This is a genomic window from Micromonospora sp. NPDC048169 (assembly GCF_040652815.1).
Taxonomy (GTDB): domain Bacteria; phylum Actinomycetota; class Actinomycetes; order Mycobacteriales; family Micromonosporaceae; genus Micromonospora.
The window spans coordinates 1-55,088 of the sequence record NZ_JBEZMS010000006.1; the positions used below are offsets into that span (position 1 = coordinate 1).

61 protein-coding genes and 1 riboswitch (1 of these 62 running past the window's edge) are annotated in these 55,088 nt (G+C 73.2%); of the genes, 35 read left to right on the forward strand and 26 right to left on the reverse strand.

From position 1 onward, the window contains the following. Positions 1-171: 171 nt before the first annotated feature. The 8 genes from AB0D28_RS07340 to eccB all read right to left on the reverse strand — a co-directional run bounded on the left by AB0D28_RS07340 (position 172) and on the right by eccB (position 6,585). Positions 172-780 (reverse strand): C39 family peptidase, encoded by a 609-nt coding sequence (locus AB0D28_RS07340; RefSeq protein ID WP_357383234.1) that lies wholly within the window; start codon positions 778-780, stop codon positions 172-174. A gap of 146 nt (positions 781-926) precedes the next feature. Beyond that, a complete protein-coding gene (locus AB0D28_RS07345) occupies positions 927-1,340 on the reverse strand; it encodes a pyridoxamine 5'-phosphate oxidase family protein (RefSeq protein WP_357383236.1) in 414 nt (137 codons plus the stop codon). Between the two features lie 32 nt (positions 1,341-1,372). Further along, positions 1,373-1,702 (reverse strand): YkvA family protein, encoded by a 330-nt coding sequence (locus AB0D28_RS07350; protein ID WP_357383238.1) that lies wholly within the window; start codon positions 1,700-1,702, stop codon positions 1,373-1,375. A gap of 65 nt (positions 1,703-1,767) precedes the next feature. Further along, positions 1,768-2,601, reverse strand: coding sequence for a hypothetical protein (locus tag AB0D28_RS07355; RefSeq protein WP_357383240.1), 834 nt, complete (start codon positions 2,599-2,601; stop codon positions 1,768-1,770). A 160-nt stretch (positions 2,602-2,761) separates the two neighbouring features. Further along, entirely contained in the window at positions 2,762-3,190 is a 429-nt protein-coding gene (locus AB0D28_RS07360) for a hypothetical protein (RefSeq protein WP_357383242.1), read from the reverse strand. A 160-nt stretch (positions 3,191-3,350) separates the two neighbouring features. Then, positions 3,351-4,637 carry a WXG100 family type VII secretion target gene (locus AB0D28_RS07365; protein ID WP_357383244.1) on the reverse strand — a complete coding sequence of 429 codons (1,287 nt, stop codon included), beginning with the start codon at positions 4,635-4,637 and terminating at the stop codon, positions 3,351-3,353. Further along, a complete protein-coding gene (locus AB0D28_RS07370) occupies positions 4,630-5,001 on the reverse strand; it encodes a hypothetical protein (RefSeq protein WP_357383246.1) in 372 nt (123 codons plus the stop codon). The genes AB0D28_RS07365 and AB0D28_RS07370 overlap by 8 nt, the downstream gene beginning before the upstream one ends. A gap of 114 nt (positions 5,002-5,115) precedes the next feature. Then, positions 5,116-6,585, reverse strand: coding sequence for a type VII secretion protein EccB (gene eccB / locus AB0D28_RS07375; protein WP_357383248.1), 1,470 nt, complete (start codon positions 6,583-6,585; stop codon positions 5,116-5,118). A 162-nt stretch (positions 6,586-6,747) separates the two neighbouring features. Here eccB and AB0D28_RS07380 point away from each other — a divergent pair, with 162 nt between their 5' ends. Then, the gene (locus tag AB0D28_RS07380) at positions 6,748-7,920 is read left to right on the forward strand and encodes a type VII secretion protein EccE (RefSeq protein ID WP_357383250.1); all 1,173 of its coding nucleotides are present in this window, start codon (positions 6,748-6,750) and stop codon (positions 7,918-7,920) included. Here the strand turns inward: AB0D28_RS07380 and eccD are convergent. Beyond that, positions 7,904-9,301, reverse strand: a complete 1,398-nt coding sequence (eccD, locus tag AB0D28_RS07385; RefSeq protein WP_357383252.1) for a type VII secretion integral membrane protein EccD — start codon at positions 9,299-9,301, stop codon at positions 7,904-7,906. The genes AB0D28_RS07380 and eccD overlap by 17 nt on opposite strands. Positions 9,302-9,469: 168 nt before the next feature. On the opposite strand from eccD, the gene eccCa reads away from it, so the two are divergent. From eccCa to AB0D28_RS07420, 7 genes are all read left to right on the forward strand, one after another. Then, positions 9,470-13,435: a type VII secretion protein EccCa gene (gene eccCa / locus AB0D28_RS07390; RefSeq protein WP_357383254.1), complete on the forward strand. Its 3,966-nt coding sequence runs from the start codon at positions 9,470-9,472 to the stop codon at positions 13,433-13,435. A 74-nt stretch (positions 13,436-13,509) separates the two neighbouring features. After that, positions 13,510-13,920, forward strand: coding sequence for a YbaB/EbfC family nucleoid-associated protein (locus AB0D28_RS07395; protein ID WP_357383256.1), 411 nt, complete (start codon positions 13,510-13,512; stop codon positions 13,918-13,920). An 18-nt stretch (positions 13,921-13,938) separates the two neighbouring features. Then, positions 13,939-14,232 carry a hypothetical protein gene (locus AB0D28_RS07400; RefSeq protein WP_357383258.1) on the forward strand — a complete coding sequence of 98 codons (294 nt, stop codon included), beginning with the start codon at positions 13,939-13,941 and terminating at the stop codon, positions 14,230-14,232. Positions 14,233-14,263: 31 nt separating this feature from the next. Continuing rightward, on the forward strand, positions 14,264-14,992 hold the full coding sequence (locus AB0D28_RS07405) for a hypothetical protein (protein ID WP_357383260.1): 729 nt from the start codon (positions 14,264-14,266) through the stop codon (positions 14,990-14,992). Positions 14,993-15,004: 12 nt separating this feature from the next. Continuing rightward, a complete protein-coding gene (locus AB0D28_RS07410) occupies positions 15,005-15,274 on the forward strand; it encodes a hypothetical protein (RefSeq protein ID WP_357383262.1) in 270 nt (89 codons plus the stop codon). A 212-nt stretch (positions 15,275-15,486) separates the two neighbouring features. After that, positions 15,487-15,795: a WXG100 family type VII secretion target gene (locus tag AB0D28_RS07415; RefSeq protein ID WP_354868205.1), complete on the forward strand. Its 309-nt coding sequence runs from the start codon at positions 15,487-15,489 to the stop codon at positions 15,793-15,795. A 28-nt stretch (positions 15,796-15,823) separates the two neighbouring features. Continuing rightward, positions 15,824-16,105, forward strand: coding sequence for a WXG100 family type VII secretion target (locus AB0D28_RS07420; RefSeq protein ID WP_013283773.1), 282 nt, complete (start codon positions 15,824-15,826; stop codon positions 16,103-16,105). A 60-nt stretch (positions 16,106-16,165) separates the two neighbouring features. Here the strand turns inward: AB0D28_RS07420 and mycP are convergent, their stop codons facing one another. Then, positions 16,166-17,404 (reverse strand): type VII secretion-associated serine protease mycosin, encoded by a 1,239-nt coding sequence (gene mycP, locus AB0D28_RS07425; RefSeq protein ID WP_357383265.1) that lies wholly within the window; start codon positions 17,402-17,404, stop codon positions 16,166-16,168. 56 nt (positions 17,405-17,460) lie between these two features. Further along, entirely contained in the window at positions 17,461-17,802 is a 342-nt protein-coding gene (locus tag AB0D28_RS07430; RefSeq protein WP_357383267.1) for a helix-turn-helix domain-containing protein, read from the reverse strand. Positions 17,803-17,968: 166 nt separating this feature from the next. On the opposite strand from AB0D28_RS07430, the gene AB0D28_RS07435 reads away from it, so the two are divergent. Further along, positions 17,969-18,622 (forward strand): carbonic anhydrase, encoded by a 654-nt coding sequence (locus AB0D28_RS07435; protein WP_357383269.1) that lies wholly within the window; start codon positions 17,969-17,971, stop codon positions 18,620-18,622. Between the two features lie 59 nt (positions 18,623-18,681). Here AB0D28_RS07435 and AB0D28_RS07440 read toward each other — a convergent pair whose 3' ends face one another. The 4 genes from AB0D28_RS07440 to AB0D28_RS07455 form a co-directional block, all read right to left on the reverse strand. Next, positions 18,682-19,710: a hypothetical protein gene (locus AB0D28_RS07440; protein ID WP_357383271.1), complete on the reverse strand. Its 1,029-nt coding sequence runs from the start codon at positions 19,708-19,710 to the stop codon at positions 18,682-18,684. Positions 19,711-19,713: 3 nt separating this feature from the next. After that, positions 19,714-19,845: riboswitch (cyclic di-AMP (ydaO/yuaA leader) on the reverse strand. 154 nt (positions 19,846-19,999) lie between these two features. Next, entirely contained in the window at positions 20,000-21,274 is a 1,275-nt protein-coding gene (locus tag AB0D28_RS07445) for a YibE/F family protein (protein WP_357383273.1), read from the reverse strand. A gap of 151 nt (positions 21,275-21,425) precedes the next feature. Continuing rightward, entirely contained in the window at positions 21,426-21,635 is a 210-nt protein-coding gene (locus tag AB0D28_RS07450) for an SHOCT domain-containing protein (protein ID WP_030503502.1), read from the reverse strand. A gap of 126 nt (positions 21,636-21,761) precedes the next feature. Continuing rightward, the gene (locus AB0D28_RS07455; RefSeq protein ID WP_013283780.1) at positions 21,762-22,061 is read right to left on the reverse strand and encodes a metal-sensitive transcriptional regulator; all 300 of its coding nucleotides are present in this window, start codon (positions 22,059-22,061) and stop codon (positions 21,762-21,764) included. Between the two features lie 80 nt (positions 22,062-22,141). Here AB0D28_RS07455 and AB0D28_RS07460 point away from each other — a divergent pair, with 80 nt between their 5' ends. From AB0D28_RS07460 to AB0D28_RS07505, 10 genes are all read left to right on the forward strand, one after another. Further along, on the forward strand, positions 22,142-22,348 hold the full coding sequence (locus AB0D28_RS07460) for a heavy-metal-associated domain-containing protein (RefSeq protein ID WP_357383276.1): 207 nt from the start codon (positions 22,142-22,144) through the stop codon (positions 22,346-22,348). Positions 22,349-22,385: 37 nt separating this feature from the next. Then, complete coding sequence (locus tag AB0D28_RS07465) at positions 22,386-23,366, forward strand: hypothetical protein (protein WP_357383278.1); 981 nt, start codon at positions 22,386-22,388, stop codon at positions 23,364-23,366. Positions 23,367-23,383: 17 nt separating this feature from the next. Beyond that, a complete protein-coding gene (locus AB0D28_RS07470) occupies positions 23,384-25,639 on the forward strand; it encodes a heavy metal translocating P-type ATPase (RefSeq protein WP_357383280.1) in 2,256 nt (751 codons plus the stop codon). 67 nt (positions 25,640-25,706) lie between these two features. Then, positions 25,707-25,880, forward strand: coding sequence for a CsbD family protein (locus tag AB0D28_RS07475; protein WP_269702589.1), 174 nt, complete (start codon positions 25,707-25,709; stop codon positions 25,878-25,880). 175 nt (positions 25,881-26,055) lie between these two features. Next, a complete protein-coding gene (locus tag AB0D28_RS07480; RefSeq protein ID WP_357383283.1) occupies positions 26,056-26,472 on the forward strand; it encodes a YbaB/EbfC family nucleoid-associated protein in 417 nt (138 codons plus the stop codon). Next, complete coding sequence (locus AB0D28_RS07485) at positions 26,472-26,795, forward strand: hypothetical protein (protein ID WP_357383285.1); 324 nt, start codon at positions 26,472-26,474, stop codon at positions 26,793-26,795. Before AB0D28_RS07480 ends, AB0D28_RS07485 begins: the two co-directional genes overlap by 1 nt. A 2-nt stretch (positions 26,796-26,797) precedes the next feature. Beyond that, the gene (locus tag AB0D28_RS07490) at positions 26,798-27,292 is read left to right on the forward strand and encodes a hypothetical protein (protein ID WP_357383287.1); all 495 of its coding nucleotides are present in this window, start codon (positions 26,798-26,800) and stop codon (positions 27,290-27,292) included. A gap of 6 nt (positions 27,293-27,298) precedes the next feature. Then, positions 27,299-27,823: an EndoU domain-containing protein gene (locus AB0D28_RS07495; RefSeq protein WP_357383289.1), complete on the forward strand. Its 525-nt coding sequence runs from the start codon at positions 27,299-27,301 to the stop codon at positions 27,821-27,823. A 5-nt stretch (positions 27,824-27,828) separates the two neighbouring features. After that, positions 27,829-28,263 (forward strand): hypothetical protein, encoded by a 435-nt coding sequence (locus AB0D28_RS07500; protein WP_357383566.1) that lies wholly within the window; start codon positions 27,829-27,831, stop codon positions 28,261-28,263. A 118-nt stretch (positions 28,264-28,381) separates the two neighbouring features. Continuing rightward, positions 28,382-28,738, forward strand: a complete 357-nt coding sequence (locus AB0D28_RS07505; protein ID WP_357383291.1) for a hypothetical protein — start codon at positions 28,382-28,384, stop codon at positions 28,736-28,738. A gap of 10 nt (positions 28,739-28,748) precedes the next feature. On the opposite strand, the gene AB0D28_RS07510 is transcribed toward AB0D28_RS07505, so the two are convergent. The 3 genes from AB0D28_RS07510 to AB0D28_RS07520 all read right to left on the reverse strand — a co-directional run bounded on the left by AB0D28_RS07510 (position 28,749) and on the right by AB0D28_RS07520 (position 31,657). Beyond that, positions 28,749-30,008 (reverse strand): sigma-70 family RNA polymerase sigma factor, encoded by a 1,260-nt coding sequence (locus AB0D28_RS07510; protein ID WP_357383293.1) that lies wholly within the window; start codon positions 30,006-30,008, stop codon positions 28,749-28,751. Next, positions 30,005-30,364, reverse strand: a complete 360-nt coding sequence (locus AB0D28_RS07515) for a YciI family protein (protein WP_357383568.1) — start codon at positions 30,362-30,364, stop codon at positions 30,005-30,007. Before AB0D28_RS07515 ends, AB0D28_RS07510 begins: the two co-directional genes overlap by 4 nt. 102 nt (positions 30,365-30,466) lie before the next feature. Continuing rightward, complete coding sequence (locus AB0D28_RS07520; protein ID WP_357383295.1) at positions 30,467-31,657, reverse strand: DUF2786 domain-containing protein; 1,191 nt, start codon at positions 31,655-31,657, stop codon at positions 30,467-30,469. 126 nt (positions 31,658-31,783) lie between these two features. On the opposite strand from AB0D28_RS07520, the gene AB0D28_RS07525 reads away from it, so the two are divergent. Then, entirely contained in the window at positions 31,784-32,629 is an 846-nt protein-coding gene (locus AB0D28_RS07525) for a DUF3152 domain-containing protein (RefSeq protein WP_357383297.1), read from the forward strand. 13 nt (positions 32,630-32,642) lie between these two features. On the opposite strand, the gene AB0D28_RS07530 is transcribed toward AB0D28_RS07525, so the two are convergent. Then, positions 32,643-33,068, reverse strand: coding sequence for an ATP-binding protein (locus AB0D28_RS07530; RefSeq protein WP_357383299.1), 426 nt, complete (start codon positions 33,066-33,068; stop codon positions 32,643-32,645). Between the two features lie 38 nt (positions 33,069-33,106). Continuing rightward, positions 33,107-33,862, reverse strand: coding sequence for a class I SAM-dependent methyltransferase (locus AB0D28_RS07535; RefSeq protein WP_357383301.1), 756 nt, complete (start codon positions 33,860-33,862; stop codon positions 33,107-33,109). 84 nt (positions 33,863-33,946) lie between these two features. On the opposite strand from AB0D28_RS07535, the gene AB0D28_RS07540 reads away from it, so the two are divergent. Next, the gene (locus tag AB0D28_RS07540) at positions 33,947-34,165 is read left to right on the forward strand and encodes a hypothetical protein (protein ID WP_026267975.1); all 219 of its coding nucleotides are present in this window, start codon (positions 33,947-33,949) and stop codon (positions 34,163-34,165) included. 8 nt (positions 34,166-34,173) lie between these two features. Here the strand turns inward: AB0D28_RS07540 and AB0D28_RS07545 are convergent, their stop codons facing one another. Then, positions 34,174-34,884, reverse strand: a complete 711-nt coding sequence (locus tag AB0D28_RS07545; protein WP_357383303.1) for a GAF and ANTAR domain-containing protein — start codon at positions 34,882-34,884, stop codon at positions 34,174-34,176. A gap of 145 nt (positions 34,885-35,029) precedes the next feature. Then, a complete protein-coding gene (locus AB0D28_RS07550; RefSeq protein WP_357383305.1) occupies positions 35,030-35,479 on the reverse strand; it encodes an STAS domain-containing protein in 450 nt (149 codons plus the stop codon). 198 nt (positions 35,480-35,677) lie between these two features. Here AB0D28_RS07550 and AB0D28_RS07555 point away from each other — a divergent pair, with 198 nt between their 5' ends. The 10 genes from AB0D28_RS07555 (at position 35,678) to AB0D28_RS07600 (ending at position 47,422) form a co-directional block, all read left to right on the forward strand. Beyond that, positions 35,678-36,382, forward strand: coding sequence for a GAF and ANTAR domain-containing protein (locus tag AB0D28_RS07555; protein WP_357383307.1), 705 nt, complete (start codon positions 35,678-35,680; stop codon positions 36,380-36,382). A 313-nt stretch (positions 36,383-36,695) separates the two neighbouring features. Continuing rightward, complete coding sequence (gene kdpF, locus AB0D28_RS07560) at positions 36,696-36,785, forward strand: K(+)-transporting ATPase subunit F (protein WP_036343797.1); 90 nt, start codon at positions 36,696-36,698, stop codon at positions 36,783-36,785. Next, positions 36,785-38,440, forward strand: coding sequence for a potassium-transporting ATPase subunit KdpA (kdpA, locus tag AB0D28_RS07565; protein WP_357383309.1), 1,656 nt, complete (start codon positions 36,785-36,787; stop codon positions 38,438-38,440). Before kdpF ends, kdpA begins: the two co-directional genes overlap by 1 nt. Before the next feature lie 20 nt (positions 38,441-38,460). Beyond that, positions 38,461-40,644, forward strand: coding sequence for a potassium-transporting ATPase subunit KdpB (gene kdpB / locus AB0D28_RS07570; protein WP_357383311.1), 2,184 nt, complete (start codon positions 38,461-38,463; stop codon positions 40,642-40,644). After that, positions 40,644-41,525, forward strand: a complete 882-nt coding sequence (locus AB0D28_RS07575; protein ID WP_357383313.1) for a potassium-transporting ATPase subunit C — start codon at positions 40,644-40,646, stop codon at positions 41,523-41,525. Before kdpB ends, AB0D28_RS07575 begins: the two co-directional genes overlap by 1 nt. 80 nt (positions 41,526-41,605) lie before the next feature. Continuing rightward, positions 41,606-44,152 carry a DUF4118 domain-containing protein gene (locus AB0D28_RS07580; RefSeq protein ID WP_357383315.1) on the forward strand — a complete coding sequence of 849 codons (2,547 nt, stop codon included), beginning with the start codon at positions 41,606-41,608 and terminating at the stop codon, positions 44,150-44,152. After that, positions 44,149-44,829: a response regulator gene (locus AB0D28_RS07585; RefSeq protein ID WP_357383317.1), complete on the forward strand. Its 681-nt coding sequence runs from the start codon at positions 44,149-44,151 to the stop codon at positions 44,827-44,829. The genes AB0D28_RS07580 and AB0D28_RS07585 overlap by 4 nt, the downstream gene beginning before the upstream one ends. A gap of 58 nt (positions 44,830-44,887) precedes the next feature. Beyond that, complete coding sequence (locus AB0D28_RS07590; protein WP_357383319.1) at positions 44,888-45,994, forward strand: magnesium and cobalt transport protein CorA; 1,107 nt, start codon at positions 44,888-44,890, stop codon at positions 45,992-45,994. Between the two features lie 88 nt (positions 45,995-46,082). Then, the gene (locus tag AB0D28_RS07595; RefSeq protein WP_357383321.1) at positions 46,083-47,042 is read left to right on the forward strand and encodes an ion transporter; all 960 of its coding nucleotides are present in this window, start codon (positions 46,083-46,085) and stop codon (positions 47,040-47,042) included. A gap of 110 nt (positions 47,043-47,152) precedes the next feature. After that, positions 47,153-47,422, forward strand: a complete 270-nt coding sequence (locus AB0D28_RS07600) for a GlsB/YeaQ/YmgE family stress response membrane protein (protein ID WP_357383323.1) — start codon at positions 47,153-47,155, stop codon at positions 47,420-47,422. A 67-nt stretch (positions 47,423-47,489) separates the two neighbouring features. On the opposite strand, the gene AB0D28_RS07605 is transcribed toward AB0D28_RS07600, so the two are convergent. From AB0D28_RS07605 to AB0D28_RS07615, 3 genes are read right to left on the reverse strand one after another with little or no spacing between them, the layout of a single operon-like run. Continuing rightward, positions 47,490-49,079: a DUF4139 domain-containing protein gene (locus AB0D28_RS07605; RefSeq protein WP_357383325.1), complete on the reverse strand. Its 1,590-nt coding sequence runs from the start codon at positions 49,077-49,079 to the stop codon at positions 47,490-47,492. Between the two features lie 36 nt (positions 49,080-49,115). Further along, a complete protein-coding gene (locus AB0D28_RS07610) occupies positions 49,116-49,952 on the reverse strand; it encodes a hypothetical protein (RefSeq protein WP_357383327.1) in 837 nt (278 codons plus the stop codon). Next, entirely contained in the window at positions 49,949-50,374 is a 426-nt protein-coding gene (locus AB0D28_RS07615) for a SigE family RNA polymerase sigma factor (RefSeq protein WP_357383570.1), read from the reverse strand. Before AB0D28_RS07615 ends, AB0D28_RS07610 begins: the two co-directional genes overlap by 4 nt. 298 nt (positions 50,375-50,672) lie before the next feature. On the opposite strand from AB0D28_RS07615, the gene AB0D28_RS07620 reads away from it, so the two are divergent. Beyond that, positions 50,673-51,029, forward strand: a complete 357-nt coding sequence (locus tag AB0D28_RS07620) for an STAS domain-containing protein (RefSeq protein WP_357383329.1) — start codon at positions 50,673-50,675, stop codon at positions 51,027-51,029. 3 nt (positions 51,030-51,032) lie between these two features. On the opposite strand, the gene AB0D28_RS07625 is transcribed toward AB0D28_RS07620, so the two are convergent. Next, positions 51,033-52,277 carry a PP2C family protein-serine/threonine phosphatase gene (locus AB0D28_RS07625; RefSeq protein WP_357383331.1) on the reverse strand — a complete coding sequence of 415 codons (1,245 nt, stop codon included), beginning with the start codon at positions 52,275-52,277 and terminating at the stop codon, positions 51,033-51,035. A gap of 203 nt (positions 52,278-52,480) precedes the next feature. Between AB0D28_RS07625 and AB0D28_RS07630 the strand changes: the two genes are divergently transcribed. The 3 genes in view from AB0D28_RS07630 to AB0D28_RS07640 are tightly spaced (each overlapping or abutting the next) and all read left to right on the forward strand, a layout consistent with a single transcriptional unit that may run on beyond the window. Then, positions 52,481-54,073, forward strand: coding sequence for an ABC transporter substrate-binding protein (locus AB0D28_RS07630; protein WP_357383333.1), 1,593 nt, complete (start codon positions 52,481-52,483; stop codon positions 54,071-54,073). After that, a complete protein-coding gene (locus AB0D28_RS07635; protein ID WP_357383335.1) occupies positions 54,070-55,062 on the forward strand; it encodes an ABC transporter permease in 993 nt (330 codons plus the stop codon). Before AB0D28_RS07630 ends, AB0D28_RS07635 begins: the two co-directional genes overlap by 4 nt. Next, a protein-coding gene (locus AB0D28_RS07640) for an ABC transporter permease (protein WP_357383337.1) crosses the window boundary here: on the forward strand, positions 55,055-55,088 show its beginning. 833 nt of this gene lie beyond the right edge of the window; the window shows 34 of its 867 coding nt (coding positions 1-34); the start codon lies at positions 55,055-55,057; its stop codon lies beyond the right edge, outside the window. The genes AB0D28_RS07635 and AB0D28_RS07640 overlap by 8 nt, the downstream gene beginning before the upstream one ends.

Here is a 55,088-nt window from a genome sequence, read left to right on the forward strand (position 1 = left end):
GGCGCCGAAATGGCCCCGCAGCGCCCCGGCGACGGCCACACCGGTCGCTGACTTCCCCCCGCTTCGGCGCCGCAACCCCCCGCCCCCCCCCCCCCGGGGGGGGGCGCGGCCCCGCCGCGGCGTCGGGCCGGCCTCCACAGGGGAGACCGGCCCGTGCGTCAGAAGGCGGGGTCAGGAGCTGTAGCCGCGGCCGGCGATCCAGTTGGCCAGCTCGGTCACGTCCATCCAGTACGTCGGCGCGTCCGGCCGGGCCGGGTCGGCGATCAGCACCCGGTCGCCGTCGTCCTCGTACCGCACGACTGTCACGTAGTGACCGGGGTAGCTGTGCTCCACCCCGTCGACGTCCCGGGCGGCGCCCAGGATGTTCGCCACCACCGGCCGGTCGTCGTCCACAGCGGTACGGATGTCCGCGCGCAGGCGGTCGACCTGCCCACGGGTGGCCACGTCGTCGCGGATCTCGGTGGTCCGGTACTTGCCTCCGGTGTACTCGTTCAGCACCCGGGTGATGTCGATGGCCGAGTCGGTGCCGTTCTCGGTGGTGCCGAGCTTGGCGGCCAGCTCGTCCTGGCTCACGTCCCTGCCCTCGGCCGACAGCGCGATCCGGGTCGAGGCGGGACCGCAGTAGAAGTAGTTCGGCTGCGCCTGGTACTCGTAGTCGGCGGCACGGTCACCCTTGCCCTTGACCGGGGCGGCATGGGCGGCGGCCGGGCCGGCGACGGCACCGCCGGCCGCGGCCAGGCCGGCGACGGACAGCACGCACTTACGGATGATCGGATTCATTGTCGAGGCTCCATTCGGGGGTCGACGGCTCCGTGCGGGAGACGTGGCACCAGGAGTGGCGCTCGGCGTACGGAGAGTTCAACCGCCCTACTGCGGCACGCCATTTCCAGGCGTGGCCGGGGCCACACCGGAACCGGACGGACGGCTCAGCCGGGGAGACTTCCCAGTAGCCCGGTCACCGCGATCTCGATGACCACCCGCTCCGGATTCGGGCGCGGGGTGCGATACCGCTCGGCGTACCGGCGCTCGGCCTCGGCCACCGACTCCGGGTCGCGGCGCAGCACCGCCCGGCCCTCCACGGTCAGCCACCACCGGCCGTCGACCTGGCACACCGCGACCGGGACGCCGTCCGGCCCGGCCACCGCGACGTGCCGGGCCTTCGCCGACCCGGCGGAGGTGATCACCCGGGCCAGCCGGGCCGCCGGGTCGAAGGTCACCCCCACGGGTACGACGTGCGGGGTGCCGTCGGCACGGGGTGTGGTGAGCGTGGCGAGGTGCCGGTCCGCGAAGAAGCGGGCCACCCGCTCGTCGCCCGGATCCAACCGGTGCCGTCCCGCCATGTCGTCTCCTCGTTCGGCGTACCTGTGGAACCTCAGCGGCGGGGTGCCGGCGGCAGAGTCTTCACCGGGGACTCCCCGGCGGCCCGCTGCTCGGCGCGGTGCTTGGCGACCAGCCGGCCCAGGTAGAACAGCGCACCCGCCAGGACGCCCATGTCGTCCAGGTAGATCGGGTCGGGCAGCAGGTCCACCGGCAGGATCGTGTAGATCAGCGCGCCGTAGAACGCGACCTTGCCGCCGGCGCCGAGCGCGCCGAGCATGCGGCGCGTGCGGACCAGCCGGACGGCGAGGACCACCGCCCCGGCCAGCATCGCCACCGCGACGACGGCGGCGAGCACGACGAGCACCCAGGCTTCACGGGACACGCCATCACGCTAGTCGAGCCGGGCCGGTGCCGCCCGCTGACGTGGCACCGGCCGGCAGCGAACTCTCAGGCCGCGACTGCCGCCCGTCCCCGGGCCACCGGGGGCAGCTCGCGGGTGACCTCGACGGCCGCCGCCCCGGCCGGCAGTTCCCGGGTGGTCTCCGGCCCGGCGAACCCGACGATGGACAGTTCCGCCTGCGGCTCGGCGACCGGGTGCAGTGCGGCGAACACCTCGTCGCGCAGGCTCTGCGCCGCCGCCGCGGCCAGCTCGGCTGCCTGCCAGGCGGCCTGCTCCCGCTGGGCGGCGGCCCGGTGCCGTGCCGCCAGGTTGTCCCGGACCAGCCGGCGCAGCAGCAGTTCCTGCTCGACCGGGTGCCGGGTCGGGTCCCAGCCGTTGCCGCCGAGGATGTCGCTGAGCTGCCGCACCGTGATCTCGTTGCGCCACTGGGCGTCCATCGCGGCCCGGTGCAGCCAGCGCTCCCGGTCCGCGTATTCGGCCGGGGTCCGGGCGGTCCGGGGCAGCGGCAGCGCCGCGGCGGCAGCCAGGCGCCGTACGTCGTCCTCCGCCGCCTGGTACGCCTGCCAGGCCGACTCGGCCTCCTCCTGGGCGGTCAGCCACTCCGCCCGGCTGCGCTCCGCGGTAGCCGCCGCGCGGGAGGCTGCCACGGCGACCTCGTCGGCGTACCGGTCCCGGTCCCGGTCCTGTACGCGGGCCCGCTCGGCCTGTTCGATGCTGCTCGGCCGGGCGGCGTCGCTGATCCGGTCGACGAGTTCCGAGCGGAACCGGGACGGGCGGACGATCAGCGCGGCCACCACTGTCGCGGCCACGGCGAGCAGGACCAGCCAGATCACGGCGGCCGTGGGCATGTCGGGCAGGACGGCGGAGAAGACGGTCTGCATCACCAGCACCTCAAGGTGGAACGAAGGACGATAAGCGGTTGTGGCCCGGGCATCCGGGCGGGTGCGCGTCGTGAACGGAGACGCGGCACGCGCGGCAGGGCGTGAGGCGTGAGGCGTGCGGCCGTGGGGCCGCGCCGGGGCGTACCGGAAGGGCGCCCGGTCAGGCGCGCGGCGGACCGCGACGGGCGATGTGCGCGCGGCCGGGGTCGGCGGCGGCGACGACCTCGGTGCCGGGGACGCGCCCGGCGGAGCCGGCGGAAGAGGCTTCGGCGACGGTGGGGCTGGTGCCGGGACCGGTGGTCCGCAGGGCAGTGGTCGTGGCGTCGCCCGCCGTGAGTGCGGCGGAACGTGCGTGGCCGGCCGTGACCGCCCGCGGCGTCGCGACGTGCTCGATGACGGCGACGTGCTCGATCGTCGCGACGTGCTCGACGGCGTGCGAGGCGGTGGCGTGCGAGGACGCGGTGGCGTGGGCGGGTGTGGCGGCGATGCCCTGGAGGCCGACGATCAGCACCAGGCCGGCCACCGCCGTGCGGGCGATTCGGCGCAGCGTCGCCGTCCAGGTGGACGGGGCGAACGCTACGGGCAGCACCAATTCAACCTATCGGTCGGCAGACGATCTTGCAGCTCAAAGATCTTGCGGGTTACGTGAGCCACCACACGAGTCGGTGTGGACGGACCCTCACGCAGGCCCGACGCGAGACGGCGCGGCGCCCCTGCCGGGGTGCCGCGCCGTCTCGTGGATGCCGGGGTCAGTTGCCGCCGAGTACCGGCGGCGGAGCGGCGTCACCGTCGCCCCAGACCATCTCGTCCTCGGTGAGCCAGGTCAGCCGGCCGTCCGACTCGTCGTCGCCGTGGCCGCCGCGCCCGCCCAGCACGCCGCCGCGGCCGGCCATCGCGGGCCGCCCGTTTGCGCCGCCGGTGCGCTCGGCGGACTTGCTCCCGGCGTCGACGACGAGGCCGCGACCGGAGGTGAGCCGACCCGTGCCGGCTGCCGAGCGGGTCTCCGCGCCGGGCATGCCGCCGAGGCGGGCCGAGGCCGCCGAGTTGGGGCCGGTGCCCGCGAGCGCGCCGGTGCTCAGCACGCCGGGGGCACCGTAGAGCGAGCCGCCGCCGGGGCCGCCGGCGGTCATCGTCGCCGGGCCGCCGCCGGGGCCGAAGCCCGGGCCGCCGCCGACAGTCGGACCGCCGAGGGTGCTGGTCAGCGGAGTGGCGCCGGCCAGCGAGGTGCCGCCCGGGTCGACCGTCCCGGTGGTCGGCACCGAACCCGGGGTGCCCGCGCCGGGCTGGCCGCCCGGAGCGCCCGAACCCGGAGTGCCCGCACCGGGCGTGCCGCCGGTCGGGGCCGCGTGGTGCACGCCCGAGCTGGTCGCGGTGGCGCTCGCGCCCGGGCCGAAGCTGCCCAGGCTCGGGCCGGACGACGGCGTCTTCACCGACGGGCCGTTCTGCAGCGTGGGGTCACCGTTACCGGTGTGGCCGGGCAGCTCGGCCGCCGGCGGCTCCGGCACCACGATCCGGCTGTACGCCGAGAAGTCGTAGCCCTCGGCGAGCTTCGCCACGACCTGCACCATCCGCTGGTGCGCCTTCTCCTGCTCGGCCTTGTCCTGCTGGTGGCCGACGATCCCGCCGATCACCGCGCCCGCGGCGCCGCCGAGCAGGAAGCCCTTGCCGGCGCCGGAGAGCAGCTTGTCGTTGTCCTCCGTCTTCTCCGGGCTCTCGGCCTTGGCCTGCGCGGCCCGCAGCTCGCTGGACATCATGTCGAGGCCCTGCCGGATGCCCGTCATGCCCTCGGCGAGGCTGCCCGAGTAGCTCACGACCATGCCCAGCCGGCGGTGGAACTCCCGCGCGGCGTCGCCGGACCAGGTCTTCGTCAGCGCCTCCAGGTCGGCGGTCAGATCGCGGCCGAGGTCGTCGAGCGTGCCCTTCAGGGAGGTCCACTGGGCGCTCAGCGCCTCGATCTGCTTCGGGTCGCCCGCCTTGACGTCCTGGTAGAGCTCCTCGTGGCTGACGTGCTCGTAGCGCCGGGTGTACTCAGACACGCGGGTCCTCCTTCGGCTGCTTCATCGCCTCGTCGAGCCCGGAGAGGGCGGCGGCGATGTCGGCCGCGGCGGCGGCGTTGCGGGCCTCGGCGGTCTTGTAGTTCGTCATGATCTTCTGGGTCGCCTCGCGGGCGGCCAGGATCGCCCGGCGCAGCCGGTCGACGTGGTTGACGTAGCTCTGGTGCGTCTCGGAGTAGCGACGCGCGTTGTCGGTCGCGTCGGTGAACGTCCCGAGGGCCGGCGGGCGGCACTGCATCTGGGTGTTGAGCTTGCGCAACACCGACTCCGCCTGGTCCAGGCGCCGCTCGAGCCGCTGGTGGAAGTCCTCCAAGGACAGTACGTCTACTGTCGTGCGCCCCGTCATGGCTGCATCCCCGTAGTCCTCGTCGATAACCGTACGCCGCACTCAGGTTAGTCGAAGCGTGCCAACCCGGGCGACCCGTGACGGGGATCCTCCACTTCGGATGAGGGAGGGCGGTCAACCGCCCTGGACCTGGGCGGCCGCACCACCGGCCGAGGGTGTCGCGGCGGGCGCAGCGGGCGCTGACGCATCGAAGTACGCCATCGCGTCCTGCCGGGACAGCGTCGGGCCGGTCGGCACCAGCGCCAGCAGTGAGGCGGGCACCGCGAGCGGCGTCACGTCGCCGTATCCGAGCGCGCTCTTGGCGTCACCCCCGGCGGTGCCCAGCGGAAAGCGGATGCCCTGCGCGGTGATCAGGTAGACCGTCGACCCGGCCGCCGCCTTGCCGCTCTCGCCGGCCGTGGCCTGCACCAGCACGCCCTTGCCGCCGGGCAGGAGCACGTGCTCGGCGGTGCGTACGGCGTCCCGGCCGCCCTGCCGCGCCGGCATCGCGGTCGCCGAGGTCAGCTCGGCCGGCGCGGTGTCGAAGACCTCCAGCGTGGTGGTCGGCGGCTGGCCCGCCGGGCCGGGCCGGTAGGTGGCGCAGAGCACGGTGCGGCCCACGCGGACCTCGTGCAGCGCCGGCAGGCGGGCCGGCAGGCCGTCCGCGTCCAGCCGCTGGTCGGTGAGGAGCCGGCCCGCCTCGTCCGGAGTGATCTGCGTCACCTCGCCGCCGCCGCCGAGCAGCAGCAGCGCGGTGACCTCCCGGACGGTGGCCAGGCCCTGCCGGGTGAGCACGTAGTACTGGCCGGCGGCCTGGTAGACCTGGCCGATCCGGGCCGGCCGGCCGGCCACGGTGAGCCCGCTCGCGCCGCCGTCCCCGGCGATCGAAGGCTTGCGCAGCACCGGACCGACCGGGACCGCGTTCAGCAGTTGCTGCCCGACGGTCAGGTTCGTCGCGCCGGCCATCTTCAACGCCACCAGCGCCTGCTCGTCACCGGCCACCCGCAGCCGGGAACCGCCGGTGAGCAGGTAGCGGGCGTCGCTGGTCCGCACCACCACGGCCCGGTCGGCCAGCGACGTGCCGCCGGGCAGCGCGCGGTCGATCACCAGATGCGTGGTGGAGCGCTGCGGGTCGTTCGGATCCGGTACGTCGCACACCGACCACGGCAGCCCGACCAGGGACTTGCGATCCGGCAGGTCGTCCGGGGCGCCCACGATGCCGACCAGCCGCCCGCGTGGACGGTCCTTGATCGACGCCTGGGACATGGTGCGCGGCTGCGCCGCCGCGTCGTTGACGATCAACCGCGCCGAGGCGTAGTTGAGCGTCGGGCGCAACACCTTGTCCTCGCCGAAGTAGTACGTCGCGCCGGTCTCCCGCTCGATCACCAGCGTGTTCGGCTCCAGCGGCGCGGAGTTGCTGGTGAGCTGCCCGTACGCGCCCACGCCGCCGAGCACCACGGCTGCCGCGATGACGCTGCCGAACACCGCCATGCCGAGGCGGCGCATCGGCAGCTCGTTGGTCTCCGGGTCGCCGGAGAGCAGGGCGGAGACGATGCGGCGGGTGACGAAGCGGTACGCCTGCACCTGATCGCGGCGGGTCCGCATGACTAACCTCCGGCGGGGGTGGGTCCACGACGACAGGTCCGAGCGGCGCCGCGGGCTTCCCTACGATAAGGGGCCGTCGGGGGTGCGCCGGACCCCGTCCGCCGCCCGAACGACAGCAGCCGCCCGGCGGAGGCCCAGCATGTCCAGAAGGGACGCACACCGATGACGCAGCTCCAGGCGCCACCCGGTCGTACCGCCACCGCTCCCGCCGTACCGGCGGACCGGCCGGTCACCCCGGCGGACAGGCGCCGCCGGGGACGGCTCGGCCCGATCGTGGTCGGGCAGCTCGTGGCGGTGGAGTGCGCGGCGCTCGCCGTCTGGTTCGCCACCGCCGGCCCGACGTGGCTGCTCGCGGTGGTCGCCGTACTGGCGCTGCTGGCCGTGGGCGCGGCCTTCGCGCGCCGGGGCGGCCGCTGGTGGTACGAGGACCTGATGCTCCGCCGCCGGCTGCGCCGGCGCCGCGACCGGGCCCGGGGTGCGGCGCCCGGCGGTGACCCGCGGCTCGCCGCGCTCGCGCCGGAGCTGACAGTGGTGGAGCTGACCGAGCGCGGCACCCGGCTCGGCATCGGGCAGGACGACCGGGGCTGGTTCGCCGCGCTGGCGTTGACCGGCCGTCCCGGCGCGCCCGCCGGGTCGGTCGAGGCGGCGGTGGTGGACCGCGCGCTCGCGGTGCTCGCCGACTTCTCCGGCCCGGTCACCCAGACCCAGGTCGTCTCGCACACCCTCGTCTGGTACCCGGCTCCCGGCGCGCCGCCGTCCGCGTACCGGACCGTGTGGGTGGCGCTGCGCCTGTCGGTGTCCGACGCGCGGGCCGAGACGGTGAGCCGGGGCGGCGGGCTGCGCGGCGTGCACCGCACGGTGGCGGCCGGCGTGGGCCGGCTCGGCAAGGCGCTCAACGCCGCCGGCCTCGCCCACCGGGTGCTCGACCGCGACGAACTGCACGCGGCGGTGGTGTCCGGGGCCGGGCTCGACCTCGCGCCGGAGTCCCCGGTGGAGACGTGGACCAGCCTGCGCGGGGGCGGCTGGACGCAGCGCTGCCTGGCCCTGCGGGTACGCCCCAACGGATCGCTCGGCGCGCTCGTGGACGCGGTCACGGCCACCTCCGCGCCCTCGCACACGGTCGCCGCGGTGGTGCTCCCGGGCGGCCGGCGGGTGCCGCCGCTGCTGCGGGTGGCGGCCATGGACGGGCACGCCGAGGCGCTTGTCAAGGCGGTCCGGGAGATGGCCCGGCGCGCGGGCGTGCCGGCCCGCCCGCTGGACGGCCAGCACGGTCCGGGCGTCTACGCCACCGCGCCGGTCGGCACCGCGATGGGGACGGTCACGGTCGAAGGTTGACGATCCAGCCGTACGCGCCGCAGACCCAGAAGGTCAGCGGCACCAGCGCGACGATCAGCAGGATCTCGATGATGTCCAGGGTCCGGCCCCAGACCGGGGAGATCCGCTTGCCGGCCACTGTCAGGCCGTAGACCAGGCTGATCACGGCCACCACGGCCAGGCCGCCGAGGATCAGCCCGAGCCGTACCGCGAGCGAGCCCGCGGCGAACGTGGCGGCGGCGACAAGCGCCAGGCCGACGGTGCCGGACAGCAGCACCGGCGTGCGCTGGGCGCGGCTGAGGAACGGGCGTGCCCGCAGCAGCGACAGCAGCGCCAGCACCAGGCAGAGCAGGACCGCCGGGAGCCGGCCGTCCTCGGCGAGCACCACCTCGCCGCCGAGCACCAGCAGCGAGACGGTCCAGAGCAGGCCGGTGAGGAACCCGTCGGCGCGCTCGCTGTTGCGCAGCACCGACGGGCCGTCCACCGACTCGGTGTCGGTCTTGAGGTCGTCCGGTCCGGTGGGGATGGACGGCACCGGCAGCCGGGCCAGGCGGTAGGCGAGCATCGGCAGCGCGGGCAGCGCGCCGAACGCGACGGTCGCGACGATCGCCGCCGAGGCCGCCGCGCCGATGCCGAAGGCCAGGCTGAGCACCGCGCCGAGGCCGACCGCGCCGCCCACGCCCACCGCGCCGAGGAACAGCGGCAGGCGGTCGCCGACCGCGAGCGCGGCGATCGCGCCGAACACCACCACGGCGGTGCCGGCGAGCAGGACGTGCGGGCCGGCCAGCTCGCCGAGCGTCCGGTCCCCGGCGAGCACCAGCAGGCCGCCGACGCCCGCGTAACCGATTCCGACGAGGGCCAGCACCGCGCCGGTGCGGCTGTCACCGGCGGCCCGGGACAGCACCGCGGCGCCGACCAGCAGCGCCACCGCGACCACGAAGGCGGCGGCCGCGCCGGGCAGCTGCGGCGGGCCGGTGAGCAGCGTCGCCACCGCGCCCCCGGCCAGCGCCGAGGCGGCGAGCAGGACCGCGAACAGCCGTGTGGTGCCCACCTGCCAGGCGCCCGCCCGCTGGGTGGTGGAGGTGGCGACCGCGTCCACCACGTCGTCGAAGACGATCTCGGGGGCGGTCGCCGCACGCGGGTTGAAGTAGAGCACCTCGCCGTCGCGTACCCCGAGCTGCGCCGCGGTACGGCCACCGTCGAGCGGTTGGCCGCCGAGCCGGGACAGGGCCCAGCCGCCGTGCCGTACGCCCTCGTCGGCCAGGTCCTCGCCCGCGTACCGCAGCAGCGTGGGGAGCAGGTCGGCGAGCGGCACGTCGGACGGCAGCGCCAGGTCCATCCTGGTACGCGGCGCCACGATGGTGATCCGGCTCAGTCCGCCGGTCGCCGTCTTCGTCGCCACAGTGGCCTCCTCGTGCTCGCATACGATCCGCTGGGCCGTCGGCGCCGCCTTCACGGGTCCACGACGCCTGACGGAGATTACCTACGATGGCGGTCGCACAGGTTGCCCACCCGACGCTCACCGGCGGTGGCAGACCACGATCAGGGCCGCTTCTGGGGAGGGAGAGCCGTGAGTACGGTGGTGTTCCGCCGACTTCCGCGTCAACCGGGGCCCGCGCTGCCGCGCGGCGAGGTGCTGCTGGAGTCCCCGCCCGAGTTGCCCGAGCCGCAGGCCAAGGGCATGGGCCAGGTGCTGATGATCCTGCCGATGCTCTGCGGTGTCGGCGCGATGGCGTTCCTCTACGCGGGCCGGGGCGGCGGCATGATGACGTACGTCGCGGGTGGCCTGTTCGGTGTGTCCATGCTGGGCATGGCGATCGGCACGCTCGGCAACGGCGGCAAGGACAAGGCCGAGCTGAACGCCCAGCGGCGCGACTACATGCGCTACCTCGCGCAGATGCGCAAGCGCACCCGGCGGGCGGCCGAGCAGCAGCGCGCCGCGATGACGTGGCGGCACCCGGAGCCGGACGCGCTCTGGTCGATCGCCGCCTCGCGCCGGCTCTGGGAGCGGCGGATCACCGAGGACGACTTCGGCGAGGTGCGGATCGCGCTCGGCCCGCAGCGGCTCGCGGTGGAGATCGTGCCGCCGGAGACCAAGCCGGTGGAGGACCTGGAACCGATGAGCGCGATCGCGCTGCGCCGGTTCGTCCGGGCCCACTCCAGCGTGCCGGATCTGCCGACCGCGCTGTCGCTGCGCGCGTTCAGCCGGATCGCGTTGCGCGGCGACCGGGAGGCGGTGCTGGATCTGGCGCGGGCCGCGCTGGGCCAGCTGGTCACGTTCCACGCCCCGGAGGACCTCCTGGTGGTGGTGGTGGCCGCGCCGGACCGGCAGGCGGCCTGGGACTGGGTGAAGTGGCTGCCGCACGCCCAGCACCCGGGGCGTACGGACGCGGCGGGCGCGCGCCGGATGGTGTACGCCGCGCTGGACGAGGCGGAGACCGCGCTGGCCCAGGATCTGGGCGGGCGGCCCCGGTTCGCGCCGGAGGCGAAGCCGCTGACCACCGCTCCACACGTGGTGGTGGTGCTGGACGGCGGCGAGGTCTCGGCGACCTGCGCGCTGACCGGGCCGGGCCTGCTCGGCACGACGGTGTTCGACCTGTCCGGCGCGGTACCGCGCGACGCCGGGCGCTGGCTGCTCTGCCTGGACGCGGGGGACGGCACCGGGCTGGACCTGGTCCGTGGCGCCGCCACGTCGCGGCTCGGCCGGCCGGACCGGCTCTCCCTGAGCGCGGCCGAGGGGCTGGCCCGGCAGATCGCCCCGTTCCGGCTCTCCCAGCAGCAGGGCGCGAGCACCGAGGAGCCGCTGGCCCGCAGCATGGAGCTGCCCGATCTGCTCGGTGTCGGCGACGCGGCGACTGTGGACGTCCGGCAGACGTGGCGTCCGCGCAGCCACCGCGACCGGTTGCGCATCCCGCTCGGCCTGGGTCCGGACGGCAACGTGGTGGAGCTCGACTTCAAGGAGTCCGCGCACGAGGGCATGGGCCCGCACGGCCTGGTCATCGGCGCTACCGGCTCCGGCAAGAGCGAACTGCTGCGTACGGTGGTCGGGGCGCTCGCCGTGACGCACTCCTCGGAGGAGCTGAACTTCGTCCTCGTCGACTTCAAGGGCGGCGCGACGTTCGCCTCGCTGGACGCGTTGCCGCACACCAGCGCGGTGATCACGAACCTCTCCGACGAGCTGCCGCTGGTCGACCGGATGCGGGACGCGCTCGCCGGTGAGATGAACCGCCGGCAGGAGGTGCTGCGGGCGGCGGGCAACTACGTCTCCCGGTACGACTACGAGAAGGCGCGGGCCGCCGGTGAGCAGCTGGAGCCGATGCCCAGCCTGCTGATCATCTGTGACGAGTTCTCCGAGCTGCTGGCGGCCAAGCCGGACTTCATCGACCTGTTCGTGATGATCGGCCGGCTCGGCCGGTCGCTCGGCGTGCACCTGCTGCTGGCCTCGCAGCGGCTGGAGGAGGGCAAGCTACGCGGCCTGGACACGCACCTGTCGTACCGGATCGGTCTGCGTACGTTCTCGGCGGTGGAGAGCCGGATCGTGCTCGGCGTGCCGGACGCGTACGAGCTGCCCAGCGCGCCCGGTCACGGCTACCTGAAGACCGACACCGCGACCATGCTGCGGTTCCGCGCCGCCTACGTCTCCGGCCCGTACCGGGCGCCGGGGCAGGTGCAGCGCTCCACCCGGGCGCAGGTGCAGCGCCGGATCGTCCCGTACGGCATCGACTACGTGCCGGCGCCCGCGACGCCCAGCCCGGCGGAGGCGACCCCGGAACCGGAGCAGGCCGGCGACGGCAAGGCCGTGGCGATGCTGGACGTGCTGATCGGCCAGCTCAAGGGCCGCGGCAAGCCGGCGCACCAGGTGTGGCTGCCGCCGCTGGCGGAACCGTCCGGGCTGGCCGAGTTGCTGCCGAAGTTGAGCGTGCACCCGACGTACGGCCTGACCACCGCCGACTGGCCGGGGCGGGGCCGGCTGGCGGTGCCGGTGGGCATCGTGGACCGGCCGTACGAGCAGCGCCGCGATCCGATGATGGTGGACCTGGCCGGGGCGGGCGGCAACGTGGTGATCGTGGGGGCGTCGCTGAGCGGCAAGAGCACGATGCTGCGGTCGATGCTGGCGTCGCTGGCGCTCACCCACACGCCGCGCGAGGTGCAGTTCTTCTGCCTCGACTTCGGCGGCGGCGCGCTGCGCAGCCTGGAGGGGCTGCCGCACACCTCGGGTGTGGCGGGGCGGCGGGACACCGAGGCGGTCCGGCGGACGGTGGCCGAGGTGGTCGCGGTGATCGACGAGCGGGAGAACCGGTTCACTCAGCACGGCATCGACTCGGTGGCCAGTTACCGGCGTCGCCGGGCGGCGGGTGAGTTCGCCGACGACCCGTTCGGTGACGTCTTCCTCGTGGTGGACGGCTGGAACACGCTGCGTCAGGAGTACGAGGAGCTGGAGCAGACGATCACCAACCTGGCGAACCGGGGCCTGGGCTTCGGTGTGCACGTGGTGATCACGGCGGTGCGGTGGGCGGAGATCCGGATCAACATGCGGGACCTGCTCGGCACCAAGCTGGAGCTGCGGCTCGGTGACCCGTCGGAGTCGGAGATCGACAGGCGGGCGGCGCAGAACGTGCCGGTGGGCGCGCCCGGTCGCGGTCTGACCCGGGACAAGCTGCACTTCCTGACCGCGATCTCGCGGATCGACGGCAAGCGTGACATCGAGGACCTGACCGAGGCGTCGGTGGCGCTGGCCGGTCACGTCGCGGCGAACTGGCCGGGACAGCCGGCGCCGAAGGTGCGGCTGCTGCCGCGCAGGCTGACGGTGACCGAGCTGGCGAAGGTGGTCGACAGGTCCGCCCCGGGCATCCCGATCGGCGTCAACGAGTCGGCGCTCGCCCCGGTCTACCTGGACCTGGCGGGGGAGCCGCACCTGACCGTGTTCGGCGACGCCGAGTGCGGCAAGACCAACCTGCTGCGGCTGATCGCCCGGGGGATCGCCGAGCGGTACACCCCGGCCCAGGCGCGGCTGGTCATCGCCGACTACCGGCGTGGTCTGCTGGGCGCGGTCGAGGGGGATCACCTGCTCGACTACGCGCCGTCGAACCAGGTGTTCAGCCAGGGGCTCGGGTCGATACGCAGCGCCCTGCAGAACCGGCTGCCCGGCCCGGACGTGACCACCGCGCAGCTGCGCGACCGGAGCTGGTGGAAGGGCCCGGAGCTGTACATCCTGGTGGACGACTACGACCTGGTCGCCTCCGGTGGCAGCAACCCGCTCAGCGCGCTGCACGAACTGCTGCCGCAGGCGCGGGACATCGGCCTGCACCTGATCATCACGCGCCGGGTCGGCGGTGTCGCCCGGGCGCTGTACGAGCCGGTGCTGCAACGCCTGCGCGAGCTGGACTCGCCGGGCCTGCTGATGTCCGGCAGCCGGGAGGAGGGCGCGGTCTTCGGCAACCTGCGGCCGACCCCGCAGCCGCCGGGCCGGGGCACGCTCGTGCGCCGCCGCGACGGTCAGCAGCTCATCCAGACCGCGTGGACGGAACCCGCCTGACGGGACGGACGGCGGGAGTCCGGTCCGGTAGCGTCGGCCCGATCGATCGTCGCGAGTGGGAAAGGGGCGCGTAGGTGAGCAGCCCGTCGGGTTTCGGTGCGGCAATGGAGGGCCTGCTGCGCCAGGCGCAGGAACAGCAGCGCCGGCTGGCCGAGCTCCAGCGGCAGCGCGCGGAGCTACGGGTCACCGGGGAGAGCCCGGACGGGCTGGTGCGGGTGACTGTGGACGGCGACATGAAGGTCGGCGACGTCGAGCTGAACGCGCGGGCGATGCGGCTGGACAGCTTCTCCCTGGCCGAGTCGATGCAGGCCGCGATCGACGCGGCGTACGCCGCCTTCGAGGAGCGGCAGCGCGAGATGCTGAGCGAGATGCTCGGCGACTCCGAGACGGTCCGCCAGGCGCAGAACGGCACGCTCACCCCCGAAGACTGGTTCCGCCGCTTCGGGGTGGACCTGTCCGACCCGACCCGCAACCTGCGGCGCTGAACGAGAGGAAGGCCGACGATGCCGAACACCGTCGACGTCGACGCGATCCGGAAGGCCGGCCAGCGGCTCGACGCCCCGGACGGCCCGATCCAATACCTGCGCAACGTCGAGACGCTGCTGGCCGAGGTCAAGCTGCCCGGCACTGCGCTGAGCTGGTTCGGCACCGGGGCGGTGGAGCGGCACAACGCGGCTGTGGACGGGCACCTGGCCAACGTCCGCGGCGGTGTGGAGCATCTGCGCAGGGTCGCCGAGCAGCTCGAACAGAGCGCGAAGAACTGGGAGAAGTCGGATCAGCCCTGGGTGGTCAAGTGACCGGCCGGGTCCGCCACGGAAGGGACGCCTGATGCCACCGGAGATCCTCATCGCCAACGCCTCGGGGACGGTGACCGGCTCGGTGTCGGTCGCGCAGACCACGGCTCCGGTCCGCTCGGCGGCGGCCATCGCCAAGGGCAACCTGGTCTGGATCGCCGCCTCGGCGGCGCTGATCGGCACGATCCTCTATCTGGAGTCGTTCGACAACCAGCAGGTGAACGAGTCGATCAAGAAGTGGGACGAGGCGGCCCGCCTGCTCGGCGCGGACCAGTTCGGCGCGGCCATGGCGGCGGTTCCGCCGGACGCGGCGGAGTGGGACTTCGACGACCGGGACGCGTTCGACCTGTTCCTCCGCAAGCTCGGCGCGGAGATCAACTCGCTGGCCGAGGCGTTCGCCGCCAACCGGGACACGCTCACCGCGGCCCGCGACGCGTACAACGACGCGGTCTCCGGCCTGGCCCAGGCGCTCATGCCGATCCTGGTCGCGGTGATCGCCTCGATCGCGCTCCAGTTCTTTCCCGCCACCACGGCGCTGGCCCAGGCCATCGGCATCGCCGGCCTGGCCGCGACGGCCGCCATCCTGGTCCTGGTCTTCGGCGAGATCAGCGCGCTGCTGCACGCGCTGCTGGCCGCCTTCCACACCGACGACCGGTTCACCTTCACCGCGGACTCCCGTCCCGGCTGGGCGCCGACCGGCTCCGACCCGGACATCAAGGACATCAAGATCGACTGGGTGCGGGACTCCAAGTTCTACGGGTGACGGGAGCGACGCGTGGAAACCCTGCTCTTCTCGCTGTTGCTGTACGTGCTGCTGACCATCCCGGTCTTCGTGGTCCTGATGCTGTTCGCCGGGCTGACCCGCTCGGCGAAGCTGCGGCGGGCCGCCGAGGTGGTGGCGTTGAGCACCTGCGCGGCGCTGCTGGTGCTGGCGTTCCAGCGCGCGTTCACCAAGCCGGTGCTGTGGGTCGTGGTGGTGCTGCTGATCGCGGTGCTGGCCTTCGGCGTGTCGACGATCGTCAGATCCACACGGGAACGTCCCTGACCTCGGCGACGACCGTCCACCTCGTACGGACGACGCCGGATCGCGTTGCCGTTGAGGGCTGTCGGAATACGTCGATGGGTCATCAGGGCTGCGCGGGTTGGACGTCGTCCGCTACGGTTCGGATGAAGTGTCCGTCGGTGGGGTGTGTACGCCTTGCCGCGGGGGAGGGCGCGGCGGAACCGCCGCCACAAGATGACGGAAGGGTGTGAAGCATGGCGTTCGAGGTCAGTGCAGCGACTCTGCACACCGCCGCGAGTGACGTGCGGTCCACGCGCAGCGACGTCGACGGCGAGCTCAAGAAGCTGTGGAACGTGGTCGACGACCTGGCGATGGCCTGGAAGGGCCAGGCGTCCACGGGCTTCCAGGGCCTGATGAACCGCTGGAACGAGGACACGGCGAAGCTGCTGACCGCGATGGACAACATCGCGGACCTGCTCGACAAGTCGGGCACCACGCACCAGGTGAACGACGAAGAGCAGCAGCAGATGCTGGACAAGTTCCACGCTGCTCTCAACCCGTGATCCGCGAAGACAGGCAGAGGAGGAATCGATGAGCATCAAGGTTGATTACGCTGTTCTGGAGAGCAGCAACCAGCAGATGCAGGCCATCTCGCGGACCATCGACGAGAAGCTGGACACGCTACGGGCGATGCTGACCAAGCTCGAGTGGGAGGGCCAGGACCGGGCCGCCTACCAGCAGCACCAGGCCCAGTGGGACGCCGCCGTGCGGGACATCAACAAGGTCCTGAACGAGATCGGCGGCGCGGTGGGCATCGCGCGCGAGAACTACATGACCACGGAGATGAGCAACTCCAAGGTCTGGGGCAACTGACCCCGACCGGTCCACAGCGGCTCCGCTCCGGCTCGTGCCGGGCGGAGCCGTCGCGCATCGTCAGGCGTCCTGCGGCACGTCGCGCCGGCCCGGCCGCCACCCGCGCCGCCGTCCGCGTACCAGGATGGGCCGCAGCGTCAGCAGGACGCCGGCCAGCAGCGCGCCCACGACGGCGACCCAGATCGCGACCGGGCGCTGCCAGGCCAGCGGGTCGGCCGGCGGCGCCGGTGGCGGCATGGCGCCCAGCGGCGGGTCGTTCCGGGTGCCGAGCAGGCTGGTGACCGCCCGGTACGGGCTGACCATCCCGTAGCCGACCTCGGCGTTGTGCCCGTCGGGCGGGTTGTCGGCGGTGCGGGTCAGCCGGTAGGCGACCTCCTCGGCGCTGATGTCCGGGTGGGCGGCCCGCACCAGCGCCGCCGCCCCGGACACGTACGCGCTGGCGAAGCTCGTCCCGCCCTGCGGTTCGGCCCGGTAGCCCGACCCCTGCGGCGCGGGCCCGACGATGTTCAGGCCGGGGCCGGCGATGTCCACATAGTCGCCGCTGACCGAGCTGCCGACGTGCCCGCCCTGCTCGTCGATGCCGGCGACGGCGATGACACCCGGGTACGCCGCCGGGTAGGCCGGCCGGTCCTCCCGGTTCTCCTGCCGGTTGCCGGCGGAGGCGACGACGACCACGTCCTTGCCGAGCGCGTACTGCACGGCGGACTTCAGCGCCGGGTCGTCGAGCGTGACCAGGGACAGGTTGATCACGTCGGCGTCGTTGTCGACCGCCCAGCGGATCGCCTTGCCGATCTCGGCCGGCACGTTGGGGTCGAAGTTCTCCTTGTTCTCGGCCAGCACCCGCAGCGGCAGGATCTTCGCCTCCGGCGCGATGCCGGTGTACGGCGAGCCGGTGCCCTCCCGGCCGGCGATGATGCCCGCGACCATGGTGCCGTGGCCGACCAGGTCGCACTGTCCCTTCAGGCGGACGAGCTGGTTGAAGTCCTCCCCCGGCAGCACCCGTCCCCGTAGCAGCGGGTGGGCCGGTGAGACCCCGGAGTCGATCACCGCGACGGTGATCCCGGCGCCCTTGCCGACCCGCCACGCGGCAGCCGGGTCGAGGCGGCTGATCGCCCAGGGCACCTCGGTGGGGGCGGGGCCGCCGGTCGGGCCGCACTTCGGGGCGGCCAGCGCGGGCGCGGGCACCGCGAGCGCGCCGCCGAGCAGGGCGGCCACCGCCGCTCCGGAGAGGACGGACCTGATCCGGTGTCCGGCCCGGACGCGTCCCGTGGTCGCGCCCGGCCGCAAGCTGTCGCGCACGCGCTGAGATTACCCGCCGCGCCCGCTCGCGCGGGCACACGTGGTGCCCGGCCGGGTCACCGGTCGGCGGCGGCGTCCCCGGCCGGCTCGGCGGCGAAGAGGGCCAGCAGGGCGCCGACCTGCTGGTCGGCCTCGGCCGGGTGCCGGAAGCGGCCCTTCGGGTTGATCGTGTACTCGTTGCGCCGTCCCACCCGCGTACGCCGCAGGTAACCCCCGGCCTCCAGGTCGGCGACGATGGCCTGGGCCGCCCGCTCGGTCACGCCCACCTCGTCGGCGACGTCACGCAGCCGGGCGGTGGGGTTGCGTGCGATAGCCAGCAGCACGTGGCCGTGGTTGGTGAGGAAGGTCCAGTTACGGCGGCTCCCGTCCTCAACTGGTGTGGTCGCCATGGTGGTCATGCTATGGCCACCGCCGCCACCTGCCGAATCGGCGCGGTCCGGAGGCGGGCGGCGACGGGAAAGTATGAAATGCGTATCACGAATCTTGACGGCTCCCGAGGGGCGTGTGAACGTTGGTCGCGAGGCCGTCCGGCCTGGTAGTTCCCTGGTAGACGAGGTGAGCGACATGACGCCGAGGACCCCGGAGCAGGCACTTGCCGAACTGCGTGCCGGTAATCACCGGTTCGTCACCGGCGTCCCCCAGCATCCGAATCAGGACGCCGGCCACCGGGCGGCTGTCGCCGACGGCCAGCACCCGTTCGCGGTGATCGTCGGCTGCTCCGACTCGCGGCTCGCCGCCGAGATCATCTTCGATCGCGGCCTCGGTGACCTCTTCGTGGTGCGTACCGCCGGGCACACCGCCGGGCCGGAGGTGCTCGGCAGCGTCGAGTACGCCGTCACCGTGCTGGGCACTCCGCTCGTGGTGGTGCTCGGGCACGACTCGTGCGGCGCGGTCCAGGCCGCCCGCGAGGGGGTCCGGACCGGCGCCGCCCCGGCCGGGCACCTGGGCGCGGTGGTGGACGCGGTCTCGCCCAGCCTGCTGCGCGCCGCCCGCCAGGGCGTCGAGGACCTCGACGGCATCATCGACGTGCACATCGCGCAGACCGTGGAGACGCTGCTGGCCCGGTCCACCGTGCTGGCCGAGCGGGTGGCGGCGGGGCGGTGCACGGTGGTCGGCATGTCGTACCGTCTCGCCGGCGGCGAGGTGCGGACCGTGGCGCAGGCCCCGGCCCCGCTGCCCGCCCCGGCGGCGCCCGCGGACCCGGCGCTGGCGAGCTGATCCACGGGGAAGACGAAAGGGGCCGCCCGAGGGCGGCCCCTTCTTCGTGGTGTCCGGCGTCAGAGCAGCGACATGTGGACGTGGTCGGTGTGGTTCGACGGCCCGCTGTAGGAGCGCCAGCCGGTGGCCGGGAACCAGATCTGCCGGTTCCAGATGACGTAGTAGATGCCCAGCCGGTCGGCGTTGCGGATGAGGAAGGCGGCCACCTCGTTGCCGTACCTGCGGGTGTCATTGTTGTGCCAGGGTGCGAAGCCGCTGTTCTGCAGCGACCAGTCGCACGCCTTGCCCTTGGGGTGCTCCCACGGCCCGCCGGACCGGTAGCAGCCCACGAAGCGCTTGAAGCCCGCGCGCCGGACCTCCTTGTAGGCGTGCAGCGTGCGCGGCGTGACGCAGCCCGAGGTGGTCGGGTCGTCCTCGCTGCACGACTCGGCCTTCCACCCGCCGTCGGCGGTGCGGCCGGGGGCGATCTTGGCGACCGGTGAGGTGGCGGAGACCAGTCCGCCGGTGAAGCCGAGACCGCCGACCAGCTTCAGCGCGCGCTCGGCCTGCACCTTCTCGCGCTCCATCGCGTTCTTCTGCTTCTCCTGCTCGCGGACCTCGGCGTCCATCGCGATCTTGGCCTGCTCGGCGCGGGTCTTGACCGCGTTGATGGCGGCCAGGCGCTGCGCGTTGAGGAGGTTCAGCTCGTCCAGGGCGTTGACCCGGCGGACGAACGAGTCGGGGGAGTTGCTCTCCAGCAGCATCGCCATCGCGCCCATCCGGCCGGTCCGGTAGGACTGGGCGGCGAGCTGGTTGACCTGCGGGCTGAGCGCGTCGAGTTCGGCCTGTGCCGTCTTCACCTCGGCCGCCAGCCGCCGCTGGCGGTCCTGCGACTTGGCGAGCTTCGCCTTGGCCTGGAGGAAGTTCCGGTTGGCGGAGTCGATCGCCTCGGTGATGAGCGGCGGTTCGCCGTCCTCCTCGTGGCCCGAGGGGTTGCCGGGTGCCGCCGCGGCGGGGGCCGCGGTCGCCGGCGTCGGCCCGGCCAGCACGGCCAGTGAGGCCAGCACGGCCACCACGGGTGTCAGCCAGCGGCGCAGGGGTGCCGTCACAGTGTTCCCTTCCGTCGGCCGCCGACCGGGTTAGCTGACGGGTTCGGGACGGAAGTGGCCCCTACCGCTGTCGCGGATTCACCCCATGTACCTGGTTCCCCGGCTCGCCCGTGGGCGATTGGGCGGCGGCACCGCTGGCGCCGGTGCGCGCCTTCGGCGGTGACCGGCAGCGAGGTTACCCGACAGCACTCGTGAGGATCTACGTCCGGAAGCCGACCAATAGCGAGATTTCGCCGTGGCGCACCGTGACCAGCGTCGCGTTTGAAATCGATGGTCACGCTGCGGAGTCTCACCATGCGGCCTCCGTACTCCTTCCGCCGCCGAGCGCCTCCAGCGCGTCGTCCCGTCCGGCCGGCGGCCGGGGCGCGGGCGGCGCCGGCTCCGCGCCGCGCGGGCGCCGTCCGGCGGTGGTCACGATCGCGGCCAGGCCGGTGGTCAGCGGTACGGCGGCGATCAGGCCGAGCGTGGCCACCGCGCTGCGGACGATCTCCTGGGCGAGGAACTCGCTGGTGAGGATCTCGCTGACCGGGCGGGAGTCGGCGACCAGCAGGAGCAGCAGCGGCAGCGAGGCGCCCGCGTACGCCAGCACGATGGTGTTGACGGTGGACGCGATGTGGGCCCGGCCGACCCGGGTCGCCGCGCGGTAGAGCTGCCGCCGGGACAGCCCGGGGTTGGCGTGCGCCAGTTCGGTGACGGTGGCCGCCTGGGTGACTGTGACGTCGTCCAGCACGCCCAGCGAGCCGATGATGATGCCGGCCAGCAGCAGGCCGTGCAGGTCCACGTCGGCCTGGAACATGGACAGCGTGGTGGCGTCCTCGCTGCCGAAGCCGGTCAGGTGGGTGGCGGACGTGGCGAGCAGGCCGAGCACGCCGGTGATCACCAGGCTGCCCAGCGTGCCGAGCACCGCCACCGACGTCTGCGCGGTGATCCCGTGGGTCAGGTAGAGCACCACGAACATGATCAACGCGGCGCCGACGATGGCCACCAGCAGCGGCGGCTGGCCGGCGCCGATGCCTGGCAGCACGAAGCCGAGCAGGATGGCGAAGCTGGCCGCCAGGCCGGCGAGCGCGGCCAGCCCGCGCCAGCGGCCGAACGCCACGATCGCGGCGGCGAACAGCACCATCAGCCAGATCAGCGGTGTGCCGCGCTGGTGCTCGGCGATGTTGTAGGACTTCACCGCCGGGTCGGCCGGATCGGTCAGCTCGACCAGGACCACCTCGTCGCCGACCGCGACCCGGGGCGCGCCGGGCCCGGCCGGGATCGGCGTCTCGACCTGGCGGCCCGCGTCCGGGCCCTGCTCGGCGGTCACCGTCACGGTGCCGCAGGGGCCGCCCCCGCCGTCCGGGGCCTCCGGGGTCGGCGGGCAGGGCTCGGTGACCACCCGGGTCACCGTGCCGTGGTAGCGGGGGACGTCCGCGCCGCCGACCGGCTCCCGGTCCTGCCGGGGCCAGAGGACCAGCGCCGCGATCACGGTGAGCGCGAACAGCGGCACCACCACGGCGACGAGCAGCCGGCGTACGCCCGGCGGCGCGGCGGGTGCGGGGCGGGTGTGGTCGGCACCCATGGCGTCTCTCCCAACGGTCGGGGCGACGCCTGGTCCGCCGGACCGGTCTGGTCACCCGGGCGGCGCGGACGTGTCGACCACGTCCGGGTCGTCGCCCGGCCATGGTAGGCAGCCTGACCTCACCGGGACCGGTGACGCTCGCCTCGCGTGATCAGGCCAGACCGGCCCGGCGTCGCCGGTACTCGTCCTCGTCGATCTCGCCGCGCGCGTACCGCTCGTCCAGGATGCGCCGGGCCGTCGTCGGGCCCAGGTACTGGGGGCCGGTCCACCGCACGGCCGCCCAGACGAGCCCCGCCAGCACCGCGAGCACCAGCAGGGACCAGATCCACATCCAGCCCATCATCGGGCTCTGCCACATCATCGGGCCGCCCTCCGTCCGTCGCCGCGGGTCCGCCGGGGTCGGCCTGCCCGCCACTTCGACGGTACGACCGGCCCGACGCGTCGGCGCGGGTCGATGTGCCCGGTTCCGGGGGCCGGAGGTCCCCGCTCAGCCGCGCTTCATCAGGCGGCCGACGGCGGCCATCATCTCGGTCGCCATCTCGTCGGCCCGGCCCTCGGCGGCGCCCTCGTGCATGCAGTGCCGGGCGTGGCCGTCGAGCAGGCCGAGGCCGACCTTGTCCAGCGCCGCCTGGATGGCCGAGATCTGGGTGAGCACGTCGATGCAGTAGCGGTCGTCCTCGACCATCTTCTCGATGCCACGGACCTGACCCTCGATGCGGCGGAGCCGGGCGAGGAGTTGGTCCTTGCTGGCGGTGTAGCCCCGGGTCGGGCTGGACGGCGCGGTCATGGAACCGAGGATAGCGTACCCCTCGGGGGTATGCTACCGTCTCGAACGTACCCCTGGGGGGTATAAGATCGGAGGGCGAGATGGAGAGCACCTACCAGGTGAGCGGCATGACCTGCGGGCACTGCGTCAACTCGGTGAGCACCGAGCTGAGCGCGCTTCCGGGCGTCACCGACGTCCAGGTCGACCTGGCCGGCGGCCGGGTCACCGTCACCAGTCAGGACCCGCTGGACGTGGACGCGGTCCGCGCGGCGGTCGACGAGGCCGGCTACGACCTCGTCGGTGCGTGACGGGTCCGACGGACCCGCGGAAACCGAGGAGACACCAATGAACACGGCGACGAAGCTCAGTGGCTTCGCCCTCGGCCTCGTGGCGGTGTTCGGCGCGGCGTACGGGATCGGCAACCTGGCCGATCCCGTCACCCCGGCCGCCGAGACCCGCCACGACGACAGCGACAGCGACCACGGGGCCGGCGACGCCGGTCACGGCGACGAGAGCCAGGCGGGCGGCGCTTCCGCGCACCTGCCCGGCGGCCTGCTCGTCTCCGAACGCGGCTACACCTTCCAGCCCGCCGCCGCCCCGGCGGGGCAGTTCGCCTTCCGGATCACCGGCCCGGACGGCGCACCCGTCACCCGCTACGAGGTGGCCCACGACAAGCGCATGCACCTGATCGTCGCCCGGCGGGACCTCTCCGGCTTCCGGCACGTCCACCCGGAGATGGACGGCGACGGCACCTGGCGCGTCGCCTCGCCGGTGGACGGCCCCGGCGTCTGGCGGGCGTTCGCCGACTTCACCCCGGGCGGCGGGGAGCCGCTCACCCTCGGCCTGGACGTCACCGTCCCCGGCGAGCTGGCCGCCCGGCCGCTGCCGGCACCGGCGACCAGCACGACTGTCGACGGCTACACGGTCACCCTGACCGGCACGCCGGAGCCGGGCCGGACCAGCCGGCTCACGCTCTCCGTCAGCCGCGACGGGCGGCCGGTCACCGATCTTCAGCCCTACCTCGGCGCGTACGGGCACCTGGTGGCACTGCGGCAGGGCGACCTGGCGTACCTGCACGTGCACCCGGAGGGCACGCCCGGCGACGGGCAGACACCCGCAGGCCCGGCGGTCACGTTCGCCGCCGAGGTGCCGTCGGCCGGGGCGTACCGTCTCTACCTGGACTTCCGGCACGGCGACGCGGTGCACACCGCCGAGTTCACCGTCCTGGCCGGCGACCAGACCGCGCCGGCGCCCGCCGCGCCGACATCCACCCCCGCACCGACCCCGGACGCCGGACACGGCACCCCCGGGCACGGGCACAGTTGAGCGCCGGAGGTGCCGCGATGACTGCCACGGGAAAGGCGCTGCCCACCGCGCCGAACCTGATCGAACTGGCGATCGGCGGGATGACCTGCGCGTCCTGCGCCGCCCGGATCGAGAAGAAGCTCAACCGGATGGACGGCGTCGAGGCGACGGTGAACTACGCCACCGAGAAGGCCACCGTCCGGTACGCCGACGACATCGCGCCGGCCGACCTGATCGCCACCGTCGAGAAGACCGGCTACACCGCAGTGGTGCCGCCGCCGCCCGAGCAGGCGGAGGCGGCAGCGGCCGGGGAGCCGGTGGACGAGATGCACGCGGCGCGTACCCGGCTCTGGGTCTCCGCCGTGCTCACCGTGCCGGTGATCGTGCTCGCCATGGTTCCGGCCTGGCAGTTCGACTACTGGCAGTGGGCCTCGCTCACGCTGGCCGCCCCGGTGGTGGTCTGGGGCGGGCTGCCGTTCCACCGCGCCGCACTGGTCAACCTGCGGCACGGCGCGGCGACCATGGACACGCTCGTCTCGCTCGGCACGCTGGCCGCGTTCGGCTGGTCGCTCTGGGCGCTGTTCTTCGGCACCGCCGGCATGCCCGGGATGAAACACCCGTTCAGCTTCGACATCACCCGCGGCGACGGCGCCGGCAACATCTACCTGGAGGCCGCCGCCGGGGTGACGGTGTTCATCCTGGCCGGGCGGTACTTCGAGGCCCGCTCCAAGCGCACCGCCGGGTCGGCGCTGCGCGCGCTGCTCGAACTCGGGGCCAAGGACGTGGCGGTGCTGCGCGACGGGCAGGAGACCCGGATCCCGGTCGGCCGGCTGGCGGTCGGTGACCGCTTCGTGGTCCGGCCCGGCGAGAAGGTCGCCACCGACGGCGTGGTCGAGGAGGGCACCTCGGCTGTCGACGCCAGCATGCTCACCGGCGAGTCGGTGCCGGTCGAGGTGGGGCCGGGCGACGCCGTGGTCGGCGCGACGGTGAACGCCGGCGGCCGGCTGGTGGTCCGGGCCACCCGGGTCGGCGGCGACACCCAGCTCGCCCAGATGGCGCGGCTGGTGGAGCAGGCGCAGACCGGCAAGGCGGCGGTGCAGCGGCTCGCCGACCGGATCTCCGGCGTGTTCGTGCCGATCGTGATCGCGCTGGCCGCGGGCACGCTCGGCTGGTGGCTCGGCACCGGCTCCGGTGCGACCGCCGCGTTCACCGCCGCGGTGGCCGTCCTGATCATCGCCTGCCCGTGTGCGCTCGGCCTGGCCACGCCGACCGCGCTGCTCGTCGGCACCGGGCGCGGCGCGCAGCTCGGTGTGCTGATCAAGGGGCCGGAGGTGCTGGAGTCCACCCGCCGGGTCGACACCGTGGTGCTGGACAAGACCGGCACCGTCACCACCGGCCGGATGGCGCTGGCCGAGGTACTGCCCGCCGACGGCGAGGACGCCGCCGAGCTGCTCCGGGTGGCCGGCGCGCTGGAGGCCGCCTCCGAGCACCCGATCGCGCGTGCCGTCGCCGAGGCTGCCGCCGACGCCGGGCCGCTGCCGCCGGTCGGCGAGTTCGCCAACGCCGAGGGGCTGGGCGTGACCGGCACCGTCGACGGCCGGACCGTGGTGGTCGGCCGGGCCCGGCTGCTGCGGGAGCGGGGTCTCGACGTACCCGAGGAGGTCGAGCGGGCCGCGACCGGCGCGGAGGCCGCCGGGCGGACGGCGATCCTGGCCGGCTGGGACGGGCGGGCCCGGGGCGTGCTCGCGGTGGCCGACGCGGTGAAGCCGACCAGCCGGGCGGCCGTCGCCCGGCTGCGTGAGCTGGGCCTGAAGCCGGTGCTGCTCACCGGCGACAACACCACGGTGGCGAAGGCGGTGGCGGCCGAGGTCGGCATCGACGAGGTGATCGCGGAGGTGCTGCCCGCCGACAAGGTCGCGGTGGTCGAGCGGCTCCAGCGCGAGGGCCGGGTGGTCGCCATGGTCGGCGACGGGGTGAACGACGCCGCCGCGCTGGCCCGGGCCGACCTCGGGCTGGCCATGGGCACCGGCACCGACGCGGCCATCGAGGCCGCCGACCTGACGCTGGTCCGGGGCGACCTGATGGCCGCGGCGGACGCCATCCGGCTCTCCCGGCGGACCCTGGCGATCATCAAGGGCAACCTGTTCTGGGCGTTCGCCTACAACGTCGCGGCGCTGCCGCTGGCGGCGGCCGGGCTGCTCAACCCGATGCTCGCCGGGGCGGCGATGGCGTTCTCGTCGGTCTTCGTGGTGGGCAACAGCCTGCGGCTACGACGCTTTCGCCCGATCGGGTGAGGGGATTGAGCGGACGGCCCCCGGGGTAACCAGTTGTCGTCAGGCAACCGCACCAGTGGAGGTCATCATGGGTCTCGACGACAAGATCGACAACACCTCGCAGGACGCCACGGGCAAGGTCAAGGAGGGCATCGGCCGGGCGACCGACAACGAGCGCCTCGAGGCCGAGGGCCGCAACGACCAGGCCGGTGCCAAGCTCAAGCAGGCCGTCGAGAAGGTCAAGGACGCCTTCAAGAGCTGAGTACGCGACGCACACACACCACCGGGTCGGCCCACGGGCCGGCCCGGAGTGCTGTGTACGGACGGTGACGTTCCAGAGTGGCGGAGGCCACCGTCCACATCGATCCGGCGGGACCACCGGTGTCGGCTCCGGTGCATAGGATGCGAAGCGACCTCGAATGGGAGGAGCGTCGCGGATGGCCGATCCCGCCGACCCGTCCGGCTTCGGCCGGGTGCTGTCCGAAACCATGGCCGCGCTCCAGCGGCAGACCGCCGCGGGCGAGCAGGTGGCGCCGCCGGAAGGCGTGGGCGAGGCAGCCGACGGCCTGATCCGGGTCACCGCCGGCCCACCCGGGCAGGTCACCGGGCTGACGCTCGACCCCCGCGTGATGCGGATGGCCAGCGAGGCACTCGCCGAGGAGATCGAGGCGGCCGTCAACGCCGCTCTCGCCGACCTGCGGGAGCAGGCCACCACTGCCCCGGGCGAGGTCGACCTGGGTTCGCTCGGTGAGCAACTGCGCCGCATCCAGGCCGACGCGGGGCGCCAGTTCAGCATGTTCACCGATGCCCTGATGCAGGCACAGGACCGGCTCGCCCGCCAGGACGGGCGCTGATGCCGGTCGAGATCGATCCGGAGCGGCTGGGCGCCTCCGGGTCGGCGCTGGACTCGGTCGCGACCCGGTTCGGTGCGGCGCTCACCGCCTTCCGGGCCGAGCTGGCCGGCTTCGGCCGCCCCTGGGGTTCCGACGACATCGGCTCACTCATCGGCGCCGCCCACGACGAGGTCTCCGCGTTCGCGTTCGAGTGCTTCGACGGCGCGCTCAACGAGATCGCCGCAGCCGGCGCCGACCTCGGCCGGATGGCCGTCAGCTACGCCGAGACCGAGGCGGCCATCACCCGCAACCTCGACGGCCTGCGGCGGATGCTGGGAGGCTGAGCATGGGCATGGAGCTACCCGGCGAGTTGCGGTCGCTGCTCGGCGTTCTCGGCTACACCTGGCCCGAGGCGGACGAGACCAAGCTCTTCGAGATGGGCAACGCCTGGATCCGGTTCTCCGACACCCTCTCCGGGGTGGTGAGCGAGGCGAACACCGGGGCGGCCACGGTCTGGACCCAGCACATCGGCCAGGACATCACCGCGTTCCAGACCTGGTGGAACAAGGAGGACAGCCCCGCCGACAGCCTGCGCGACGGTGTCACCGCCGCCGTGCTGACCGGCACCGGCCTGATCATCTGCGGCGCGATCGTGCTCGCCCTCAAGGTCGCCGTCATCGTGCAGCTGGTCATCCTGGCCGTGCAGATCGCGCAGGCCGTCGCCACCGCGGCGGTCACCTTCGGGGCCTCGCTGCTGGAGATCCCGATCTTCCATACGCTGGCCCGGACCATCGTCGGCAACCTCGTCCAGGAAGCCCTCTGGAAACTCGTCGACGGGTGAGGTGACATGGGCGGCGGTAAAGCAGGCGGCCGGTTGATGCGCGCCGCGTTGCGCTTTCTCAAGCGGACCAAGACGCGCAACCGGCCCGACCGGATGAATCCGCACTTCACCGAGCACGTGTTCGGCGGCCACGTGAAGCCGGGCATGCCCAAGGGGTCGGGCTACCACTACCGGCCCGGCGGTGAGGACTTCCCCGACCGGCGGATCAAGCCGGGCACGACCCAGCGTGACACCCGCACCGGCGTCTACACCGCTGAACCCGAGTTCTTCGACCCCACACTGGACCCGCCGAACGGAAGGTGGAAGGCCAAGGCGGGCAACGGCGGCGTCAGCACGTTCTTCCCCGACCACTGGACTCCGGCACAGGTCGACAACGCCATCCCCGCAGCCTTCCAGAATGCCGTTCCGGCCGGCCCGAACAAGTGGCGCGGGACGTACAAGGGGGTAACGATCGAAGGCTTCTACAATTCGTCCGGCGGGTTCACCCACGGATGGCCTGTCTTCCCGACGGCAGGAGGTGGTCACCCGTGAGCTTCATGCGGTTCGCATACGATCAGTTCGGACTCCCGGTCTTTCAGGCCGGCGACAAGCGCTTCGACGCGCTGGGCTCATGGCTCACCACCGACATCTCCACCCATGCCCTGGTCGCCCTGGACGCGTTGGCCATGCTGGCGGACGTGGCTCAGGGCCGGCCGCCGTTCGAGGAGTGGAGCAGCGATAACTACGAGGTGACCTTCGAGCCGGGGGGCGTCTCCATCAGCAACCAGTGGGTCGACAGCGAGCACGGCCGGTACCCGCTCCCGGAGTTCCGAGAGGCGCTGGAACAGTACTGGGCGTTCCTGCGCAACAGCCCCGACAATCCGCACGTGGTGCGGGAGTTCCACCCCGACCTGCCGCATTGGGAAGCGGCGTTGCTGCGCTGGGAGGAGAAGTGGGGCCGGCCGCACCCGGACCGGGGACGGTTGTTCTGAGCAGGCGGGTCGGGACGGCTCGGCCGCTGCCGTGAGTCCGCTCGCGTTCTCCGACGACGAGTTCCGGTTACCGCTCTATCACGCGGACGACGCACGGTACGAGGCGTTGGGAGCGTGGTTGATCACCGAGATCTCGGTCTCCTTCAACGCCTGCCTTGCCGCGTTGGCCCTGGTCGACGACGCGTCGAACGGCGGGGTTCCCGGCGAGGAGTGGGACAGCGAAGGTTTCGACGTCCAGGTGGACGGCTGTCGCATCAGGTTCCAGAACCAGGTGCTCAAGTCCCAGCACGGCGAGTATTCCGTTCCGGAGGTTCGCGATGCGGTCGAGCGGTACTGGGGCTTCCTGGTCGACAGGCCGGAGCACGCCGACCTGATCCGCGAATATCGCCCGGATCTTCCCTGGTGGCAGGCGGAACTGCTCCAGTGGGAGGAGCGGTGGGGCCGGCCGCATCCGTACCGGGGACGGTTGTTCTGATCGACGCCGGTCAGCCCGGCCGGACTGCGCTGTCGTCGGCCAGGCGCGCCGCGCGTACCTCAAGATGACGCCGCTCCGGCAGGCTCGTGGTGGCCCGCGCGGCGGCCAGGTAGGCGGCCCGCGCCTCCGCGCGGTCGCCGGCCATGTCGAGCAGGTGCGCGCGGACGGCGGTGAGCCGGTGGTGGCCCGAGGTCCGGCCGTCGGCGTCGAGCGTTGCCAGCAGCGCCAGCCCGGCACGCGGCCCGTCCACCATGGCCACCGCGACCGCCTGGTTGAGCGTGACCATCGGGTTCGGCGCGACCCGGGCCAGCACCCGGTAGAGCGCGACGATCTGCCGCCAGTCGGTGTCCCCGGCGGTGGGCGCCTCCGCGTGGACAGCGGCGATCGCCGCCTGCACCTGGTACGCGCCGGGCGCCGACCAGGTGAGCGCTTCGGTCACCAGCGCCACCCCCTCCGCGACGGCGTCCCGGTCCCAGCGGGTGCGGTCCTGCTCGGCCAGCGGCACCAGTTCGCCGTCCGGCCCGGTACGGGCGGCCCGGTGCGCGTCGGTGAGCAGCATCAGTGCCAGCAACCCGGCCACCTCGCCGTCGTCCGGGAGCAGCCGGCGCAGCTCCCGGGTCAGCCGGATCGCCTCGGCGGTCAGCTCGGCCCGGTGCAGCGCCTCGCCGCTGGAGGCGGTGTAACCCTCGTTGAAGATCAGGTAGAGCACGCGCAGCACGGCGGCGAGCCGATCGTCGCGGTCGGCCGGTGACGGCAGCGTGAAGCGGGCGCCGGCCGCCTCGATCCGCTGCTTCGCACGGCGGATCCGCTGGCTCATCGTCGCCTCCGGCACCAGGTACGCGCGGGCGATCTCGGCGGTGCTCAGTCCACCCACGGCGCGTAGCGTGAGCGCCACCTGCCCGCTCACCGGCAACGCCGGATGGCAGCAGAGGAACAGCAGCCGCACCGTGTCGTCGGCGCCCGGCGGCTCCTCGTCGGCGGGCGGGGCGACAGTGGCGTACGCCGGCTGCCGCACCGCCACCGCCACCTCGCGTTCCCGGCGGGCGTGCTCGCTGCGCCACTCGTCGGTGAGCCGACGCGTGGCGACGGTGACCAGCCAGGAGCGGGGACGGTCGGGCAGGCCCTGTGCCGGCCACTGCACGGCGGCGGCGAGCAGCGCCTCCTGGACGGCGTCCTCACAGGCGTAGAACTGGCCGTGGCGGCGGACGAGCACGCCGAGGACCTGCGGCGCGAGCGTACGCAGCAGGTCCTCGACCGCAGGTGCCGTCACATCTCCGTCCCTGCCTGATCCATCACCGCGCGCACCTCCAGCACGCCGAAGCCGTGCCGTACGTCCGGCCAGCGCGCGGCGATCTCGGCGGCTCGTTCCGGGGTCTCGCAGTCGACGGTCAGATAGCCGGCGAACTGCTCCTTGCTCTCCATGAACGGCCCGTCGGTGATCTCGACGCCACCGGCGGCCGGGCGGGCCGTGCGGGTCTGCGAGGGGTGGGCCAGCGCCTCGCCGCCGACCAGCTCGCCGGACTCGGTCAGCTCCTTCATGATCTCGTCGACCTCACCGAAGATCGCGGTGCGTTCCGCCTCGGTCAGCTCCTCCACGAAGCCGGGCCGGTTCCAGATCAGCAGCATGTACTTCACTGTGCACTCCTCGGGTGGGGGCCACCGGCGGTGGCGCCTCGCAGACGGGTCGGAGCCGCTCCGCCCGATCTGACATCATCCCCCGGGAGAAGTTCAGCGGCCGCCACGCAGCGGACGGCGTGCCGGGCGGTCGGGGTCGAGCGAGGCGCGGTCCGCCGCGCTGGTGCCGGAGACCCAGCCCTGCTCGTCGCGCACCTGGAGCCGGTGCCGGGTGGTGCCGGGAAAGAGCTGGTCGACCCGCTCCCGGACGGCGTCCGAGCGGGCCGCGAGCACCGGCAGCAGCCGGTCGTCGTCGAGTTCGTCCGCCGCCGCCGCGCTCGCCTCCCGCAGCCGGTCGCCGATGCGCAGCGCGAACGCGTTGAGGAACGACTCGTCGTAACCCTTGGTGCGCCGCCCGCCGGCCCGGCCGCGTTCGCCCCGGCCGCGCAGCATCGCGGCGGTGGCCTGCACGAGCAGCGAGGTGTGCAGCAGCTCGACCGCCGCCAGGTCGGCCGGGAAGCCGAGCACTGTGGCGAAACCCAGGTCGTCGGACCAGACCGACTCGCACCGGTTCGCCGCCGCCACCTCCTGGATGAGCAGCGCCTTCGCGGCCGCGTACGGGGCGTCGACGCCGATCCGCACCCCGCCCGGGGCGCCGGACCGCTCGGCCCCGGCGTCGAGCAGCGCCGCGTCGATGCTGTGCCGGGCCATCAGCTCCTGCGCCTTGGCGGTGAACGCCTCCGCCTCGGCCGGGTAGCCGGTCGACTCGGCCTTGGCGAGCAGCGCGCGTACCCGGTCGAGCATCCGGGAACCGCTCGGTGTCGCGGCGGCGAGTGCGGTGCCGGCCGAGCCGGGTGGCGGCCGGAGCGCCGCGATCGGCGGCAGACCCGCCACCAGCACGACCGCGTCGACCGCGTCCCGCAGCGCGGTGATCCGGTCACCGTCGGCGCGCCGGTCCAGCCAGCCCGCGTCGTCGTCCCAGCGGGCGCCGGTCTCGGCGAGCTGCTCGTCGAACCAGGCCGGTACCGGGGCGGGCAGTGTGCGCCGCTGCGCGGCCATCGCGTCGCGCAGCAGCCGGGCGCCGCGTGGGGTGAGCCGCCGGATGGCGAGCCGGTCCAGGTCGGCGGGCTGCCAGCCACGCGGCCAGAGCCGGCCGACGTCCCGCGTCAGCCGGGCGAGCAGCGCCGCGTCCACCGCCGCGCCGTCGGCCACCACGAGCCCGTCGAGGGCTCGCTCGGCAGCGCGTACGTCGGTGCCGCGCGTGGTCGCGACGGCGGCGTCGAGCAGTCGCTCGGCTGGTGACACGGGTGGCTCTCCCTGGACTCCGACAGGCGGCAGGTCGCCCACCCCGGCACCGACGGTACCCGGCCCACCAGTTCAACCGTCCGGGCCCGCCATCCGTACCCTTGCCCGGAGCGGGCGGCGCGACGGATGGAGATCGACGTGGGTGGGCACGGGCGAGGGCTGCACCGGCGGCGCAGGTCGCGATCAGGGCGGATCCTGGCGGTGGCCCTGGTCGGTGCCGTGCTCGCCACCGGCGGGTACGCCGCGCGGCACCCGGACCTGCTGGGCCGCACCGAGGCGCCGACCGTGTCGGCGGCGGCGAGCGCGCCCGCGCCGGACGCCCGCCGCTCGCCGACTGTCGCGCCGGTCCCGGCGGCCGGCCGGGTGGCCCCCGCCATCGTCTACCCGGCCCGGGGCGCGGGCACGTTCCGCACCGCAGGCACGGCCGGCGCGATCGCCGGGCGCTCCGGTGAGCTGCTGCGTTACCGGGTCGCTGTCGAGGACGGCATCCGGAACGTGGACGTGGAACGCTTCGCCCGGGACGTCGCGGCCACCCTCGCCGACCGCCGGGGCTGGACCGGCGACGGCCGGTGGCGGCTGCAACGGGTGGGCCGCGACGACGCGGCCGACTTCACTGTGCTGCTCACCACGCCGGTGACCCGGGGGCGGCTCTGCGACGACCCGAGCGACCGCTACACGTCCTGCCGCAACGGCGACCAGGTCGTGATCAACGTGGCCCGCTGGGTGTACGGGGTGCCGCACGTGACCGATCTCGACCTCTACCGGCACTACCTGCTCAACCACGAGGTCGGTCACCGGCTGGGCCGCGGCCACGAGCGCTGCCCCCGGGGCGGCGGACCGGCGCCGGTCATGGTGCAGCAGACGCTCGGCCTGCACGGCTGCACCCCGAACGCGTGGCCGCTGGTGGGCGGCGAACCGCTGGCCGGGCCGCCCGGCCAGTACGACGACCCGATCCCGGCCGGGGATCACTGAGCCGGCCGGGCCGTCACCGGGAGAACGAGGCCCAGATGTTCTTGGTCTTGTCGGTGCCGTACCAGCCCACGTCGAGCGAGACCGACTGGGCCAGGAACAGGCCCCGCCCGCCCGAGTCCGTCGGACTGATGTCGGTCAGCTCCGGCACCGAGCTCACGTCGTGGTCGGCCACGTCGAGCAGGAACCGGTCGTCGGTGGCGAGCAACGTGACGATGGTGGGCGGGCGGCCGTGCCGCAGCGCGTTGCTGGCCAGCTCGGTGGCGACGAGCACCACCAGATGCGGCACCTCGTCCAGGTGCTCGCCCTGCACCAGCCCGTGCCGGTTCAGCGCGTCGCGCAGCGAGGCGCGCAGCTCACGGAGATCCTCGGGACTGTCGAGCACCCACTGCTCCAGCTCAGTGGCCTGTGGCGGCGGCGGCGAGGTGCGCAACTGTCCCATGATCTGGCTTTACCCTGCGTAGCCGTTCGTTAAGCAGGTCAGCGCCGCAGAAGCGCGAAGACGCCCCACCCCATGTGTTCACGCTGGAAGCGGACGTAGCGCAGCGGGTCGTCGGTCAGCTCCCGCCGCAGTTCCGGGGCCAGTTCGTCGTCCGGGTTGGCGTCCAGCCAGCGGCGCAGGTTCAGCCAGTGCGCGGCGGCGTACCGGTCCCAGCTGTCCTGGTCGGCGAGGACCATCTCGACCAGGTCCCAGCCGCACTCGCCGAACGACTCGACCAGGCCGGGCAGGTCGCGGAACTCGTCGCGGGACCGGGCGTGCGAGCCGGTGACCGTCTCGTCGTCCGGCGGGTCGCGCCGCCAGTAGGGCTCGCCGACGAGCGCCATGCCGCCGGGCCGCAACGCGCGGCCGAGCAGCTCCAGCGTGCCCGGCACGCCGCCGCCGATCCAGGTCGCGCCGACGCAGGCGGCCACGTCGACCTGCCGCTCCGGGGTGTACGCCCCGGCGTCGCCGTGCACGAAACGTACCCGGTCGGCCACGCCCAGTTCGGCGGCGCGTTCCCGGGCGGCGGCGGTGAAGACGGTGCTGATGTCGACCCCGGTGCCGGTGATCCCGTGGTCGCGGGCCCACGTGCAGAGCAGTTCACCCTTGCCGCTGCACAGGTCGAGCAGGTCGTCGCCGGGCCGCAGTCGGATCGCGCGGCCCAGCGTGGCCAGCTTGACCTCGTCGAACGGGTTGAGGACGCGCAGGTCGCCCTCGCGGATGGTGAACTGGCGCGGCAGGTCCGGTGAGGTCATCCGGGCAGCGTGCCGCCGTACGGCGGGCAGCGGCAACCGATTTGCGTCTGGGCCGTTGCAGGTCTCCTGGGGTACGGTCACGGCATGGTGGTCGAGGAACACTGGTGGAACGGCGTCAGCAACCCTCGCGGACGGCGTGACGTCTACATCCGCACTGACGGAAGCCAGTGGCAGGTCCAGGCGCAGATCGGTGGGGCATCCGGCCGATCCAAGATCCAGCAGTGCCCGAGCCGCGGCTCGGCGAGCATCCTCGCCGGCGCGTGGCGTGCGAGCGGTTCCGGCTGGCGGGCGATGCCGCGCTGACCGCACGCTCAGTCACGAGGGCCGTGCACGGCGCGGTCGACGAGTGACTCGGCGACCTCCCGCAGCTTGCGGTTGGAGTCCTGCGAAACCCGGGCCAGGATGGCGAACGCCTCGTCGGCCGAGCAGCGCCGCTGCCCCATGATGATGCCCTTCGCCTGCTCGATCACGGCCCGGCTCTGCATCGCCTCCTGCATCTGCTGCGCCAACGTCGCCGTGCTCTCGTAGAGGTGGACGTTCGCGAGCGCGATGGCGGCGTACCCGGCCAGCGTCTGCGCGAGATCGACCTGCTGGTCCAGGACGCCGGGGGACGCGCCGTAGATGTTGAGCGCGCCGACCATCGCCTCCTGGATGGGCAGGCCGATCGACAGCGAGCTGGCCGCGCCCGCCTCGTGCGCCCGGGCCGCCCACTCCGGCCAGCGGCTCTCCGCCGCCATGTCCGGCACCAGCATCGCCGCGCCGGTGGTGGCCGCGTCCAGGCACGGGCCGCGGCCCTGCGCGTACTGCCACTCGTCGAGCGTCAGCGCCAGCTCACCGGTGTACGCGGCGGTGTGCGCCTCCGTGCCCTGCACCAGGGTGACCGAGACTTCGGCGGTACCGGGCAGGGTGTCCTTCGCGACCTGGGCGATGGTCGACAACACCACGTCGAGGTCGACTTCGTCGTACTTGATCCGACCGAGTCTGATCAAGGCAGCGGCGAGGTCGGGGTGGGCCTGCGGCATGAGCGGTGACGTCCTTGTGGGAAGCGGCGGGGATCGGCCCGTGGTGACGGGCCAGCGCCCCGATTCCGGCATGGATCGGGACCGGCGCCGCTTCTTGACGCACGTTGGTGACGCCCCGGACGGGACGTCGGCTACCCGGACAACTCTACGACCCGGAGCGGGTGGGTACGACGGGACGTGCCGACCGATCGCCGGCGGCCGGTAGCGCCGGTCGATCGACGACCTCGAACGCGGCGAGCGTGCCGGTGACGGCGAGGACGCGACGGGCCACCGGGGAGGGCCGGTACAGGACCAGCCGCCGGCCGTTTTCGGTGAGCACCCGCCGCGCCAGCACCAGCGCGCTGATGCCGTACGCGCCGAAGAAGGTGACCTCCGACAGGTCGATCACCACGAGCGGGGCGGACGCCGCGACGGCGGTCCGCACGAGTTCGGTGAGCAGGTGCGCGTTGCTGAGGTCCACCTCGCCGGCCACCGCGATCCGGGTCACGTCCGCCCCTATGTCGCAGCTCAGCCACATGATCGGCTCGTCCGGCCGGAACGCTCCGGACGCCGTGGGAACCTGATGACAGCCGAAGACCGGCCGTTCGCCCGACATGTCACCTCCGACCTCGGCGTTTCGAGGACGCCCCCGGCGAGACGCGCGGCGAGCGGGAGGGCACATGTCTTGACCCGTTACCAACATACGTCGGCCGGGTGGAGCACGCAGCGTGGGACGCGTTCCGATCCGGCCGTCCCGGGTACCGTCAGCGGAACGGACCGATGCCGACGATCTCCGCCAGGAGAGGATCCCCGCATGGAAGCCCCCCGTATCGACCCCGGTGAAGCGCTCGCGGAGCTGAGCCGGATCCGGCTCGACGAGGTGGCACTCGACGACGTCCTGGCGCGCGTCGCCGACCTGGCGAACCGGGCGGTCCCGGGCAGCGCCGAGGTCTCCGTCTCCCTGGTGCAGGCCGGCGCGAACCGGGCCATCGCCTACACCAGCGACCTGGCCCGCAGCCTCGACGAGTGGCAGTACGCGCACGACGACGGCCCCTGCCTGGACGCCTCGGTCAGCGCGGTGAGCCTCTGCCTGCCCGACCTGGCCGACGAGCCGCGCTGGCCGGGCTGGGCCGCACGGGCCCGCGCGGCGGGGGTGTGGAGCTCGCTGTCGATCGGGCTGCCGATCCAGGAGGCGGTCACCGGAGCGCTGAACATCCACGGCAGCGTCCCGCACGCCTTCGACAAGGCGTCGATCGAGCTGGCGGAGGAGTTCGCCGCGTACGCGGCGGTCGCGCTCGCCAACGCCCACCTCTACGACAGCACCGCGACGCTGGCGCGGCAGATGCGGGAGGCGATGCGCAGCCGGGCCGTGATCGAGCAGGCGAAGGGCATCATCATGGGCCAGCGGCGCTGCACGGCCGAGGAGGCGTTCACGCTGTTGGCGAAGCTCTCCCAGGACTCCAACCGCAAGCTGCGCGAGGTGGCCGAGGCGCTCGTCTCCCGCGCCGCCGCCCGCTGACTCACGCCTCACCGCTCGCCGGGTTCCGCCACCTCCGGGGGATCGCCGCCGCGTCCGACCCGGTGGCCGGGATCACCGGCTCCGGAGGCGGCGTGAAAAGCGCGTCAAGAAACCGCGCTCGCGCGTGATGGTCCCGTCAAAGCCCCTGTCCGTACCGCAGGACCTGGCGTTGTGATTGGCCGGCGCGGCCGGGAGGCGGTCGCGAGGACATCTTCCGCTAGGAGAGATCAGCCGTGTCTGACGTGCTGTTCGTGATGCTGACGGTGGGGCTGTTCGCGGCTCTCGCCCTCGTGGTGAGGGGCGTGGAGAAGCTGTGAGCGCCGTCAACGCCGTCGGCCTGGTGCTGGCGATCGGGCTGGGCGTGTTCCTGGTCGTCGCACTGCTGTTCCCGGAGCGCTTCTGATGAGCACGACGACAGCCGGCGTGCTCTTCGTCCTGTCGCTGGTGGTGGCGCTCGTCGCCGTGCACCGGCCGTTCGGCGACCACATGCACCGGGTGGTCGCCGGAACCCGGTCGTCCCGGATGGAGCGGGGGATCTACCGCCTGGTCGGGGTCAACCCGGCCGCCGAGCAGACCTGGGGCGTGTACGCCCGCTCGGTGCTGGCCTTCTCGGCCGTGTCCCTGCTGTTCCTGTACGCGTTCCAGCGCCTGCAGAACCACCTGTGGCTCTCGCTGGGCTTCGACCCGGTGGTGCCGCACGGCGCCTGGAACACCGCCGTGTCGTTCGTGACGAACACGAACTGGCAGTGGTACTCGGGTGAGTCGACGATGGGCCACCTGGTGCAGATGGCCGGCCTGGCGGTGCAGAACTTCGTCTCGGCCGCCGTCGGCATCGCCGTCGCGGTGGCGCTGGTCCGGGGCTTCGCCCGCGGCCGCACCGGCGAGCTGGGCAACTTCTGGGTCGACCTGACCCGGGTCACGCTGCGGATCCTGCTGCCGATCGCGGTGCTCGGCGCGCTCGCGCTGATGCTCGGCGGCGTGGTGCAGAACCTCTCCGGCGGCACCGACGTCACCACGCTGACCGGCGGCACCCAGACGATCACCGGCGGGCCGGTGGCGAGCCAGGAGGTCATCAAGGAGCTGGGCACCAACGGCGGCGGCTTCTACAACGCCAACAGCGCCCATCCGTTCGAGAACCCGACCGCGTGGACGAACTGGCTGGAGATCTTCCTGATCCTGGTGATCCCGTTCAGCCTGCCCCGGGTCTTCGGCCGGATGGTCGGGCAGAAGCGGCAGGGCTATGCCATTGCGGCCGTGATGGCGATCCTCGCGCTCGCCAGCATCGCCCTCACCAACGTGTTCGAGCTGGCCGGCCACGGCACGGTGCCGCAGGCGGTCGGCGCGGCGCTGGAGGGCAAGGAGGTGCGCTTCGACGTGTCGAACTCGGCCACGTTCGCGGCGGCCACCACGCTCACCTCGACCGGCGCCGTCAACTCGTTCCACGACTCGTACACCGCGTTGGGCGGCATGATGACGCTCGGGAACATGATGCTCGGCGAGGTCGCCCCCGGCGGTGTCGGCGCGGGCCTGTACGGGCTCCTGATCCTCGCGGTGATCACGGTGTTCGTGGCCGGCCTGATGGTCGGGCGCACGCCGGAATACCTGGGCAAGAAGATCGGCTCACGCGAGATCAAGTTCGCCTCGGTGTACTTCCTGATCACCCCGGCGCTGGTGCTCTGCGGCACCGCCGCCGCGTTCGCCACCGGCAACGCCTCGACAGCGCTCAACGTCGGGCCGCACGGGCTGTCCGAAGTGCTCTACGCGTTCACCTCGGCGAGCAACAACAACGGCTCCGCGTTCGCCGGCATCACAGTGAACACGCAGTGGTGGAACACCGCGCTCGGGCTGTGCATGCTGCTCGGCCGGTTCCTGCCGATCATCTTCGTGCTCGCGCTCGCCGGCTCGCTGGCCCGCCAGCAGCCCACACCCGCCTCCGAGGGCACCCTGCCGACCCACCGGCCGTTGTTCGTCGGCATGGTCGTCGGCGTCACTGTGGTCCTCGTCGCGCTCACCTTCCTTCCCGCACTCGCGCTCGGCCCGCTGGCCGAAGGGCTGTGACCACCATGAGAGACAAGGACATGACCGCACCTGTGCAGACCGCCGACGCGCCGGCCCTCGGCGAGACACCGGCCCCCGGCACGCCGGGCCGCCGGGTCGGCGGCGGGCTGCTCGACCCTCGCCAGTTGATCGCGTCGCTGCCGGACGCGCTGCGCAAACTCGACCCGCGCACGCTGTGGCGCAACCCGGTGATGCTGATCGTGGAGATCGGCGCGCTGTTCACCACTGTGCTCGCGGTGGCCGACCCGTCGGTCTTCGCGGTCTCGATCACCGTCTGGCTCTGGCTCACCGTGATCTTCGCGAACCTGGCCGAGGCGGTCGCCGAGGGACGCGGCAAGGCGCAGGCCGACACGCTGCGCCGGGCCAAGCAGGACACCGTCGCCACGCGACTCGTCGGCTGGACGCCGGGCGCCGCCGCGAACGCGTACCGGGACGAGGCGGTGCCCGCGCCGCAACTGCGGCAGGGCGACGTCGTCCTGGTCGAGGCCGGGCAGGTCATCCCGGGCGACGGCGACGTGGTCGAGGGCATCGCCAGCGTCGACGAGTCGGCGATCACCGGCGAGTCCGCCCCGGTGATCCGGGAGTCCGGCGGCGACCGCAGCGCGGTCACCGGGGGCACCCGGGTGCTCTCCGACCGGATCGTCGTCCGGATCACCCAGAAGCCGGGCGAGAGCTTCATCGACCGGATGATCGCGCTGGTCGAGGGCGCCAACCGGCAGAAGACGCCGAACGAGATCGCGTTGAACATCCTGCTGGCCGCGCTGACGATCATCTTCCTGCTCGCCGTCGTCACGCTCCAGCCCATGGCGATCTTCGCGAAGGGCTACCAGGCCGCGGCGCCTGACACCGCCGCGATCACCGACTCCGGCGTCACCGGCGTCGTACTCGTGTCGCTGCTTGTCTGTCTCATCCCGACCACCATCGGCGCGTTGCTGTCCGCGATCGGCATCGCCGGCATGGACCGGCTCGTGCAGCGCAACGTGCTGGCGATGAGCGGCCGGGCGGTCGAGGCGGCCGGCGACGTCAGCACGCTGCTGCTGGACAAGACCGGCACGATCACGCTCGGCAACCGGCAGGCCGCCGAGTTCCTGCCGGTGACCGGCGTGGACGCGGCCACGCTCGCCGACGCGGCGCAACTGTCCAGCCTGGCCGACGAGACCCCCGAGGGCCGCTCGGTGGTGGTGCTGGCGAAGAACGGGTACGGGCTGCGCGAGCGCGAGCCCGGCCTCATCCCGCACGCCACGTTCGTGCCGTTCACCGCGCAGACCCGGATGAGCGGCGTCGACCTGGACGCCGACGGCGGCGTCCGGCACGTCCGCAAGGGCGCCGCCGCCGCGGTGACGAAGTGGGTACGCGAGAACGGCGGCCACCCGACCGAGCAGGTGGGCGAACTGGTCGACGCGATCAGCGGCAGCGGCGGCACGCCGCTCGTGGTGGCCGAGCACACCGCCGGGGAACCGGCCCGGACGCTCGGCGTCATCCACCTCAAGGACGTGGTGAAGGCCGGGATGCGGGAGCGCTTCGACGAGATGCGCCGGATGGGCATCCGGACCGTGATGATCACCGGCGACAACCCGCGTACCGCGAAGGCGATCGCCGACGAGGCGGGCGTGGACGACTTCCTCGCCGAGGCCACGCCGGAGGACAAGCTCGCCCTGATCAAGAAGGAACAGGAGGGGGGCCGGCTCGTGGCGATGACCGGCGACGGCACGAACGACGCGCCCGCGCTGGCCCAGGCGGACGTCGGCGTCGCCATGAACACCGGCACGTCGGCCGCGAAGGAGGCCGGCAACATGGTCGACCTCGACTCCGACCCGACCAAGCTGATCGAGATCGTGGAGATCGGCAAGCAACTGCTGATCACCCGGGGCGCGCTGACGACGTTCAGCATCGCCAACGACATCGCGAAGTACTTCGCGATCATCCCGGCCATGTTCGCCGGCATCTACCCGTCGCTGGACCGGCTCAACATCATGCGCCTGGAAAGCCCCGAGTCGGCGATCCTCTCCGCAGTCGTCTTCAACGCGGTGGTCATCGTGGCGTTGATCCCGCTGGCGTTGCGCGGCGTGCGCTACCGCCCGGCCGGCGCCTCCACGTTGCTGCGCCGCAACCTCCTGCTCTACGGCCTCGGCGGCATCGTGGTGCCGTTCGCCGGCATCAAGCTCATCGACCTGCTCGTCCAGTTCGTCCCGGGGATCTCGTGATGCGCCTTCCCAGTTGGCTCTCCCAGCACCTGGCCGCCCTGCGCGCGGTGCTCGTCTTCACCGTGCTGCTCGGCCTGGTCTACCCGCTCTCCCTGGTCGCCGTGGGCCGGCTCCCCGGCCTCGACGGCAGGGCCGACGGCTCGCTGCGCACCGTCGGCGGACGGACCGTCGGCAGCTCGCTGATCGGCCAGTCGTTCACCGACGCGGACGGCAACCCCGTACCGCGCTACTTCCAGTCCCGCCCGTCGGCCGCCGGGGACGGCTACGACCCGACCTCGACGGCGGCGGGCAACCTCGGCCCGGTGAGCGTGGTGGACACGCTCACCGGCGACCCGGAGACCTCGGCGCAGAGCCTGCTCACCCAGGTCTGCGCCCGCAGCAAGGCGGTCGGGGAACTGGACGGCGTGGACGGGCGGCGCCCGTACTGCACGCCGGACGGGGTGGGCGCGGTGCTCGCCGTGTTCCGCGCCGACGGTCTCACCGGCCGGATCACCCGCGTGGTGAGCGTCAACCAGGCCGCATCCGCCACACCGTTCGTCGCCACGTGGCAGGGCGTGCCGGTGGAGGCGGCCCGGCCCGGCCACGACTACGTGGCCGAGGGCGGCATCGTCACACCGGTACGCGGGGACGGTCCGGCCCGGCCCGCCGTGCCGGCCGACGCGGTCACCGCCAGCGGCAGCGGCCTCGACCCGCACATCTCCCCGGCGTACGCGGAGATCCAGGTGGCCCGGGTGGCGCGGGAGCGCGGCGCGGACCCGGCTGCGGTACGGCGGCTGGTCGCCGAGCACACCACCGGCCGGGCGCTGGGCTTCATGGGCGAGCCCGGTGTGAACGTGCTGGAACTCAACCTCGCGCTGGACGAGGCGTTCCCGGCGCGCTGACGGAGGCGTTAAGAAGGGCCCCCTTCACCTCGCGAGGCGTTAACAGGGGGCCCTTCCTTGCGCTCAGGGAGGATGGGGGCGTGGGCAGGGGTGAACTGCGGATCTATCTCGGGGCCGCCCCGGGCGTCGGCAAGACGTACGCGATGCTGGAGGAGGCCCAGCGCCGGGCCGAGCGCGGCACCGACGTGGTGATCGGCCTGGTCGAGACGCACGGCCGCCGGCACACCGCCGAGATGATCGGCGACCTGGAGACGGTGCCGCGCCGGTCGACGACCTACCGGGGCGTCGAGTTCACCGAGATGGACCTGGACGCGGTGCTGGCCCGGCGGCCCGAGGTCGTGGTGGTGGACGAACTGGCCCACACGAACGTGCCCGGCTCCCGTCACGACAAGCGCTGGCAGGACGTGCGGGCGTTGCTCGACGCCGGGATCAGCGTGCTCTCCACCGTCAACGTGCAGCACCTGGAGTCGCTGAACGACGTGGTCGCGCAGATCACCGGCACCACCCAGCGGGAGACCGTGCCGGACCAGGTGGTCCGGGCCGCCGAGCAGGTCGAGCTGGTGGACATGACGCCGGAGGCGCTGCGCCGCCGGATGGCGCACGGCAACATCTACCGGCCCGACAGGATCGACGCCGCGCTGGGCAACTACTTCCGGGTCGGCAACCTCACCGCGCTGCGCGAACTGGCGCTGCTGTGGCTGGCCGACAAGGTCGACGAACAGCTCGACGCGTACCGCGCCCAGCAGGGCATCTCCGACACCTGGGAGGCGCGGGAACGGGTGGTCGTCGCGCTGACCGGCGGCCCGGAGGGCGAGACGCTGATCCGCCGGGCCGCCCGGATCGCCGCCCGCAGCAAGGGCGCCGACCTGCTCGCCGTGCACGTCGCGCGCAGCGACGGGCTGGCCGGCGCCGACCCGGCCCAGCTGGCCCGGCAGCGGGTGCTGGTGGAGAGTTTGGGCGGCACGTACCACCAGGTGCTCGGCACCGACATCCCGGCGGCGCTGCTCGACTTCGCCCGGGGTGTCAACGCCACCCAGCTCGTGCTCGGCGCGAGCCGCCGGGGCCGGTTCGCGCAGGTGTTCGCGCGGGGCGTGGGGGTGACCACCACCGCGCTGTCCGGCCCGATCGACGTGCACCTGGTCACCCACCCGCAGGCGGGGCGCGGGCGCCGGGGCACGGCGGTGCCCGCCGCGCTGTCCCGGCGGCGACGGCTGATCGGGTACGCGCTCGCGCTGCTCGGCATGCCGGCGCTCACGCTGCTGCTGCGGACGCTGCCCGATCTCACCCTGACCAACGACATCCTGCTGTTCCTCGCCGGTGTGGTGGGCGTGGCGCTGGTCGGCGGGCTGTGGCCGGCGCTGGTCGCCGCGCTCGGCGGCTCGCTGCTGCTCAACTGGTTCTTCACCCCGCCGTACCGGACGCTCACCATCGCCGAGGCGGACAACCTGCTCGCCCTGGGTGTGTTCGTCGGCGTCGCCATCGCGGTGAGCTGGGTGGTTGACGTGGCGGCCCGGCGTACCCGGGAGGCGGCCCGGGCCTCCGCCGACGCGCAGACGCTGGCCACCGTCGCGGGCAGCGTGCTGCGCGGCGAGCGGCCGTTGCCCGCGCTGCTGGACCGGCTGCGGGAGACGTTCGGGCTGCGCGCGGTGAGCGTGCTGGAGCTGACCGACGAGGGCGGGGGCCGCCCGGCGCGTGCCCGGGAGGCGGACGCCTGGCGGGTGGTGGCGAGCGTCGGCGACCGGCCGCCTGGCAGCCCGAGCGCGGGGGAGACGGTGGTGCCTGTGGACGACCGGCTCAGCGTGGTGCTCGCCGGGCGGCGGCTGGAGGCGGCCGACCGGCGGGTGGTCGAGGCGTTCGCCGCGCAGGCCGCCGTCGCGCTGCGCCAGGAACGGCTGGCCGAGGAGGCCGCCACCGCCCGCCCGCTGGCCGCCGCCGACCGGATGCGGACCGCGCTGCTCGCGGCGGTCAGTCACGACCTGCGTACGCCACTGGCATCCGCCAAGGCGGCGGTGAGCAGCCTGCGCAGTCACGACGTCGAGTTCGACGCGGACGACCGGGAGGAACTGCTCGCCACCGCCGACGAGTCGCTGGACCGGCTGGGCCGGCTGGTGGCGAACCTGCTCGACATGAGCCGGTTGCAGGCCGGCGCGCTGGGCGTGCGCGCCACAGCGATCGGGCTGGAGGACGCCGTACCCCTGGCGCTCGACGAACTGGGTGCGGCGGCGGCCGAGGTGACCACGGACATCCCGGCCGACCTGCCGGCGGCGCTGGCCGACCCGGGCCTGCTGGAGCGGGTGCTCGTCAACATCGTGGCGAACGCGCTGCGGCACAGCCCGCCCGGGCGGCCGCCGGCGATCACCGGCAGCGCGCACGCCGGACAGGTCGAGCTGCGGGTGATCGACACCGGGCCGGGCATCCCGGCGGACCAGTGGGAGCACGTCTTCCTGCCGTTCCAGCGCCTCGGCGACCGGGACAACCAGACCGGGGTGGGTCTGGGGCTGGCGCTGTCCCGGGGACTGGCCGAGGCGATGGGTGGCAGCATCACCCCGGAGACCACGCCCGGTGGCGGTCTCACCATGGTGCTGCGGCTGCCGGCCGCCAGCCAGCCGGAGGGGCAGCGGGAATGACCCGGATCCTGGTCGTCGACGACGAGCCGCAGATCCTGCGCGCCCTGCGGATCAACCTGCGCGCCCGGGGCTACGACGTGCAGGTGGCCGACAGCGGCGCCGCCGCGCTCAAGGCCGCCGCCGGGCACCCGCCGGACCTGGTGGTGCTCGACCTCGGCCTGCCCGACCTGGACGGCACCGAGGTCATCCGGGGCCTGCGCGGCTGGACCGGTGTGCCGATCATCGTGCTCTCCGGCCGGGCCGGCAGCGAGGACAAGGTGGCCGCGCTCGACGCGGGCGCCGACGACTACGTGACGAAGCCGTTCGGGGTGGACGAACTGCTGGCCCGCATCCGCGCGGTGACCCGGCGGCTCGCCCCCGCCTCGCCCGCCGTGCCCGCGCTGCGGATCGGCCGCCACACCGTCGACCTGGCCGACCGGACCGTCACCCGGGACGACGGCGTCGAGGTCAAGCTCACCCCCACCCAGTGGGCGATGCTGGAGAAGCTGCTGCGCAACCCGGGCAAGCTGGTCAGCCAGCGCCAGTTGCTGCACGACGTGTGGGGACCGGAGTACCACCACGAGACGAACTACCTGCGGCAGTACATGGCCCAGCTGCGGCGCAAGCTGGAGGACGACCCGGCCCGGCCCCGGCACCTGATCACCGAGCCGGGCATGGGCTACCGCTACCGCCCCTGACGTTTGCGCGGGCGCCGGCGGGGGATTCGGCGAGCCGGTCGGGCGGCGGGGGAGGGGCATGGCGGACAACCGGTCCTCGGAGGGGTTCGGCCGGCAACTGGACGAGCACGCCATCGACGCCGGCGTGGCCGAACCGGAGCGCCCCGACGGGCTGGTCGACAGCGGCGTCTACGTCGGCGGCGTACGCCGGGCGTCGCCGGTCAGCCTCGCCGACACGTTCCGCTGCCTGCAACAGCTCGACGACGCGATGGCCTGGATCGGGCTGCGCCGGCCGGGCCGGGAGGAGGTGGCCACGCTGGCCGCCGAGTTCCAGCTCCCCGACCTGGCCGTCGAGGACGCGATCAACGCCCACCAGCGTCCCAAGCTGGAACGCTACGGCGACACCCTGTTCGTGGTGCTGCGCGCCGCCCGCTACCTGGACGCGCGGGACGCGGTCGAGTTCGCCGAGCTGCACCTGTTCCTCGGCCCCGGTTTCGTGATCACCGTGCGGCACGGCGGCACGCCCGACCTGGCCGGCGTACGGCGGCGGCTGGAGGCCGAGCCGGAGGTGCTCGCGCTCGGCCCGGAAGCCGTGCTCTACGCCGTGCTGGACCGGGTGGTGGACGGCTACGCGCCGGTGGTGGCCGGGCTGGAGAACGACATCGACGAGATCGAGACCGAGGTGTTCGGCGGCGACCCGAACGCCAGCCGCCGCATCTACGAGCTGAGCCGCGAGGTGATCCAGTTCCAGCGGGCCGCCCGGCCGCTGCTGAAGGTCGTGGACGAGCTCACACACGGCTTCGACAGGTACGGCACGGACGAGGAACTGCGCCGCCGGCTGCGTGACGTGGCCGACCACCTGACCCAGGTGGTGGAGCGGGTGGACGGGTTCCGGCATCTGCTCCAGAACATCCTCACCGTCAACGCCACGCTGGTGTCGCAGGCGCAGAACGAGGAGATGCGCAGCCTGACCGCGGCGAGCTTCGAGCAGAACGAGGAGATCAAACGGGTCTCCGCGTGGGCGGCGATCCTGTTCGCGCCGACCCTGATCGGCACCGTCTACGGGATGAACTTCACCCACATGCCGGAGCTGGGCTGGCGGTACGGCTACCTGTTCGCGATCGTCCTGATGCTCGCCGTCTGCGGCGCGCTCTATCTGCTGTTCAAGCGCCGCGGCTGGCTGTGAGCCGGGCCGGGCCGGAGCACCGGTCATCGGTGATCCACTAAAGTGTCCGGGTGGCTACCCCCTGTCGTTCGCGTGTCCTCCGGCCTCGGTGCTCCGGAGCGGAACGCTGATCGGGGACACGGTTCCGGCGCCGCGCGGCGGACGCCGGACCAGCGACGGAAGACGAGGGCTGGCCGGCCACTGTGCCCGGCTCGTCGCGTCCCGGCCGTTCGAGGTGGCCATCGTGGTGCTCATCATGGCCAACGGGATCGTGCTGGGCATCGAGACGTACCCGAACCTCGGCGCCGCCGAGCCGGTGCTGCGGTGGACGGAGTGGACGTTCCGGGCGATCTTCGTCGTGGAGATCACCATCCGGGTGCTCGCGTACGGCCGCCGCCCGCAGGACTTCTTCCGGCACGGCTGGAACGTCTTCGACCTGCTGGTCACCGCGGCCATCTTCATCCCGGGCCTGCGCGGCGACTCGGCGGTGCTGCGGTTCATCCGGGTCGCCCGCGTCCTGCGTCTGGTCCGCTTCTCACCCGGTCTGCGGACCATCGTCAACGCGCTGTGGCGCAGCCTGCCCGGCGTCGCGGCCTTCCTCGCGCTCGCCGCCGTCACGCTCTACGTGTACGGCATGGCGGGCTGGCTGATCTTCGGTGACCGTTACCCCGAGCAGTACGGCGACATCGGCCGCTCGCTCGTCACGCTGTTCGTGCTGCTGTCCCTGGAGACGCTGCCGGACCTGCTGGAACAGGGTCTGGAGGTGTCGCCGTGGACGCTGCTCTACTACGTCAGCTTCGTCATGATCGCGGTGAACCTCCTGCTGAACATCCTCATCGCCGTCATCGTCAACTCGATGGAGGAGGCGCGCCGGCTGGAGATGACCGAAGGGCTGGCCCCGGACTACGACGAAGACGGCGACGGGATCCCGGACGAGGTGGACCGGATCGCGATCAGCCAGCGCCTGGACGACCTCCGCATGGTGATCGCCGAGCTGGAACGGGAACTGCGCATCGACCGGGAGGAGCCGCCGGGCGCTGCCCGCCGCCGCCAACACTCGGACCACTGATCAGTGGCGGTCATGACAGTTCCGTGACGAAAGCGGCTTCCGGGTTTGGTCGAGTGGTTGATCTGGGCAACCAGCCAGTCGCCAACACATCCGAGGGAAGGACGGCTCTCGTGGAGGTCACGGGTTTCTTCACCGCGCTCATCATCGGTCTCATCATCGGTGCGCTCGGGCGCCTGGTGGTACCGGGCAAGCAGAACATCCCGATCTGGCTGACCCTGCTCATCGGTGTGGTCGCCGCGATCGTCGGCACCCTGGTGGCCGGCGCGTTCGGTGTCGACGACACCGCCGGCATCGACTGGATCGAGCTGGCGCTCCAGGTCGGCTTCGCCGCCATCGGCGTCGCCATCTTCGCCGGCGCCTACGGCCGCCGTCGCCTCTGAGACCGAAGGAAGGGCCCCTTCTTAACGCATTCCGCATAAGAAGGGGCCCTTCTTAACGCGTGCGCGGCTACTCCCGCCAGCCGGTCAGCTCGACGCCCTTCGCCAGTTCCACCCGGAAGCCCAGGACGATCTCGCCGCTCTCGCCGGGCGCCAGCGACAGCCGCCAGGTCAGCTCGCCCAGCTCCGTACGCTCGACCGGCGGCGGCGTCAGCGTGGTCTCGCGTACCACCACCGCCTCGTCCCGGGACACGGGTAGCTGATCGCGCACCTCGACCGTGGCCGCCCGGGGCGTGTGGTTCGCCACCGTGATCCGGTACTCCACCTCCCGCCGCCGCGTCGACCCGAGCGTGGCCCTGCTCTCGGTGCGCCGGGACAGCTTCCGCTCCACCCGCAGCCGGTCGTCCACCCCGAGCGCCAGCTCGGTCTCCTCGCCCGGCGCCCACGTCGTCAGCCGCGTCGCCGCCACGAAGTCCGCGCCGTGGAACACCGACGCCCGGCCGGGCAGCAGCGTGTGCTCCGACGTGTTGCGTACCGTCGCCCGCAGGTGCGCCTCGGCGGCGCGCACCGGCACGGTCACGTGGTCCAGCCGGGCCGGCAGCTCCAGCACCGCGATGGTGACCCGGTGCGTGCCGCCGTCGGCGGGCACCGCCACCGGCCGGGCGGGCCGGTAGGTAGCCGCCGTCACTCCCTGCTCGGCCTCGGCGACGCTCTCCCGCACCGCGGGCCGGGGCGCCGCGGCCCGCGCCGTCTCCGGACGGCCCGCCGGCGCCGCGCCGGGCGCCGGCGGCGGCACCATGCCGCCGAACGACGCGGCCGACATGGCCATCGGCGGCTGCGGCCGGAGCCGGTCGAGATACCAGGGCGACAATTCGGGTACGCCGCTGGCCGCCGCCGGGCGGGCGGTGGAGAGCTGGAGCTCGCACTCCGGCCAGTCCTCCCCGGTGCCCTGGCTGACCAGCCCGAACCAGGTGACGGTCATGGTGTCCCCGACCAGCCGCAGGTCGTAGGAGGGCGTCCAGCGGGCGCCGTCCACCAGGTACGTCAGCTCCAGCTCCACCTCGGTGTCGTCCGCGTCCACCGAGACGGAGACGTCGGCCGCCAGCCGGTCCGGCTCCCGCTTGCCACGCGTCGCGTCCAGTTCCCGGTCGACAGCGGCCAGTTCCTCGGCCAGCTCGGTGCGCCGCCGGGCCAGCCCGCGCCGCCGGGCGCGTGACTCGGCGAGCTGACCGGACACCGAGTCGGTGAAGGCCGCGACGTCGGCCGGGGCCGCGTCGCCGGCGGCCAGCGCCCGGGCGTACGTGCCACCCGCGCGCTCGGCCAGCCGGGTGAGGAACTCACCGCGCTGGTCCTCGATCGCGTCGGTGTCACCGACCTCGGCCAGCTCGTCGGCGAGTTCCCGGCGCCGCCGTTCCAGCTCGACGACCTGGGCGTCGGTGCTGCGCGCCCGCCGCCACGCGGTCACGTCCACCCCGAGCACCGTCACCGCGCCCCGGCCACCCACCCGGATCGAGTCCCGGCGCAGGCCCGGCGGGAGCGGGGCGACGCGTACCCGGTGGTCGCCGGCGGCCAGGCGGACGCCGCCGCGGCGGGTGACCCGGGCGCGGTCCGGGTAGACGGTCACGCCGACGACAGGCGCATCGATCTCCACAGTGTCCACCGCGGCGAGGGTAGTTCAGGCGCGCCCGTGCGGCGGCTACCGCAGGTGCAGCCGTTCGTCGACCGCGAGAGCCGCCAGTTCGTGCGCGGTGAACGGCAGCGGCGCGGCGGGCGTCTGCCTGTCGTACGAGCCCTGCGCGACGAAGACCACCACGCCGTCCGGGTGCCGGTAGGCGGCCCACTGGTCGAACCGGTCGTCCGCGCCGGGCCGGACCACCACGCCCACCGTCGCGTCGCCGACGGTCACCGGCTGGCACTCGCCACCCATGCGCCAGAACTCACGGGCCAGGGCGCACGGTTCGGCCGGCAGCCGGTTCCCAGGCGTGTGCACCTCGGTGAGCAGGCGTCCCTTCCACGTCCCCTTTGCCACGTCGACAGAGGCCATGTAGCTCCACACCTCGACGCCGTCGACCCGGCCGGTGAAGTCCGCCTGATGCGTCCCCGGCGTCTTCTCGCCGGTCCCGCCGGGCGTGGTCTTCTCGGCGGTGTAGCCGGCGGGCACCCCGGCGAGGAGCCGGTCGAGCAGCAGGGCGCCCTGGTCGTACCGGGTGCCCGCCCGTGCGGTGCGGTCCTCCTGCGGCAGGCCGTCGGGCCCGGTCGGCATCGGTTCGGCGCTTTTGTCCGCCGACGGCGGCGGGGCGGCCTGCGGCAGCGCGGCCGGTGGGCGACGATCGCCGCCGTCCGGGGTGGAGATGGCCACGACGCCCGCGACCGCGAGAACCGCCGTCGCCGACCCGGCGCACGCCCGGACGGCTCGCCGCCTGTTGCGAGCCCGCCGGGCGGTACGCAGCATGCCGTCGACGCTGAGTCGCGGTGCCGTGGCGACGCTGAGCATCTCGTCGCGAAGAGCCTCGCGCAGCTGTTCTCCGTTCATCGTTGCCCCTTCTCGCTCGGTGAGTGCACGGGTGACAGGAGACCGCGCAACGTGTCGAGGCCGCGGGCGGACTGGCTCTTCACCGTTCCCGGCGAGCAGTCCAGCAGCGCCGCCACCTCGTCGATCGGCAGGTCCTCCCAGTAGCGGAGGACCAGGACGGCCCGCTGCCGGGGCGGTACGGCGGCGAGCGCCTGGAGCATCACGAGCCGGTCCTCGTGCGGACTCGCCGGCATCGGCGAATCGGCGTCGGGCGTGCCCACCCGTTCCCGCCGCCACCAGCCCCGCCGCCGTTCGTCGAGGAAGGACCGGACGATGATCTGGCGCAGGTAGGAGTCGAGCACCTCGTGCCGGGCGATCCGGTCCCAGGCCAGGTACAGCTTGGTGAACCCGGTCTGGACCAGATCCTCCGCGCGCGGTGCCAGTCACCGCAGAGCAAGTACGCGGTGGCGCGCATGGCGTGGTGCCTCGCCGAGAAGTACTCGGCGAACGCCGTGTCGCGATCACTCATTCGGACCTCCGATCAGATTCGGGATAGTCACGTCGGTTGTGGCGCCCGAGGTTGCTCGGAAGGCGGAACAATTCGATACGTGACCGGCACCGGCGTGTCCTGCGCCACCCGGCGGGCGGCCGCCGTGACTTACCCGGACCCACGGGAGGCGATCGGAGCCGACTTCTGGCACCGTGGATGGGACCAGCCATACCGGCTAGCGTCGAGGGGGATTGGTGGAGTTCTCGCTGACGACCAGGCAGGGGCCTGTCGGCCCGGTGATCGAGGTCGCCGGTGATCTGGACATGGCCAGCGCGCCGCAGTTGCGTGACCGGTTGCTCGAGGTGGTGGAGGCCGGTGCGGGGGCGGTGGTCGTCGACCTGACCCAGGTCGGGTTCGTGGACTCCAGCGGCCTGGGCGCACTCGTGCTCGCCTACAAGAGCCTGCGGGAACGCGAGGGCTGGATGGGTCTGGCCGGCGTGCGCCAGCCGGTACGCAAGGTTTTCTCGATCACCTCGGTGGACCGCGTCATCCCACTTTTCGAGACGGTGCGAGAGGCGGAGGAGGCCTCACCGGCGGCGGTGCGCTGAGCGTCACTCGTCGGGGCTGACGCGGGCGGGGTCGGCGCCGGCGGTGGTGTTCCGTGGCCCGTGACCGTCGTACCAGTCGATGACGAGCATCGTGGCGTCGTCGTCCAGGACCGGCCCGGCGGCTGCCAGCACCGCGTCGGACAGCGCTCGCACCGCCTCGCGGGGGTGCAGGTGGGCGAGGCGGAGCAGGGTGGCGGGCAGGTCGACGTCGGCGGCGTTGCGGTCCCGCATGCCGTCGGTGACCAGCACCAGCCGGTCGCCGGGCAGCAGGGACAGCTCCCCGCTGCGGAAGCCCTCCTCGGGGAACATGCCGAGCGGGAAGTTGGCCGGCAGGTCCACCGGCAGGACCCGGCCGCCGCGGACCAGCATCGGTGGGATGTGACCGGCGTTGAGCAGTTCGCACCGGCCGGTGGGCAGGTCGACGCGGCCCAGCACGGCTGTGACGTACGCGCCGCGCACGTTGGCGTGCTGGGCGATGGCCCGGTTGGCCTCCTCGGCCTGGGCGACGAGGCTGCCGCCGCGCCGCCGCGTGTTGCGCAGGCTGCCGACGCCGAGGGTGGCGGTGAGCGCGCTCGCCACGCCGTGCCCCATGGCGTCGGTGACGCTGAGGTGCAGGACGTCTCGCGCCAGGCTGTAGTCGAAAGTGTCCCCACCGACGCTGGCGGCCGGCTCCAGCCAGCCGGAGAGCGTGAAGGCGCCGGCCTCGCAGGTGAACGAGGCGGGCAGGAGCCGGCGTTGGATCTCGGCGGAGAGGCTGAACGGCGTGGTGCGCTGCCCCCACTCGAACAGGTCGGTGTGCCGGCGGTTGGCGATGACGACGAACGCCAGCGCGTGCGCCGTACGGGCGATCCGGGCGACCGCCGCGTCGTCCGGCTCGCCGGGCAGGTCGATCTCCAGAAGGCCGATCGCCTCTCCTCGCTCGGTGACCGGCGCGACCACCGTCCACCGGCCGTGACCGGGGATCACCCGGGCGGTCTGCTGGCGTAGTGCCTGCTCGTAGGGCCCGCCGTCGAAGGGGAGGACCTCGGCGGCCTCCTCGTCCTGTCGACGGCCGGGACCGTCGTCAGCCGGCTGATGGGTCAGCCGGACCAGCGCGCGACCGCTGAGGTCGGCGATGAGCAGCGAGACGCTCAGTGCGTTCAGGGCTGCGGCGATGGTGGCGGTGACGGCCTCGACCGCCTCCACCGGTGCGCCGTCCTCGGCCGACTGCAGTATGCCGGCCACTACCGCCCGTTCGCTGTTCTCCACCAGTCGAGCATATTCAGCCTGCTCGCGGGTCGCCTGGCGAGCGGGACGCCGGAGGCCGTGGCCGTCGACGCGGCTCTATTGCATAAAGTTTGCAACTACAGAATGCTGGCAGCAGCGGGTGGGTGCCCGGGCACGCGATGATCTGATCTTCGCCGGGGCACCCGCCCGGTTGCTGCCGGGACGACGGTCCGAAGGAGCTGCCGGTGGGGATCAGGCCCATGCCCGTACGCGTGGCGGCGGTGCTCGCCGCCGCCCTGCTCGCCGCCGCCTGCTCGTCGCCGACGGCGTCGACCGGCACGAGCGGGGCCGGCACGGTGGTGGTCGCCACCGCCGGTGAGCCGGACACGCTCAATCCGGTGCTCAACTACGGGGTCGACGGCGCGTCGTTGATCTTCGACGGGCTGGTCGCCCGGGACGCCCGCAACCAACTGGTGCCGGCGCTGGCCCGCGAGCTGCCCACCGTCTCCGCGGACGGGCGGACGGTCACCGCGAAGCTGCGCGAGGGCGTGCTGTTCCACGACGGGAGCCCGTTGACCGCCCAGGACGTGGTGTTCACCTACCAGGCGGTGCTGGACCCCGCTGTCGACTCGACGCTGCGCTCCGACCTCGACATGCTCGCCTCCGTCGCCGCGCCCGACCCGGCGACTGTGGTGTTCACCCTGAAGTACGCCTACGCGCCGTTCCCGCAACGGCTGGCGCTGGGGATCGTCCCGGCGAAGGCGTTCGCCGGGCAGGACGTCAACAAGGCCGCGTTCAACCGTAAGCCGGTCGGCACCGGCCCGTACCGGTTCACGTCCTGGACCCCGGGTGACCGGCTCGTGCTCGCGGCGAACGAGGCGTACTGGGACGGCAAGCCGGCGAACTCCGGCGTGGTGGTGGCGTTCGTCGCCGACGACAACGTCCGGGCCCAGCGGACGCGGGCCGGTGAGTTCGACGCGGCGGAGCTGGCGCCGAAGCTCGCCTCCGGGTTCGAGAGCCGGGGCGGCTACCGGGTGCACAAGGTGCCGACCGCCGACTACCGGGGCGTCATGCTGCCGATGGGCAACCCGGTCACCGCCGACCTGGCGATCCGGCGGGCGCTGAACGTCGCGGTGGACCGGCAGGCCATGGTGACCGGTGTGCTCGGCGGCGCCGGGGAGCCCGCGTTCGGGCCGGTGCCGCCCACGTCGGAGTACGCCGAGCCGTCGATCGTCGGCAAGCCGGCCGCCGACACCGCCGCGGCGACCGCCGCGCTGGACGCCGCCGGGTGGAAGCCCGGCCCGGACGGCATCCGGGTCAGGGACGGGCGGCAGGCCGCGTTCACGATCCTGTACCCGGCCACCGACAGCCTGCGCAAGGAACTGGCCCTGGCCGTCGTCGCGGACGCGAAGAAGGTCGGCCTCAAGATCACGCCGGAGGGCCTGACCTGGGACGCGATCACCCCCCGAATGGGCGAGGACGCGCTGATCATGGGCTACGGCACGCCGTACGACCCGGACTTCGTCTCCTACAAGCTGTTCAGCTCGGCCTTCGCCGGGCAGGGCTTCTTCAACCCCGGCTCGTACCGCTCGGCGGTCACCGACGCCGCGTTGCAGGCCGGCCGGGACAACGCCGACCCGGCCGCCCGCAAGGCCGCGTACGCCACGTTCCAGAAGCAGCTCGCCACCGACGTGCCGTGGGTGTTCCTCACCTACCTTCAGCACACGTACGTGCTGAAGGACGCCGTGACCGGGGTGACGCCGCGGGTCGAGCCGCACGAGCACGACGTCGCCAACAGCATCTGGTGGAACGTGCACACCTGGACGAAGAAGTCGTGACCGGCCGCCGGCGGCTGGCCGGGGCAGGCGTCGTGGTCCGGCGCCGGCTGCTGGTCGCAGTACCGGTGCTGGCCGCGACAAGCATGGGCATGTTCGCCCTCGGCGCCGCCTCCCCGATCGACCCGGCCCAGCAGTACGCGGGCGCGGCGGCGTTCACCACCAGCGAGGAGAACCTGGCGCAGATCCGCGCCAACTGGGGCGTCGACGACCCGCTGCCGGTGCGGTACGCCCGCTGGGTCGGCAACCTGCTGCGTGGCGACCTGGGCTGGTCGACCAGCCGGCACGAGCCGGTCACGTCCGTGCTCGCGTCCCGGGCCGGCTGGACGCTGCTGCTCGTCGGCACCGCGCTGGCCCTGGTGCTGGTGGCGAGCGTGCTGCTGGGCACGCTGGCCGCGTACCGGCGGGGTGGCTGGTTCGACAGGGCGCTGCACGCCGTCGCGTACGCGGTGCAGTCCATGCCGGTGTTCTGGATCGGTCTCGCGGCCATCGCCGTGTTCGCCCTCACCCTCGGCTGGTTGCCCGCCGGGGGGCTCACCGACATCACCGCCACCGGCACCGACCCGGCCGACGTGGCCCGGCACCTGGTGCTGCCGGTGACAGTGCTGGCGATCTCCCAGGCCCCGTGGTTCGTGCTGTTCGTCCGAGACGCGGTCGCCGAGAGCCTGCGCGACGACCACGTCCTGGCCGCCCGCGCCCGAGGGCTGCCCGGCCGGGTCGTCCTGTTCGGACACGCGCTGCGTACCGCGCTGCTGCCGTTCCTCACCCTGGTCGGCACGCACCTGCCCGAACTCGTCGGCGGCGCGGTCCTGGTGGAGACCGTGTTCTCCCTGCCCGGGCTCGGCGCGGTCACCGTCGAGGCGGCGCTGGGCGCCGACTTCCCGCTGCTCGCGGCCACGACGCTGGCCACCGCCGTCGTGGTGCTGACCGCGAATCTGCTCACCGACCTCGCCTACGCCGCCGCCGACCCCCGGGTACGCCTCGATGACTGACCTCGCCCTCCCCGCGCGCGTCCGGC

Coding starts and splice junctions, on each gene's coding strand:
- AB0D28_RS07340 (WP_357383234.1), bottom strand. CDS start 780: ATGAATCCGATCATCCGTAAGTGCGTGCTGTCCGTCGCCGGCCTGGCC.
- AB0D28_RS07345 (WP_357383236.1), bottom strand. CDS start 1,340: ATGGCGGGACGGCACCGGTTGGATCCGGGCGACGAGCGGGTGGCCCGC.
- AB0D28_RS07355 (WP_357383240.1), bottom strand. CDS start 2,601: ATGCAGACCGTCTTCTCCGCCGTCCTGCCCGACATGCCCACGGCCGCC.
- AB0D28_RS07370 (WP_357383246.1), bottom strand. CDS start 5,001: ATGACGGGGCGCACGACAGTAGACGTACTGTCCTTGGAGGACTTCCAC.
- eccB (WP_357383248.1), bottom strand. CDS start 6,585: ATGCGGACCCGCCGCGATCAGGTGCAGGCGTACCGCTTCGTCACCCGC.
- AB0D28_RS07380 (WP_357383250.1), top strand. CDS start 6,748: ATGACGCAGCTCCAGGCGCCACCCGGTCGTACCGCCACCGCTCCCGCC.
- AB0D28_RS07400 (WP_357383258.1), top strand. CDS start 13,939: ATGCCGAACACCGTCGACGTCGACGCGATCCGGAAGGCCGGCCAGCGG.
- AB0D28_RS07405 (WP_357383260.1), top strand. CDS start 14,264: ATGCCACCGGAGATCCTCATCGCCAACGCCTCGGGGACGGTGACCGGC.
- AB0D28_RS07415 (WP_354868205.1), top strand. CDS start 15,487: ATGGCGTTCGAGGTCAGTGCAGCGACTCTGCACACCGCCGCGAGTGAC.
- AB0D28_RS07420 (WP_013283773.1), top strand. CDS start 15,824: ATGAGCATCAAGGTTGATTACGCTGTTCTGGAGAGCAGCAACCAGCAG.
- AB0D28_RS07430 (WP_357383267.1), bottom strand. CDS start 17,802: ATGACCACCATGGCGACCACACCAGTTGAGGACGGGAGCCGCCGTAAC.
- AB0D28_RS07435 (WP_357383269.1), top strand. CDS start 17,969: ATGACGCCGAGGACCCCGGAGCAGGCACTTGCCGAACTGCGTGCCGGT.
- AB0D28_RS07445 (WP_357383273.1), bottom strand. CDS start 21,274: ATGGGTGCCGACCACACCCGCCCCGCACCCGCCGCGCCGCCGGGCGTA.
- AB0D28_RS07450 (WP_030503502.1), bottom strand. CDS start 21,635: ATGATGTGGCAGAGCCCGATGATGGGCTGGATGTGGATCTGGTCCCTG.
- AB0D28_RS07455 (WP_013283780.1), bottom strand. CDS start 22,061: ATGACCGCGCCGTCCAGCCCGACCCGGGGCTACACCGCCAGCAAGGAC.
- AB0D28_RS07460 (WP_357383276.1), top strand. CDS start 22,142: ATGGAGAGCACCTACCAGGTGAGCGGCATGACCTGCGGGCACTGCGTC.
- AB0D28_RS07465 (WP_357383278.1), top strand. CDS start 22,386: ATGAACACGGCGACGAAGCTCAGTGGCTTCGCCCTCGGCCTCGTGGCG.
- AB0D28_RS07470 (WP_357383280.1), top strand. CDS start 23,384: ATGACTGCCACGGGAAAGGCGCTGCCCACCGCGCCGAACCTGATCGAA.
- AB0D28_RS07475 (WP_269702589.1), top strand. CDS start 25,707: ATGGGTCTCGACGACAAGATCGACAACACCTCGCAGGACGCCACGGGC.
- AB0D28_RS07480 (WP_357383283.1), top strand. CDS start 26,056: ATGGCCGATCCCGCCGACCCGTCCGGCTTCGGCCGGGTGCTGTCCGAA.
- AB0D28_RS07485 (WP_357383285.1), top strand. CDS start 26,472: ATGCCGGTCGAGATCGATCCGGAGCGGCTGGGCGCCTCCGGGTCGGCG.
- AB0D28_RS07490 (WP_357383287.1), top strand. CDS start 26,798: ATGGGCATGGAGCTACCCGGCGAGTTGCGGTCGCTGCTCGGCGTTCTC.
- AB0D28_RS07495 (WP_357383289.1), top strand. CDS start 27,299: ATGGGCGGCGGTAAAGCAGGCGGCCGGTTGATGCGCGCCGCGTTGCGC.
- AB0D28_RS07500 (WP_357383566.1), top strand. CDS start 27,829: ATGCGGTTCGCATACGATCAGTTCGGACTCCCGGTCTTTCAGGCCGGC.
- AB0D28_RS07515 (WP_357383568.1), bottom strand. CDS start 30,364: ATGCTGCTGATCTGGAACCGGCCCGGCTTCGTGGAGGAGCTGACCGAG.
- AB0D28_RS07525 (WP_357383297.1), top strand. CDS start 31,784: ATGGAGATCGACGTGGGTGGGCACGGGCGAGGGCTGCACCGGCGGCGC.
- AB0D28_RS07530 (WP_357383299.1), bottom strand. CDS start 33,068: ATGGGACAGTTGCGCACCTCGCCGCCGCCGCCACAGGCCACTGAGCTG.
- AB0D28_RS07535 (WP_357383301.1), bottom strand. CDS start 33,862: ATGACCTCACCGGACCTGCCGCGCCAGTTCACCATCCGCGAGGGCGAC.
- AB0D28_RS07540 (WP_026267975.1), top strand. CDS start 33,947: ATGGTGGTCGAGGAACACTGGTGGAACGGCGTCAGCAACCCTCGCGGA.
- AB0D28_RS07545 (WP_357383303.1), bottom strand. CDS start 34,884: ATGCCGCAGGCCCACCCCGACCTCGCCGCTGCCTTGATCAGACTCGGT.
- AB0D28_RS07550 (WP_357383305.1), bottom strand. CDS start 35,479: ATGTCGGGCGAACGGCCGGTCTTCGGCTGTCATCAGGTTCCCACGGCG.
- AB0D28_RS07555 (WP_357383307.1), top strand. CDS start 35,678: ATGGAAGCCCCCCGTATCGACCCCGGTGAAGCGCTCGCGGAGCTGAGC.
- kdpA (WP_357383309.1), top strand. CDS start 36,785: ATGAGCACGACGACAGCCGGCGTGCTCTTCGTCCTGTCGCTGGTGGTG.
- kdpB (WP_357383311.1), top strand. CDS start 38,461: ATGACCGCACCTGTGCAGACCGCCGACGCGCCGGCCCTCGGCGAGACA.
- AB0D28_RS07575 (WP_357383313.1), top strand. CDS start 40,644: ATGCGCCTTCCCAGTTGGCTCTCCCAGCACCTGGCCGCCCTGCGCGCG.
- AB0D28_RS07585 (WP_357383317.1), top strand. CDS start 44,149: ATGACCCGGATCCTGGTCGTCGACGACGAGCCGCAGATCCTGCGCGCC.
- AB0D28_RS07590 (WP_357383319.1), top strand. CDS start 44,888: ATGGCGGACAACCGGTCCTCGGAGGGGTTCGGCCGGCAACTGGACGAG.
- AB0D28_RS07610 (WP_357383327.1), bottom strand. CDS start 49,952: ATGAACGGAGAACAGCTGCGCGAGGCTCTTCGCGACGAGATGCTCAGC.